Origin of the sequence: Polymorphobacter fuscus, from assembly GCF_011927825.1 — a bacterium.
Classification (GTDB): domain Bacteria; phylum Pseudomonadota; class Alphaproteobacteria; order Sphingomonadales; family Sphingomonadaceae; genus Sandarakinorhabdus; species Sandarakinorhabdus fusca.
The window spans coordinates 1989089-2044067 of record NZ_JAATJI010000001.1 but is presented as its reverse complement, the minus strand read 5'-3'; the positions used below and the strand labels follow the sequence as shown (position 1 = coordinate 2044067).

The 54979-nt window shown below is 65.5% G+C and carries 66 protein-coding genes (2 of these 66 cut by a window edge); 55 read left to right on the top strand and 11 right to left on the bottom strand.

The window, feature by feature from the left end:
- On the top strand, nt 1-464 hold the end of the coding sequence (secA, locus tag GGQ62_RS09725) for a preprotein translocase subunit SecA (RefSeq protein WP_152577496.1). The gene continues 2302 nt to the left of window position 1, outside the view; the window shows 464 of its 2766 coding nt (coding positions 2303-2766); its start codon lies beyond the left edge, outside the window; it ends in the stop codon at nt 462-464.
- Between the two features lie 6 nt (nt 465-470).
- Here the strand turns inward: secA and GGQ62_RS09720 are convergent, their stop codons facing one another.
- A complete protein-coding gene (locus tag GGQ62_RS09720; RefSeq protein ID WP_167649562.1) occupies nt 471-1745 on the bottom strand; it encodes a c-type cytochrome in 1275 nt (424 codons plus the stop codon).
- Nucleotides 1746-2108: 363 nt separating this feature from the next.
- Between GGQ62_RS09720 and rpsL the strand changes: the two genes are divergently transcribed.
- From rpsL to GGQ62_RS09585, 27 genes are all read left to right on the top strand, one after another.
- Complete coding sequence (gene rpsL / locus GGQ62_RS09715) at nt 2109-2480, top strand: 30S ribosomal protein S12 (RefSeq protein WP_152577498.1); 372 nt, start codon at nt 2109-2111, stop codon at nt 2478-2480.
- A 15-nt stretch (nt 2481-2495) separates the two neighbouring features.
- Nucleotides 2496-2966, top strand: a complete 471-nt coding sequence (gene rpsG, locus GGQ62_RS09710; protein WP_152577499.1) for a 30S ribosomal protein S7 — start codon at nt 2496-2498, stop codon at nt 2964-2966.
- Between the two features lie 63 nt (nt 2967-3029).
- Nucleotides 3030-5102: an elongation factor G gene (gene fusA, locus GGQ62_RS09705; RefSeq protein ID WP_152577500.1), complete on the top strand. Its 2073-nt coding sequence runs from the start codon at nt 3030-3032 to the stop codon at nt 5100-5102.
- A gap of 117 nt (nt 5103-5219) precedes the next feature.
- On the top strand, nt 5220-6410 hold the full coding sequence (tuf, locus tag GGQ62_RS09700) for an elongation factor Tu (protein ID WP_152577501.1): 1191 nt from the start codon (nt 5220-5222) through the stop codon (nt 6408-6410).
- A gap of 150 nt (nt 6411-6560) precedes the next feature.
- On the top strand, nt 6561-6875 hold the full coding sequence (rpsJ, locus tag GGQ62_RS09695) for a 30S ribosomal protein S10 (RefSeq protein WP_152577502.1): 315 nt from the start codon (nt 6561-6563) through the stop codon (nt 6873-6875).
- A 114-nt stretch (nt 6876-6989) separates the two neighbouring features.
- Nucleotides 6990-7739 carry a 50S ribosomal protein L3 gene (gene rplC / locus GGQ62_RS09690; RefSeq protein WP_152577503.1) on the top strand — a complete coding sequence of 250 codons (750 nt, stop codon included), beginning with the start codon at nt 6990-6992 and terminating at the stop codon, nt 7737-7739.
- A gap of 5 nt (nt 7740-7744) precedes the next feature.
- Complete coding sequence (gene rplD / locus GGQ62_RS09685; RefSeq protein WP_152577504.1) at nt 7745-8368, top strand: 50S ribosomal protein L4; 624 nt, start codon at nt 7745-7747, stop codon at nt 8366-8368.
- A complete protein-coding gene (locus tag GGQ62_RS09680; RefSeq protein ID WP_152577505.1) occupies nt 8361-8681 on the top strand; it encodes a 50S ribosomal protein L23 in 321 nt (106 codons plus the stop codon). The genes rplD and GGQ62_RS09680 overlap by 8 nt, the downstream gene beginning before the upstream one ends.
- Before the next feature lie 4 nt (nt 8682-8685).
- Nucleotides 8686-9522: a 50S ribosomal protein L2 gene (gene rplB, locus GGQ62_RS09675; protein ID WP_152577506.1), complete on the top strand. Its 837-nt coding sequence runs from the start codon at nt 8686-8688 to the stop codon at nt 9520-9522.
- A 6-nt stretch (nt 9523-9528) separates the two neighbouring features.
- Nucleotides 9529-9807 carry a 30S ribosomal protein S19 gene (rpsS, locus tag GGQ62_RS09670; protein WP_152577507.1) on the top strand — a complete coding sequence of 93 codons (279 nt, stop codon included), beginning with the start codon at nt 9529-9531 and terminating at the stop codon, nt 9805-9807.
- Nucleotides 9807-10211 (top strand): 50S ribosomal protein L22, encoded by a 405-nt coding sequence (gene rplV / locus GGQ62_RS09665; protein WP_152577508.1) that lies wholly within the window; start codon nt 9807-9809, stop codon nt 10209-10211. The genes rpsS and rplV overlap by 1 nt, the downstream gene beginning before the upstream one ends.
- Entirely contained in the window at nt 10211-10906 is a 696-nt protein-coding gene (gene rpsC, locus GGQ62_RS09660) for a 30S ribosomal protein S3 (protein WP_152577509.1), read from the top strand. The genes rplV and rpsC overlap by 1 nt, the downstream gene beginning before the upstream one ends.
- Before the next feature lie 10 nt (nt 10907-10916).
- Nucleotides 10917-11348 carry a 50S ribosomal protein L16 gene (rplP, locus tag GGQ62_RS09655; protein ID WP_152577510.1) on the top strand — a complete coding sequence of 144 codons (432 nt, stop codon included), beginning with the start codon at nt 10917-10919 and terminating at the stop codon, nt 11346-11348.
- 5 nt (nt 11349-11353) lie between these two features.
- Nucleotides 11354-11572, top strand: coding sequence for a 50S ribosomal protein L29 (rpmC, locus tag GGQ62_RS09650; RefSeq protein WP_152577511.1), 219 nt, complete (start codon nt 11354-11356; stop codon nt 11570-11572).
- 2 nt (nt 11573-11574) lie between these two features.
- Nucleotides 11575-11841, top strand: a complete 267-nt coding sequence (gene rpsQ / locus GGQ62_RS09645) for a 30S ribosomal protein S17 (protein ID WP_152577512.1) — start codon at nt 11575-11577, stop codon at nt 11839-11841.
- Nucleotides 11838-12206, top strand: coding sequence for a 50S ribosomal protein L14 (gene rplN / locus GGQ62_RS09640; protein WP_152577513.1), 369 nt, complete (start codon nt 11838-11840; stop codon nt 12204-12206). Before rpsQ ends, rplN begins: the two co-directional genes overlap by 4 nt.
- Complete coding sequence (gene rplX, locus GGQ62_RS09635) at nt 12206-12529, top strand: 50S ribosomal protein L24 (RefSeq protein WP_152577514.1); 324 nt, start codon at nt 12206-12208, stop codon at nt 12527-12529. The genes rplN and rplX overlap by 1 nt, the downstream gene beginning before the upstream one ends.
- A complete protein-coding gene (gene rplE / locus GGQ62_RS09630; protein WP_152577515.1) occupies nt 12522-13103 on the top strand; it encodes a 50S ribosomal protein L5 in 582 nt (193 codons plus the stop codon). The genes rplX and rplE overlap by 8 nt, the downstream gene beginning before the upstream one ends.
- Nucleotide 13104: 1 nt before the next feature.
- On the top strand, nt 13105-13410 hold the full coding sequence (rpsN, locus tag GGQ62_RS09625; RefSeq protein ID WP_152577516.1) for a 30S ribosomal protein S14: 306 nt from the start codon (nt 13105-13107) through the stop codon (nt 13408-13410).
- A 10-nt stretch (nt 13411-13420) separates the two neighbouring features.
- A complete protein-coding gene (rpsH, locus tag GGQ62_RS09620) occupies nt 13421-13819 on the top strand; it encodes a 30S ribosomal protein S8 (RefSeq protein WP_152577517.1) in 399 nt (132 codons plus the stop codon).
- A gap of 3 nt (nt 13820-13822) precedes the next feature.
- On the top strand, nt 13823-14356 hold the full coding sequence (gene rplF / locus GGQ62_RS09615) for a 50S ribosomal protein L6 (protein WP_152577518.1): 534 nt from the start codon (nt 13823-13825) through the stop codon (nt 14354-14356).
- On the top strand, nt 14356-14709 hold the full coding sequence (gene rplR, locus GGQ62_RS09610; protein WP_152577519.1) for a 50S ribosomal protein L18: 354 nt from the start codon (nt 14356-14358) through the stop codon (nt 14707-14709). The genes rplF and rplR overlap by 1 nt, the downstream gene beginning before the upstream one ends.
- A gap of 3 nt (nt 14710-14712) precedes the next feature.
- Entirely contained in the window at nt 14713-15426 is a 714-nt protein-coding gene (gene rpsE, locus GGQ62_RS09605) for a 30S ribosomal protein S5 (RefSeq protein ID WP_152577520.1), read from the top strand.
- 11 nt (nt 15427-15437) lie between these two features.
- On the top strand, nt 15438-15620 hold the full coding sequence (gene rpmD / locus GGQ62_RS09600) for a 50S ribosomal protein L30 (protein WP_152577521.1): 183 nt from the start codon (nt 15438-15440) through the stop codon (nt 15618-15620).
- Between the two features lie 76 nt (nt 15621-15696).
- Entirely contained in the window at nt 15697-16233 is a 537-nt protein-coding gene (rplO, locus tag GGQ62_RS09595) for a 50S ribosomal protein L15 (protein WP_152577522.1), read from the top strand.
- Between the two features lie 120 nt (nt 16234-16353).
- The gene (gene secY / locus GGQ62_RS09590) at nt 16354-17709 is read left to right on the top strand and encodes a preprotein translocase subunit SecY (protein WP_152577523.1); all 1356 of its coding nucleotides are present in this window, start codon (nt 16354-16356) and stop codon (nt 17707-17709) included.
- Nucleotides 17706-18353 carry an adenylate kinase gene (locus GGQ62_RS09585; protein WP_152577524.1) on the top strand — a complete coding sequence of 216 codons (648 nt, stop codon included), beginning with the start codon at nt 17706-17708 and terminating at the stop codon, nt 18351-18353. Before secY ends, GGQ62_RS09585 begins: the two co-directional genes overlap by 4 nt.
- Nucleotides 18354-18397: 44 nt before the next feature.
- On the opposite strand, the gene GGQ62_RS09580 is transcribed toward GGQ62_RS09585, so the two are convergent.
- A complete protein-coding gene (locus GGQ62_RS09580; protein ID WP_152577525.1) occupies nt 18398-18844 on the bottom strand; it encodes a hypothetical protein in 447 nt (148 codons plus the stop codon).
- Between the two features lie 101 nt (nt 18845-18945).
- On the opposite strand from GGQ62_RS09580, the gene GGQ62_RS09575 reads away from it, so the two are divergent.
- The 15 genes from GGQ62_RS09575 to metK all read left to right on the top strand — a co-directional run bounded on the left by GGQ62_RS09575 (nt 18946) and on the right by metK (nt 33959).
- A complete protein-coding gene (locus GGQ62_RS09575; RefSeq protein WP_152577526.1) occupies nt 18946-19716 on the top strand; it encodes a hypothetical protein in 771 nt (256 codons plus the stop codon).
- Nucleotides 19713-20507: a hypothetical protein gene (locus GGQ62_RS09570; RefSeq protein ID WP_152577527.1), complete on the top strand. Its 795-nt coding sequence runs from the start codon at nt 19713-19715 to the stop codon at nt 20505-20507. Before GGQ62_RS09575 ends, GGQ62_RS09570 begins: the two co-directional genes overlap by 4 nt.
- Before the next feature lie 183 nt (nt 20508-20690).
- Nucleotides 20691-21059 carry a 30S ribosomal protein S13 gene (gene rpsM / locus GGQ62_RS09565; protein ID WP_152577528.1) on the top strand — a complete coding sequence of 123 codons (369 nt, stop codon included), beginning with the start codon at nt 20691-20693 and terminating at the stop codon, nt 21057-21059.
- Nucleotides 21060-21110: 51 nt separating this feature from the next.
- Entirely contained in the window at nt 21111-21500 is a 390-nt protein-coding gene (gene rpsK / locus GGQ62_RS09560) for a 30S ribosomal protein S11 (protein ID WP_152577529.1), read from the top strand.
- A 103-nt stretch (nt 21501-21603) separates the two neighbouring features.
- Nucleotides 21604-22650 (top strand): DNA-directed RNA polymerase subunit alpha, encoded by a 1047-nt coding sequence (locus tag GGQ62_RS09555; protein ID WP_152577530.1) that lies wholly within the window; start codon nt 21604-21606, stop codon nt 22648-22650.
- A 180-nt stretch (nt 22651-22830) separates the two neighbouring features.
- Complete coding sequence (gene rplQ / locus GGQ62_RS09550) at nt 22831-23244, top strand: 50S ribosomal protein L17 (protein WP_152577531.1); 414 nt, start codon at nt 22831-22833, stop codon at nt 23242-23244.
- Between the two features lie 35 nt (nt 23245-23279).
- The gene (gene secB, locus GGQ62_RS09545; protein ID WP_152577532.1) at nt 23280-23771 is read left to right on the top strand and encodes a protein-export chaperone SecB; all 492 of its coding nucleotides are present in this window, start codon (nt 23280-23282) and stop codon (nt 23769-23771) included.
- 66 nt (nt 23772-23837) lie between these two features.
- Nucleotides 23838-25409 (top strand): murein biosynthesis integral membrane protein MurJ, encoded by a 1572-nt coding sequence (gene murJ, locus GGQ62_RS09540; RefSeq protein ID WP_152577533.1) that lies wholly within the window; start codon nt 23838-23840, stop codon nt 25407-25409.
- On the top strand, nt 25406-26401 hold the full coding sequence (trpS, locus tag GGQ62_RS09535; RefSeq protein WP_152577534.1) for a tryptophan--tRNA ligase: 996 nt from the start codon (nt 25406-25408) through the stop codon (nt 26399-26401). The genes murJ and trpS overlap by 4 nt, the downstream gene beginning before the upstream one ends.
- Before the next feature lie 152 nt (nt 26402-26553).
- The gene (locus tag GGQ62_RS09530; protein WP_167649561.1) at nt 26554-27261 is read left to right on the top strand and encodes a DUF4136 domain-containing protein; all 708 of its coding nucleotides are present in this window, start codon (nt 26554-26556) and stop codon (nt 27259-27261) included.
- Between the two features lie 143 nt (nt 27262-27404).
- Nucleotides 27405-27854 (top strand): transcription antitermination factor NusB, encoded by a 450-nt coding sequence (gene nusB / locus GGQ62_RS09525; RefSeq protein ID WP_152577536.1) that lies wholly within the window; start codon nt 27405-27407, stop codon nt 27852-27854.
- On the top strand, nt 27854-28789 hold the full coding sequence (gene thiL, locus GGQ62_RS09520; RefSeq protein WP_152577537.1) for a thiamine-phosphate kinase: 936 nt from the start codon (nt 27854-27856) through the stop codon (nt 28787-28789). The genes nusB and thiL overlap by 1 nt, the downstream gene beginning before the upstream one ends.
- Nucleotides 28790-28874: 85 nt before the next feature.
- A complete protein-coding gene (locus tag GGQ62_RS09515) occupies nt 28875-30989 on the top strand; it encodes a sodium-translocating pyrophosphatase (protein ID WP_152577538.1) in 2115 nt (704 codons plus the stop codon).
- Between the two features lie 141 nt (nt 30990-31130).
- Nucleotides 31131-32639, top strand: a complete 1509-nt coding sequence (gene lnt, locus GGQ62_RS09510; RefSeq protein ID WP_152577539.1) for an apolipoprotein N-acyltransferase — start codon at nt 31131-31133, stop codon at nt 32637-32639.
- An 81-nt stretch (nt 32640-32720) separates the two neighbouring features.
- A complete protein-coding gene (metK, locus tag GGQ62_RS09505) occupies nt 32721-33959 on the top strand; it encodes a methionine adenosyltransferase (protein WP_152577540.1) in 1239 nt (412 codons plus the stop codon).
- A 43-nt stretch (nt 33960-34002) separates the two neighbouring features.
- Here the strand turns inward: metK and GGQ62_RS09500 are convergent, their stop codons facing one another.
- On the bottom strand, nt 34003-35499 hold the full coding sequence (locus tag GGQ62_RS09500; RefSeq protein WP_207790488.1) for a flavin-containing monooxygenase: 1497 nt from the start codon (nt 35497-35499) through the stop codon (nt 34003-34005).
- 139 nt (nt 35500-35638) lie between these two features.
- On the opposite strand from GGQ62_RS09500, the gene trmB reads away from it, so the two are divergent.
- From trmB to GGQ62_RS09460, 8 genes are all read left to right on the top strand, one after another.
- Nucleotides 35639-36343 carry a tRNA (guanosine(46)-N7)-methyltransferase TrmB gene (gene trmB, locus GGQ62_RS09495; protein WP_152577541.1) on the top strand — a complete coding sequence of 235 codons (705 nt, stop codon included), beginning with the start codon at nt 35639-35641 and terminating at the stop codon, nt 36341-36343.
- Nucleotides 36344-36383: 40 nt separating this feature from the next.
- A complete protein-coding gene (locus GGQ62_RS09490) occupies nt 36384-37349 on the top strand; it encodes an acetyl-CoA carboxylase carboxyltransferase subunit alpha (RefSeq protein ID WP_152577542.1) in 966 nt (321 codons plus the stop codon).
- Between the two features lie 28 nt (nt 37350-37377).
- Nucleotides 37378-38799 carry a M48 family metalloprotease gene (locus tag GGQ62_RS09485; protein WP_152577543.1) on the top strand — a complete coding sequence of 474 codons (1422 nt, stop codon included), beginning with the start codon at nt 37378-37380 and terminating at the stop codon, nt 38797-38799.
- Nucleotides 38799-39209, top strand: a complete 411-nt coding sequence (mutT, locus tag GGQ62_RS09480; RefSeq protein WP_152577544.1) for an 8-oxo-dGTP diphosphatase MutT — start codon at nt 38799-38801, stop codon at nt 39207-39209. Before GGQ62_RS09485 ends, mutT begins: the two co-directional genes overlap by 1 nt.
- A gap of 55 nt (nt 39210-39264) precedes the next feature.
- The gene (locus GGQ62_RS09475; protein WP_152577545.1) at nt 39265-40200 is read left to right on the top strand and encodes a ribose-phosphate pyrophosphokinase; all 936 of its coding nucleotides are present in this window, start codon (nt 39265-39267) and stop codon (nt 40198-40200) included.
- A 138-nt stretch (nt 40201-40338) separates the two neighbouring features.
- Nucleotides 40339-40989, top strand: coding sequence for a superoxide dismutase (locus GGQ62_RS09470; RefSeq protein WP_152577546.1), 651 nt, complete (start codon nt 40339-40341; stop codon nt 40987-40989).
- 209 nt (nt 40990-41198) lie between these two features.
- Nucleotides 41199-42704 carry a replicative DNA helicase gene (locus tag GGQ62_RS09465; protein ID WP_424022213.1) on the top strand — a complete coding sequence of 502 codons (1506 nt, stop codon included), beginning with the start codon at nt 41199-41201 and terminating at the stop codon, nt 42702-42704.
- Nucleotides 42705-42735: 31 nt separating this feature from the next.
- Nucleotides 42736-43065, top strand: a complete 330-nt coding sequence (locus GGQ62_RS09460; RefSeq protein WP_152577547.1) for an iron chaperone — start codon at nt 42736-42738, stop codon at nt 43063-43065.
- A 2-nt stretch (nt 43066-43067) separates the two neighbouring features.
- Here GGQ62_RS09460 and GGQ62_RS09455 read toward each other — a convergent pair whose 3' ends face one another.
- From GGQ62_RS09455 to GGQ62_RS09435, 5 genes are all read right to left on the bottom strand, one after another.
- Complete coding sequence (locus GGQ62_RS09455; RefSeq protein WP_167649560.1) at nt 43068-43244, bottom strand: Thivi_2564 family membrane protein; 177 nt, start codon at nt 43242-43244, stop codon at nt 43068-43070.
- 116 nt (nt 43245-43360) lie between these two features.
- Nucleotides 43361-43906, bottom strand: a complete 546-nt coding sequence (locus GGQ62_RS09450; RefSeq protein ID WP_152577548.1) for an HD domain-containing protein — start codon at nt 43904-43906, stop codon at nt 43361-43363.
- A gap of 54 nt (nt 43907-43960) precedes the next feature.
- Nucleotides 43961-45697, bottom strand: a complete 1737-nt coding sequence (locus tag GGQ62_RS09445) for a class I adenylate-forming enzyme family protein (protein WP_167649559.1) — start codon at nt 45695-45697, stop codon at nt 43961-43963.
- A 105-nt stretch (nt 45698-45802) separates the two neighbouring features.
- Entirely contained in the window at nt 45803-46942 is a 1140-nt protein-coding gene (locus GGQ62_RS09440) for an acyl-CoA dehydrogenase family protein (protein WP_152577550.1), read from the bottom strand.
- A gap of 113 nt (nt 46943-47055) precedes the next feature.
- On the bottom strand, nt 47056-48240 hold the full coding sequence (locus tag GGQ62_RS09435; RefSeq protein WP_152577551.1) for an acyl-CoA dehydrogenase family protein: 1185 nt from the start codon (nt 48238-48240) through the stop codon (nt 47056-47058).
- A gap of 86 nt (nt 48241-48326) precedes the next feature.
- Here GGQ62_RS09435 and lgt point away from each other — a divergent pair, with 86 nt between their 5' ends.
- From lgt to pgeF, 4 genes are read left to right on the top strand one after another with little or no spacing between them, the layout of a single operon-like run.
- A complete protein-coding gene (gene lgt, locus GGQ62_RS09430; RefSeq protein WP_152577552.1) occupies nt 48327-49178 on the top strand; it encodes a prolipoprotein diacylglyceryl transferase in 852 nt (283 codons plus the stop codon).
- Nucleotides 49178-50173 carry a class I SAM-dependent methyltransferase gene (locus GGQ62_RS09425; RefSeq protein ID WP_152577553.1) on the top strand — a complete coding sequence of 332 codons (996 nt, stop codon included), beginning with the start codon at nt 49178-49180 and terminating at the stop codon, nt 50171-50173. Before lgt ends, GGQ62_RS09425 begins: the two co-directional genes overlap by 1 nt.
- Nucleotides 50170-50679, top strand: coding sequence for a GNAT family N-acetyltransferase (locus GGQ62_RS09420; protein ID WP_153401227.1), 510 nt, complete (start codon nt 50170-50172; stop codon nt 50677-50679). Before GGQ62_RS09425 ends, GGQ62_RS09420 begins: the two co-directional genes overlap by 4 nt.
- Nucleotides 50661-51431 (top strand): peptidoglycan editing factor PgeF, encoded by a 771-nt coding sequence (gene pgeF / locus GGQ62_RS09415; RefSeq protein ID WP_152577554.1) that lies wholly within the window; start codon nt 50661-50663, stop codon nt 51429-51431. Before GGQ62_RS09420 ends, pgeF begins: the two co-directional genes overlap by 19 nt.
- 201 nt (nt 51432-51632) lie before the next feature.
- Here pgeF and GGQ62_RS09410 read toward each other — a convergent pair whose 3' ends face one another.
- The 3 genes from GGQ62_RS09410 to GGQ62_RS09400 all read right to left on the bottom strand — a co-directional run.
- Nucleotides 51633-51920, bottom strand: a complete 288-nt coding sequence (locus tag GGQ62_RS09410; protein WP_152577555.1) for a hypothetical protein — start codon at nt 51918-51920, stop codon at nt 51633-51635.
- 90 nt (nt 51921-52010) lie between these two features.
- Nucleotides 52011-54257, bottom strand: coding sequence for a catalase/peroxidase HPI (katG, locus tag GGQ62_RS09405; RefSeq protein ID WP_152577556.1), 2247 nt, complete (start codon nt 54255-54257; stop codon nt 52011-52013).
- Between the two features lie 119 nt (nt 54258-54376).
- Nucleotides 54377-54979, bottom strand: partial view of an acyl-CoA dehydrogenase family protein gene (locus GGQ62_RS09400; protein ID WP_152577557.1) — the 3' portion only. 540 nt of this gene lie beyond the right edge of the window; only the last 603 of its 1143 coding nucleotides appear in the window; the start codon falls outside the window, past its right edge; it ends in the stop codon at nt 54377-54379.

Here is a 54979-nt window from a genome sequence, read left to right as displayed (position 1 = left end):
ACTGGAAGGAGCATCTGGCGACGCTCGATGCGCTGCGCCAGGTCATCCACCTGCGTGCCTATGCGCAGAAGACGCCGCTCAACGAGTACAAGTCCGAAGCCTTTGCGTTGTTCGAACGCATGCTGGTGACGGTGCGCGAGGATGTGACGCGGATGCTGTCACACGCGCAATTCCAGATGGAGGCGCCGGCGCTGCCGCCGATGCCCGATTTCATCACGACGCACATCGATCCGCTGACCGGCGAAAACGAGGCGCCGGGCAGTGCGCTGCGGCGGCTGCCGCCGCTCGACATGTTCGGGTCGACGCTGCCGGCCGGCGCGCTTGCGGGGGCGATGGCGGCGACCGCGGAATTGACCGAGGTCGACCCCGAGGATCTCGCCGAATGGCATCGGTCCGTACCGCGCAACGCGCTGTGCCCGTGCGAATCGGGCAAGAAATTCAAGCACTGCCACGGGGCAATGTAGGGCCGATCAGTCGGCGGCGGTTTTCGGATTTTCCGGAACCGCCGCCGGCGCTTCGGGCGGGCGAGCCGCATACCAGGCCGAAACCGCCGCGATCTGCGGATCGGTGAGGCCATGGGCGGCGGCGAGCATCGGATTGATCGGGTCGCCGCCATCGCGCTGGCCGGCGCGAAAAAGCGCCAGCTGGTCCCGCAGATACCAGACATTCTGACCGGCGATGGCCGGGTACAGTTTGCTGTCGGCGCGGTTGATTGCGTGGCAGATCTGGCAGGCGTTGACGCGCGCGGCGGGAATCCCCTTGTTGGCGATCTGTTCGCCGAGCGCCAGTTGTGCGGGTGTGGCCGCAAACTGTGGTGACGGGCGGCGCGGCATGGCGCCGAAGGCGGCGGTCAGCGCGTCGATCTGGGCGTTGGTCAGCTGCGCGGCGACCGGCTGCATATAGCCGCTGTGCCGCGCGCCGGTGGCGAACTGGGTCAGCGCCTTCTTGAAGGTGACGCGGTCGAGCAGCGTCAGGTTGGGGAACGGCGCCCCGGCGCGGCCGGCACCGTCGGCGCCATGGCATTGCACACAGGCCAGCGTCGGATCGGCGCCGATGCTGCCGCGGCCGAAGGCGACGGCGGGGCGCGACACGCTGTAGTCCGGCACGGCATCGGTGCCGCCGTTGTTCATGGCGATATCGGGGTGGTAGCTGCCTTCGCCCTGCGCCGGGGCGGCGGCCGGGACCGGGTCCGGTGTCATGCCGGCAAGGGCCTGGTAGCGGGCGTTGTCGAGCCCGGGCAGGGCGCGCAAGAAGGCGACGATCGACCAGACCTCGTCATCGCGGCTTTGCGTCGTCCAGGCCGGCATGGCGCTGTACTTGACCCCGTGCTTGACGATCCAGAACAGCCCGGATGCATCGAACAGCTTGGCCTGGGTCACCAGATACTGCGGCTGCGGGCGCAGTGCGAGCGCCACCGGGCTTTGGCCGAACCCCGGGCCGGCGTGGCAATTGGCGCAGACCCGGCTGTAATAGACCGCACCCTTGATGATTCGGGGCTCCGAATCGAGGTCGGCAGGTGGGGTGAGATCCGCGCTGTGGTGGGCGACCGAGCGGTTGAAGACATAATGGAGAAACGTCGCCCAGCCTTGCGGGTGCGGCGTCGAGGCGGTCAGGTCGAGAACGCCCGAAGTGACGGTGACGACGCCGATGATCGCTGCCGCGCCGCCGGCGACGAGCGCCGGGCCGAACCACTGTGTCACACGGGCAGGGAACAGGGTGGCGAGGATCGTGCGGCGCTGCGACAAGTCGGCTTCCTTCCCTGACGGTCCCGCCGCCGGGCACTGCCGACGGGCCATGCATTGTCTACGTGGGAGGCACCCCAGGCGCTACCTATGCGAAGGGTTGCCCTGGCCCGCGCCGGGGAATGGCGTTGACGGCGAGAGCGGGTTCGATTAAAGGCCGCGCTCCCGCCCGTGGGCTTTGTGGTCCGGCCCTGCCGTGCCCTGGCCCTGCGGTTGCGAGAATGGAAACGACAGGTTGCGCCGCGCGCGATGGGCTTTCTTCATCAGGAGCCTTTCGCGCTTATGCCATGGGACAAGTCCCGTGGGCGGGGTTGATCTGGAGTAGGTGGCATGCAGCCACCGAACAGACAGGATGACAAAAGCACGATGCCGACGATCAACCAGCTGATCCGCAAGGGTCGCGAGCCGCAGAAGGCCCGCAACAAGGTGCCGGCCATGGAGGCCTGCCCGCAGAAGCGTGGTGTTTGCACCCGCGTCTACACGACGACCCCGAAGAAGCCGAACTCGGCGCTTCGCAAGGTTGCCAAGATCCGTCTTACCAATGGCTTCGAAGTCATCGGCTACATTCCCGGCGAAGGCCACAATCTTCAGGAGCACTCTGTGGTCCTGATTCGCGGCGGCCGCGTCAAGGATTTGCCCGGTGTGCGTTACCACGTCCTGCGCGGCGTTCTCGATACCCAAGGTGTCAAGAACCGCAAGCAGAGCCGGTCGAAGTACGGCGCCAAGCGTCCCAAGTAAGAAGGATCAGAGAAAATGGCCCGTCGTCGTCGCCCAGAGAAGCGCGAAATCCTGCCCGATCCCCGTTTCGGGGATGTGGTGCTCAGCAAGTTCATGAACCTCGTCATGTACGAGGGCAAGAAGTCGGTCGCCGAAGCGATCGTCTATTCGGCGCTCGAAACCATCGAAGCCAAGAGCCGGCGCGAGCCGGTCGGCGTCTTCCACGATGCTCTCGCCAATGTCCGTCCGGGCATCGAGGTGCGCTCGCGCCGTGTCGGTGGCGCCACCTATCAGGTGCCGGTCGAAGTGCGTCCGGAGCGTTCGCAGGCACTCGCCATCCGCTGGCTGATTGCCGCCGCGCGCAAGCGCAGCGAGCACACCATGGCGCAGCGACTGTCGGGTGAGCTGCTCGATGCAGCGAACAATCGCGGCGCCGCCGTCAAGAAGCGCGAAGATTCGCACCGGATGGCCGAAGCCAACCGTGCGTTCTCGCATTATCGCTGGTAGTCAGAACCACTTCGGCGCCGCCTGCTCCGGCGGCGCCGCAAACCTTTTGCTGGTAGAAGAATCATGGCTCGCACCACCCCGCTCGACCGCTATCGCAACATCGGCATCATGGCGCATATCGACGCCGGGAAGACGACGACGACCGAGCGGATCCTCTATTACACCGGCAAGTCCTACAAGATCGGCGAAGTGCACGAAGGCACCGCGACGATGGACTGGATGGAGCAGGAGCAGGAGCGCGGCATCACCATCACGTCGGCCGCGACGACGTGCTTCTGGAATGACCACCGCATCAACATCATCGACACGCCGGGCCACGTCGACTTCACCATCGAAGTCGAACGCTCGCTGCGCGTGCTCGATGGCGCGGTGGCGTGCTTCGACGGCGTGGCCGGGGTCGAGCCTCAGTCCGAAACGGTGTGGCGCCAGGCGGACAAGTACAAGGTTCCGCGCATGTGCTTCGTCAACAAGCTTGACCGCACCGGCGCCAATTTCGACCGCTGCGTGCAGATGATCAAGGATCGCCTCGGCGCGCGTCCGGCGGTGCTGTATCTGCCGATCGGCCTGGAAGGCGATTTCATCGGTCTGGTCGATCTGGTCGAGAACCGCGCCATCGTGTGGCTGGAAGAATCGCTGGGTGCCAAGTTCGAGTACAAGGACATTCCGGATCATCTGAAGGACGCTGCCGCCGTTGCGCGTTCGGAGCTGATCGAAATGGCCGTCGAGCAGGACGATGCCTTGATGGAATCGTACCTTGAAGGGACCGAGCCGACGACGGCCGAATTGAAGGCGCTGATCCGCAAGGGCACGCTGGCATTCGCGTTCGTTCCGGTGCTGTGCGGTTCGGCGTTCAAGAACAAGGGTGTGCAGCCGCTGCTCGACGCGGTCGTCGACTATTTGCCGAGCCCGCTCGACATTCCGCCGATGCACGGCATCAATCTGAAGGACGAGGACGAGATCCGCGAAGCCTCGGATGATGCGCCTTTCTCGGCGCTCGCCTTCAAGATCATGACCGATCCGTTCGTCGGGACGCTGACGTTCGCCCGCATCTATTCGGGAAAGATGGAAGCCGCCTCCACCGTGCTTAACTCGGTCAAGGACAAGCGCGAGAAGATCGGCCGCATGCTGCTGATGCATGCCAACAACCGCGAAGACATTAAGGAAGCCTATGCCGGCGACATCGTCGCGCTGGTCGGCCTCAAGGACGTCACCACCGGTGACACGTTGTGCGCGCCGCTGAAGCCGATCGTTCTGGAACGGATGGAATTCCCCGACCCCGTCATCGAGGTCGCTGTGGAGCCCAAGACCAAGGCCGACCAGGAGAAGATGGGCATTGCCCTCAACCGCCTGGCGCAGGAGGATCCGTCCTTCCGCGTGACGTCGGACATGGAATCGGGCCAGACGATCATCAAGGGGATGGGCGAGCTCCATCTCGAGATCCTCGTCGACCGCATGCGCCGCGAATTCAAGGTCGAAGCCAATGTCGGCGCGCCGCAGGTGGCGTACCGCGAATCGCTCGCCCGCAAGGTCGATGTCGACTATACCCACAAGAAGCAGTCGGGCGGTTCGGGCCAGTTCGGCCGGATCAAGTTCACCGTCGAGCCCGGCGAGCGCGGCACCGGCATCATCTTCAAGGACGATGTCAAGGGCGGCAACATTCCGAAGGAATATATCCCGTCGGTCGAGAAGGGCATTCGTGAAGTTGCGGCTTCGGGCTCGCTGATCGGCTTTCCGATCATCGATTTCGTCGCGACTCTGTACGACGGCGCCTATCATGACGTCGATTCGTCGGCACTGGCGTTCGAAATCACCGGACGTGGCGGCATGCGCGAAGCGGCAACCAAGGCCGGTATCAAGCTGCTCGAGCCGGTGATGAAGGTCGAAGTCGTGACCCCGGAAGATTATCTGGGTGATGTCATCGGCGATCTCAACTCGCGTCGGGGCCAGATCCAGGGCACCGACACGCGCGGCAACGCGCAGGTGATCGAGGCGCAGGTGCCGCTGGCGAACATGTTCGGTTACGTCAATCAGCTGCGCTCGATGAGCCAGGGTCGGGCGCAATATACGATGCAGTTCAGCCATTACGAGGAAGTGCCCTCGAACGTGGCGGAGGAGATCAAGCTCAAACTGGCTTGATTTATTCCTGAACGCCGCTAGTCAGCGCGCCTTGCGGTTGCGCTGATTCGACCGGCGTCCGATCAGCGACAGCTGAAACAGACTTCACGACATATGTTTTAGGAAAAGGGTTCGGCCATGGCCAAAGCAAAGTTCGAGCGGAACAAGCCGCACTGCAACATCGGCACCATCGGTCACGTCGACCATGGCAAGACCTCGCTGACCGCAGCGATCACCAAGGTGCTGGCCGAAACCGGTGGCGCCACCTTCACCAGCTATGCCAACATCGACAAGGCACCTGAGGAGCGCGAGCGCGGCATCACCATTTCGACGGCGCACGTCGAATATGAAACCGCTGCCCGTCACTATGCCCACGTCGATTGCCCCGGCCACGCCGACTATGTGAAGAACATGATCACCGGCGCCGCGCAGATGGACGGCGCTATCCTCGTCGTGTCGGCCACCGATGGCCCGATGCCGCAGACCCGTGAGCACATCCTGCTTGCAAAGCAGGTCGGCGTGCCCGCCATGGTCGTCTTCATGAACAAGGTCGATCTCGTCGACGACGCCGAAATCCTCGAGCTCGTCGAGCTGGAAATCCGCGAACTGCTGTCGAAGTATGATTTCCCGGGCGACGATATCCCGATCACCCAGGGTTCGGCCGTGTGTGCCCTTGACGGCAAGCGCGACGACATCGGCCATGACGCCGTCCTCAAGCTGATGCAGACGGTCGACGAATATATCCCGCAGCCGGAGCGTCCGCTCGATCGTCCGTTCTTGATGCCGATCGAAGACGTGTTCTCGATCTCGGGTCGTGGCACCGTCGTCACCGGCCGTGTCGAATCGGGCATCGTCAAGGTTGGCGAGGAAATCGAGATCGTCGGTATCCACGACACCCGCAAGACCGTCTGCACGGGCGTCGAAATGTTCCGTAAGCTGCTCGACCAGGGTCAGGCCGGCGACAACATCGGCGCGCTGCTGCGCGGCGTTGGCCGTGACGACGTCGAGCGTGGCCAGGTGCTCTGCAAGCCCGGCTCGATCAAGCCGCACACCGAGTTCACCTCGGAAGTCTATGTGCTGTCGAAGGACGAAGGCGGCCGTCACACGCCGTTCTTTGCCAACTATCGCCCGCAGTTCTACTTCCGCACGACCGATGTTACCGGCACCGTCGAACTGCCGGAAGGCACCGAGATGGTCATGCCCGGCGACAACGTCCAGCTGAAGGTCAAGCTGATCGCTCCGATCGCCATGGACCAGGGCCTGCGCTTCGCAATTCGCGAAGGTGGCCGCACTGTCGGCGCCGGCGTGGTTGCAAGCATCATCAAGTAAGGCTATAGGGCCGTTTCCTTCGGGAGGCGGCCCGATTCGTCTGGCCTGGTTTAACCCTTCGAAGCCCGTCTTTTTCCGGACCGGTGCATCCCGCCTAAAAGGCGGGTCGTGCCGGTCCTGAATATTTGAATAGAGTGTGATTTAGGTTCCATGGACACGCAGAACATTCGCATCCGCCTGAAGGCTTTTGATCACCGTGTGCTCGATATGGCCACGGGCGAGATCGCCGACACGGCGAAGCGTACCGGTGCTGCCATCCGCGGCCCGATCCCGCTGCCGACGCGCTTCGAGCGGTTCACCGTCAACCGGTCGCCGCACGTCGACAAGAAGAGCCGCGAACAGTTCGAAGTCCGGACCTACAAGCGCCTTCTGGATATCGTCGACCCGACCCCGCAGACCGTGGACGCGCTGATGAAGCTCGACCTGGCTGCCGGTGTCGATATCGAGATCAAGCTCGGCAAATAAGCCGGACAGACATACGCGGAGCGAACTTCTGGGCCCAGCCGCCTCAAACAAAGCTGAGCCCGACACGCCCCCGACCATGATGGGACGGGGCCTCTGATGAGAAAGGAATTGGTCATGCGCACAGGCGTGATCGCGAAGAAGATGGGGATGACGCGGGTTTTCCGCGACGATGGCCGGCACGTTCCGGTCACGGTCCTCGCTCTCGAGAACAATCAGGTTATTTCGGTTCGCACCACGGATGTGGACGGCTATGTTGCTGTCCAGCTCGGTGCCGGGACCAAGAAGGCCAAGAACACCACCAAGCCGGAGCGCGGCCATTTCGGCAAGGCCGAAGTCGAGCCCAAGGCCAAGGTCGCCGAATTCCGCGTGTCGGAAGACGCGCTGCTCGAAACCGGCGCCACCATCTCTGCTGACCACTTTGTTCCGGGCCAGCTGGTCGACGTCACCGGCGTTACCCAGGGCAAGGGCTTCCAGGGCGGCATGAAGCGCTGGGGCTTCGGTGGTCTGCGTGCCACCCACGGCGTCTCGGTCTCGCACCGTTCGCTCGGTTCGACCGGGCAGCGCCAGGATCCGGGCAAGGTCTTCAAGGGCAAGAAGATGGCCGGTCACATGGGTGACAAGCAGCGCACCCAGCAGAATCTGGAAATCGTCTCGACCGATGTCGAGCGTGGTCTGTTGTTCGTCCACGGCTCGGTGCCGGGGTCGAAGGGCGGTTGGCTGTTGATCAAGGATGCGATCAAGGTGGCGCGTCACGCCGATGCGCCTTATCCGGCGTCGCTCAAGACTGCTGCAAATGACGTTGCTCCGATCGAAGTCGCTGATGCGCCGGTCGAAGTCGACGCCACCGAAAACACGGAGGCCTGAGGCACATGAAGGTTCAGGTCAAAACCCTGGCCGCGGCGGATGCCGGCGAGATCGAATTGTCGGATGCCGTCTTCGGCAAGGAACCGCGGCTCGACATTCTGCACCGCGTCGTCACCTGGCAGCTCGAAAAGCGTCGTGGCACTGCACGCGGCGCACGTGAGCGTTCCGATGTGCGGCGTACCGGCAAGAAGCTGGGCAACCAGAAGGGCGGCGGTACGGCGCGCCACGGCAACCGTGCAGCACCGCAATTCATCGGCGGCGGCAAGGCCCATGGCCCGCGTGTCCGCGACTTCAACCCGGGTCTCAACAAGAAGATCCGCACCCTTGGTCTCGCCACCGCGTTGTCGGTCAAGGCGGCCGAAGGCAAGTTGCTGATCATCGAGGATCTGGCGATCAGCGAAGCACGCACCAAGGCCTTCATCACCGTGATGGCGGGCCTTGGCATCACCAACGGCCTGTTCATCGACGGTGCCGAGGTCAATGCCAGCTTCCGCCACGCTTCGGCGAATGTTCCGCACATCGACGTGCTGCCGGCGATCGGCGCCAACGTCTATGACATCCTCAACCACGACACGCTGGTCCTGACCCGCGCTGCCGTCCAGGCACTGGAGGCCCGGGTCAATGGCTAAGGCACCCACCAAGACCGGGGCGATCGAGCTCAAGCACTACGACATCGTGGTGAAGCCGGTCATCACCGAAAAGTCGACGCTGGTCAGCGAATACAACCAGGTTGTGTTCAAGGTCGCCAACGGCGCGTCGAAGCCCGAGATCAAGGCCGCCATCGAAGCGCTGTTCAGCGTCAAGGTGCTCAGCGTCAACACGCTGATCCAGAAGGGCAAGACCAAGCGCTGGAAGGGCAAGGAATATCGTCGTTCCGACGAAAAGAAAGCGATCGTGACGCTCGCCGACGGCGACCGGATCGACGTGACCACGGGGATCTGATCCGATGGCATTGAAGAACTACAATCCGACGAGCCCGGGCCGCCGCGGCCTGATCCTCGTCGACCGTTCGGGCCTGTTCAAGGGTCGTCCGGTCAAGGCGCTGACCGAAGGTCTGCGCAAGTCGGGTGGCCGCAACAACATGGGCCATGCGACGGCGCGCGGCATCGCCGGTGGCCACAAGCAGCTGTATCGCATCGTCGATTTCAAGCGCCGCACCTGGGACGTCACGGCGTCGGTCGAGCGTCTGGAATATGACCCCAACCGTTCGGCATTCATCGCGCTGGTGAAATATCCCGATGGCAACCAGCAGTATATCATCGCGCCGCAGCGCCTCGCCGTCGGCGATGTCGTCACCGCCGGCAAGAAGGTCGACGTCAAGCCCGGCAATGCGATGGAAATCGGCTCGATGCCGGTTGGCACCATCGTTCACAATGTCGAGCTGAAGCCCGGCAAGGGTGGCCAGCTGGCACGTGCCGCCGGCACGTTCGTGCAGGTTGTCGGTCGTGACAAGGGCATGGTCATCATCCGCCTCAACTCGGGTGAGCAGCGTTATGTGCGTTCGGAATGCATGGCCACCGTCGGTGCCGTGTCGAACCCGGACAACAGCAACCAGAACCTTGGCAAGGCCGGCCGCAACCGCTGGCTGGGCCATCGCCCGCTGACGCGTGGTGTTGCCAAGAACCCGGTCGACCATCCGCACGGCGGTGGTGAAGGCCGGACCTCGGGCGGCCGCCATCCGGTGACGCCATGGGGCAAGCCGACCAAGGGTGCCAAGACGCGTTCGAACAAGTCGACCGACCGGATGATCATCCGTTCGCGTCACGCCAAGAAGAAGAGGTAAGGCCAGATGAGCCGTTCCGTCTGGAAGGGTCCGTTCGTGGACCTCAACGTCCTGAAGAAGGCCGAAGCCGCACAGGCTGGCGGTGGTGGCCGTGGTCCGATCAAGACCTGGTCGCGCCGTTCCACCATCCTGCCGTCGTTTGTCGGCCTGACCTTCAGCGTCTACAATGGCAAGAAGTTCATCCCGGTCTCGGTCAACGAGGACATGGTCGGCATGAAGCTGGGTGAATTCGCGCCGACGCGCAACTTCCCCGGCCACGCCGCCGACAAGAAGGGCAAGCGCTGATGTCGAAGCCGAAATCTCCCCGCAAGGTCGGCGACCGTGAAGCGCTGGCCGTTGCCACCTCGATCCGTGGCTCGGCCTACAAGCTGAACCTGGTTGCAGGGCTCATTCGCGGCCGCAAGGTCGGCGATGCGCTCAACATCCTGCAGTTCTCGACGAAGGCGATGGCCATCGACGTGCGCAAGGTGCTGGCCTCGGCCGTCGCCAATGCCGAAAACAACCACAACCTCGATGTCGACGCGCTGATCGTCAAGGAAGCCAGCGTCGGCAAGGCGCTGGTGATGAAGCGCTTCACGCCGCGTGCCCGTGGTCGCGCTGCCCGCATCGAAAAGCCGTTCAGCCGCCTGCGCGTCGTCGTCCGCGAAATGGGCGCCGAAAACGATAGCGCCGCTGGGAGCGAAGCATAATGGGTCACAAAACCTCCCCCATCGGTCTGCGCCTGCAGATCAACCGTACTTGGGACAGCCGCTGGTTTGCCCGTGGCAACGAATATGGCACGCTGTTGCTTGAGGATCTGCGCATTCGCGAGTTCATCGTGAAGACGCACGCCCAGGCTGCGATCTCCAAGGTCGTGATCGAGCGCCCGGCGAAGCTGGCGCGCGTGTCGATCTATGCTGCCCGTCCGGGTGTCATCATCGGCAAGAAGGGTGCGGATATCGAGAAGCTGCGCAAGCAGATCGGCGCGATGACCAAGAGCGACGTGTCGCTCAACATCGTCGAGATCCGCAAGCCGGAAGTCGATGCCAAGTTGGTCGCCCAGGGTGTTGCCGATCAGCTGGAGCGTCGTATCGCTTTCCGCCGCGCCATGAAGCGTGCGGTGCAGTCGGCACTGCGTCTGGGTGCCGAAGGCATCAAGATCACCTGCTCGGGCCGCCTTGGCGGGGCCGAAATTGCGCGTACCGAATGGTATCGCGAAGGCCGGGTGCCGTTGCACACGCTGCGCGGGAACGTCGATTATGCCGAAGCCCAGGCCCATACGGCCTATGGCGTTTGTGGTATCAAGGTTTGGATTTTCAAGGGCGAAATCCTTGGGCACGACCCGATGGCGCAGGACCGTCTGATGATGGAATCGCAGACCTCCGGCGTGCGTCCGGCTCGCTGAGGTATTTGACATGTTGCAACCAAAGCGCACCAAGTTCCGCAAGCAGTTCAAGGGTCGCATCCACGGCGATGCTAAGGGCGGCACCGCGCTGAACTTCGGCTCCTTCGGCCTGAAGGCCATGGAACCCGAGCGGATCACGGCTCGCCAGATCGAAGCCGCACGCCGTGCCATTTCGCGCCACATCAAGCGCGCCGGCCGGTTGTGGATCCGCGTCTTTCCGGACGTTCCGGTGACGTCGAAGCCGGCTGAAGTCCGCATGGGCAAGGGCAAGGGCAACCCGGAATTCTGGGTTGCTCGCGTCAAGCCCGGCCGGATCATGTTCGAGCTCGACGGCGTGCCGCACGATGTCGCGGAAGGCGCCTTCGAACGCGCGGCAGCCAAGCTGCCGATCAAGGTCAAGATGGTGGTTCGCCTCGGCGAACCCGTCGGGACGCAGGACTGAGTATCATGGCACAGATCAAGCAAGCGGACCTGAAGGTCCAGACCGACGACCAGCTCGCGACGGCTCTCCAGGAGCTGAAGCGCGAGCAGTTCAACCTGCGCTTTCAGGCGGCTACCGGCCAGCTGGAAAAGCCGGGCCGTATCCGTGAGGTGCGCCGCACCATCGCGCGCATCAAGACGCTGCAGGCTGGCCGCAAGCCCGCCGCTGCGCAGCCGGGAGCCTGAATATGCCGAAACGCGTCCTCCAGGGCACCTGCGTGTCCGACAAGGGTGACAAGACGGTCGTTGTCCTGATCGAGCGCAAGGTTGCGCACCCGGTCTATGGCAAGATCATCCGTCGTTCGAAGAAGTATCATGCCCATGACGAGGGCAACACGGTCAAGGCTGGTGACATGGTCCGCATTGAAGAATGCGCCCCCATTTCCAAGCTCAAGACCTGGAAGGTCATCGGCAATGGCGCCGATGTCGCAAATAATGAAGGATCGACCAAATGATCCAGATGCAGACGAACCTCGACGTCGCTGACAACAGCGGTGCCAAAAGGGTGATGTGCATCAAGGTGCTGGGCGGATCGAAGCGTCGCTTTGCCGGCGTCGGCGATGTCATCGTCGTTTCGGTCAAGGAAGCGCAGCCCAAGGGCAAGGTCAAGAAGGGCGACGTGCATCGTGCCGTCGTCGTTCGCACCGCCAAGGACATCCGCCGGGCCGATGGCTCGGTCATCCGTTTCGATGGCAATGCCGCCGTGCTGATCAACAAGAACGAGGAGCCGATCGGCACCCGTATCTTCGGGCCGGTGGTGCGTGAACTGCGCGCCTCGGGCCACATGAAGATCATCAGCCTTGCGCCGGAGGTGCTGTAATGAGCGCCGCGAAGATCAAGAAGGGCGACAAGGTCGTCATCCTGTCCGGCAAGGACAAGGGCAAGCACGGCGAAGTGACCAAGGCGTTTCCGAAGGAAATGAAGGTCCTCGTCGGCGGCGTCAACATGATGACCCGCCACAGGAAGCCCTCGCAAGCCAACCCCCAGGGTGGCCTGGAGCGTATCGAAGCGCCCATGCACATCTCGAAGGTGGCGATCGAGGACCCGAAGACCGGCAAGCCGACCCGCGTTGGCTTCAAGGTCCTGGATGATGGTCGCAAGGTGCGTGTCGCCAAGCGGTCGGGAGAGCAGATCGATGGCTGATTCCGCAAATCTGACGAAGATGCAGCAGCTGTACGTGGACAAGGTCCGCGCCCAGATGATCGAGCAGTTCGGCTACAAGAACCTGATGGAAGTCCCGAAGATCGAGAAGATCGTGCTCAACATGGGCGTCGGCGAAGCCACCCAGGACAAGAAGAAGGTCGACAAGGCCGCCGAGGAAATGGCGCTGATCGCGGGCCAGAAGCCCGTCATCACCAAGGCCAAGAAGTCGGTCGCGACCTTCAAGCTGCGCGAAGGCATGCCCATCGGCTGCAAGGTTACGCTGCGCCGTGAACGGATGTACGAGTTTCTCGACCGGCTGATCACGGTAGCGCTGCCGCGCGTCCGCGATTTCCGCGGGCTCAACCCCAAGTCGTTCGACGGCCGCGGCAACTATGCCATGGGCTTGAAGGAACAGATCATCTTTCCGGAAATCAACTATGACCGGATCGACAGCGTCCGCGGCATGGATGTGATCATCACGACGACGGCGAAGACTGACGACGAAGCCCGTGCGCTGCTGAAGGCGTTCGGTTTCCCGTTCATCCAGCCCGCCGCTGAAAAGAAGGCCGCCTGACATGGCAAAGCTCTCCTCGATCAACAAGAACGAGCACCGCAAGGCGCTTGTGGTCAAGTACGCCGGCAAGTTTGCCGTGCTGAAGGCGATCGCCAATGACGAAAGCCGTGATGACAATGAACGGCTGATGGCGCGCCTGAAGATGGCCGAACTGCCGCGCAATGCCAATCCGACGCGGGTGCGCAACCGCTGCGAGCTGACCGGCCGCAGCCGCGCCTATTACCGCAAGTTCAAGCTCTCGCGCATCATGCTCCGCGAACTGGCCAACAAGGGCCTGATTCCCGGCGTGACGAAGTCGAGCTGGTAGGACCACCGAGATGTCGATGACCGATCCCCTTGGTGATATGCTCACCCGGATCCGCAATGGCCAGCAGGCCAAGAAGGATTCGATCCTCACCCCGGCTTCCAAGCTGCGTGCCCGCGTCCTCGACGTGCTGCAGCGTGAAGGCTATATCCGTGGCTATTCCGAAGCCGATGGCGGCACTGCTGCCGCTGCGCTGCGCATCGACCTGAAGTATTTCGAAGGCAAGCCGGCGATTCAGCATATCGCTCGGGTTTCGAAGCCGGGTCGCCGCGTCTATTCGGGCGCCACCGAACTGCCGCGCATCCGCAACGGTCTCGGCATTGTCATCGTTTCGACGCCAAAGGGTGTTCTGTCCGACGCGGAAGCGCGTGAACAGAATGCCGGCGGCGAAGTCCTCTGCCAGGTGTTTTAAGCCATGTCGCGAATTGGGAAAAAGGCCGTGCCGGTCCCGGCCGGCGTTACCGCCAGCATCGACGAGCGGACGCTGTCGGTGAAGGGCCCGAAGGGCGTGCTGTCGATGCCGATGTCGGACGACATCAGCTATGACATCGGTGACGGCCAGATTGCCGTGACCCCGGCCAACGAGACGAAGCGGGCGCGCGCCTTCTGGGGCATGCAGCGGACGCTGGTGTCGAACCTGGTCGTCGGTGTGTCGGACGGCTTCACCAAGGTGCTGGAAATCACCGGCGTCGGCTATCGTGCGTCGGTGCAGGGGTCGAACCTCAAGCTGCAGCTCGGCTACAGCCACGACGTCGATTTCCCGATTCCCGCCGGCATCACCATCAAGACGCCTGACCAGACGACGGTCGAGATCTCCGGGTCGGACAAGCAGGTCGTCGGGCAGATCGCCGCCGAAATCCGCCGCTGGCGCAAGCCGGAGCCTTACAAGGGCAAGGGCATCAAGTATCGCGGCGAGAAAATCTTCCGCAAGGAAGGGAAGAAGAAGTAATGGCCAAGCTCTCGCTTTTCGATCAGCGCCGCCGGCGCGTTCGCACCGCGCTTCGTGCCAAGGGTGGCGCGCGGCCGCGCTTGTCGATCCATCGCACCTCGCAGCACATCTATGCCCAGGTCATCGACGACGCCATTGGCATGACGGTCGCTTCGGCATCGACGCTGGAAAAGGACGTTCGCGACGTTACCGGGGCGACCAAGGACGCAGCGACTTCGGTCGGCAAGCGCCTGGCCGAGCGTGCCATGGCCGCCGGCGTTTCGGCGGTGGTCTTCGATCGCGGTGGTTTCATCTACCACGGCCGCGTCAAGGCGCTCGCCGATGGTGCCCGCGAAGGCGGATTGGAGTTTTAATCGATGGCTGATGAAATCCAGAACGCAGGCGCACCTGCTGGCGGCGCCCCCGGTGGCGAGCGTCGCGGTCGCGGTGGTCCCGGTGGCCCGGGCGGCGGCCGTGGCCGTGGCCCCGGCGGCGGCAATGATCGTGACCGTGGTCGCGGGCGCCGCGACGGCAACAACCCGGCGGAAGCGGGCGGCGAGGAGCTGGTCGAAAAGCTGGTCCACATCAACCGCGTTTCGAAGACGGTGAAGGGCGGCAAGCGCTTCGGCTTTGCAGCACTCGTCGTCGTCGGCGATGCCAAGGGCCGGGTCGGTTTCGGCCATGGCAAGGCGCGCGAAGTTCCGGAAGCGATCCAGAAGGCTACGGCGGCTGCCAAGAAGGCGATGATCCGCGTGCCGTTGCGCGATGGCCGCACCCTGCACCATGATGGCTATGGCCATTTCGGCGCCGGCAAGGTCTATGTTCGCTCGGCTGCCCAGGGAACTGGCATCATCGCCGGTGGTCCGATGCGCGCCGTGTTCGAAGCGCTCGGTGTTGCCGACGTCGTGACCAAGTCGGTCGGCACCAACAATCCGTACAACATGATCCGCGCGACCTTTGCGTCGCTCGTCGAACAGACCAGCCCCAAGGCAGTGGCGCAGCGCCGCGGCAAGAAGATTGCCGACCTGATGGCGCGCCGCGGTGATGTTTCGGCGCGCGTTGCCGAAGCCGACGCCGAAGCTGTTGCATAAGGACGCCTGACATGGCCCAAGTCAAACTCACGCAGATCGGTTCGCCGATCCGCCGCGCTCCCGACCAGGAAGCAACGCTGGTCGGCCTCGGCCTCAACAAGATGCACAAGACGCGTGTCCTCGAAGACACGCCGTCGGTGCGCGGCATGATCGCCAAGGTGGCGCACATGCTCAAGGTCGAAAGCGTCGACTGATCCGTTCCATCGCCCCGGCAGCCGCCGGGGCGATGTTTTTCCCATTGCGCGCCCAAAGCGAAAGCGAGTGCATCTCATGACCAAGCTCAACGACCTCCACGACAATCCCGGTGCCCGCAAGAGCCGCGTTCGCGTCGGCCGCGGCATCGGTTCCGGTGTCGGCAAGACCGCCGGTCGCGGCCAGAAGGGCCAGACCTCGCGTTCGGGTGTCGCTATCAAGGGTTTCGAAGGCGGTCAGATGCCGCTGCACATGCGGCTGCCGAAGCGTGGCTTCAACAACATCTTCCGCAAGGATTATGCCGAACTTAACCTCGGCACGCTCCAGACGATGATCGACGCTGGCCGTCTCGATGCCAATGCGACGATCGACGCGCAGGCGCTGGTCGATGCCGGTGTCATCACCCATGTCCGTGACGGCATTCGCCTGCTCGCAAAGGGCGCGCTGACGACCAAGGTGACGTTGAAGGTCGCCGGCGCCAGCGCCGCTGCCAAGGCTGCTGTCGAAGCCGCCGGTGGCGCGCTCGAACTTCCGGCCCCCAAGCCGGCCCCGCTGAGCCGCGACGAGCAGAAGGCAGCGCGCGCCACCGCGCGCGCAGCGAAAGCCGCCAAGTAAAGCCAGCAGCGAAAACGGCCTCGGACCCAGTCGATGGGGCGCAGGGGGGTCACCCCCTGCCCGCTGGTATAATCGCTTCGCACCGCCTATCTAGCGGGCTTCAACGCAAGGGTAGCGCACATGGCGTCAGCCGCCGAACAAATGGCCGCGAACATCAGCTTCGCAAACTTCTCCAAAGCCACCGAGCTGAAGAAGCGGCTGTGGTTCACCCTCGGCGCGCTCATCGTCTTTCGCCTTGTCTCGTTCGTGCCGCTGCCGGGGATCGACCCGACGGCGCTGAATTCGCTGTTCCAGCAGACGCAGGGCGGCGTTCTCGACTTTTTCAACATGTTCTCCGGCGGCGCGCTGGAGCGCATGTCGCTGATCGCACTCGGCGTGACGCCGTACATCACGGCGTCGATCATCGTGCAGCTGATGACCAGCCTGGTTCCCAGCTTCATGGCCTTGAAAAAGGAAGGCGACGCCGGGCGCAAGACGCTGAACCAATACACCCGCTACGGCACGGTGTTCCTGACCGCAGTCCAGGGCTATGGCATCGCCGTCGGCCTTGAAGGCTGGGGGGCAGGGCAGGGCGTGTCGGCTGTCATCGACCCGGGCTGGTTTTTCCGCATCACCACGGTCATCACCCTCATCGGCGGCACCATGTTCCTCATGTGGCTCGGCGAACAGATCACCAGCCGCGGCATCGGCAACGGCGTCTCGCTGATCATCATGGCCGGCATCGTCGCGCACCTGCCGACCGCCATCGGCCAGCTGTTCGAACAGGGCCGTACCGGTGCGCTGAACCCTGCCTTCATCCTTTTGATCGGTGCGATCGCGCTCGCCACCATTGCCTTCATCTGCGTCATGGAACGTGCCCAGCGCCGCATCCTCATCCAATATCCGAAACGCCAGGTCGGGACGCGGCAGTTCCAGGGCGACAGCTCGCATCTGCCGCTCAAGCTCAACACGGCCGGCGTCATCCCGCCGATCTTCGCATCGTCGCTGCTGTTGATGCCGCTGACCATCGCGCAGTTCGCGGCACAGGGCGGCACGGGCCCCGAATGGATGCTGACCATCACGACGGCGCTGCAACATGGCGCGCCGCTGTACATGGCGATGTATGCCCTCGGCATCGTCTTCTTCTCGTTTTTCTACACCGCCGTGGTGTTCAATCCCGAGGAAACGGCCGAGAATCTGAAGAAATATGGCGGCTTCATTCCGGGCATCCGGCCCGGCGCGCGGACGTCGGAATATCTCGATTTTGTTCTGACCCGGATCACCGTGATCGGTGCTGCCTATCTTGTCATCATCTGCCTGCTGCCGGAATTTTTGTCGGCACGGCTTGGCACCGGGCTCGCGCTGGGCGGGACCTCGCTGTTGATCGTCGTCAATGTGACCATGGATACTGTTGCCCAGATCCAGAGCCACTTGCTTGCGCATCAATATGAGGGTCTTATCAAGAAGTCGAAATTGCGTGGGGGAGCGCGTCGTTGAATTTGATCTTGCTGGGTCCGCCCGGCGCGGGGAAGGGGACCCAGGCAAGCCGCCTCGTCAAAGAACGAGGACTTGTCCAGCTTTCTACCGGAGACATGCTCCGGGCCGCCGTCGCCGCTGGAACACCCGTTGGCCTTATGGCGAAATCGGTGATGGAATCGGGGGGGCTTGTCTCCGACGATATCGTCAACGGCATCCTGTCTGAACGGCTCGACCATGACGATGCCCGCGGCGGCTTCATCCTTGATGGCTATCCGCGGACCGAAGTGCAGGCGCTCGCGCTCGACGCGATGCTCGCCGACAAGGGCCTGGCGCTCGATCATGTCGTCGAACTCGAGGTCGATGAGGACGCATTGGTCGATCGCATCACCGGACGCTTCACCTGCGCGCGCTGCGGTGAGGGCTACCATGACCGCCACAAGCTTCCCAAGGTGGACGGTGTTTGCGACATTTGCGGGTCGACCGAGTTCAAGCGTCGTCCCGACGACAACGCCGATACGGTGCGCACGAGGATGGCCGAATATCGCGCCAAGACGGCGCCGATCTTGCCGCACTATGAGGCCCGTGGTCTCGTCGACCGGGTCGACGGCATGGCCGACATGGACGCGGTTGCACGGAGCATCGACGCGGTCCTCGACCGCTGACGGGGTGCAGGGCCAGCGGCCCTGCCCGCCGGAGGCCCTTGCGATCAGCCCTCGATGAACGCCTCCTGCCGGAGAACGAACGCCATCAATGCCCGCGCATCGGCGCAGGCATTGTGTGGAACCGCGCTCTCGGCGCTGGCGTCGAATCCCGGCACATCGGCGAGTTCGAACACCAGCTTCGGTACGGCCAGCATCCGTCCGGGACCGATGATGAGCAGCCGGGCAAGATGCGCCACATCTTCGGGCCAGTCGGCGACGATCACCGGCGCCCCGGCTGCGGCCAGATAATCGGCCAGGGCTTCCGCCACGACGGGTCGCGGTTGCTGTATCGTGCCGAGCACCGGGATCACATGTGCCGCGACCCAAGGTTCCGGCCGGTCGCAGATGATCGCTTCGTAAAAGGCCGGCCGCCCGGGATCTTCGGGAACAAGCGCGATCGACACAAGGTCGCCGCAAAAGCCATTGAATTCGGTATCGAGAAAAAACCGCATCGGCCCGGGCCCCCTGGCGGACACCCTGCCCGATATGGGGGCGGTTGCAAGATGGCGGCAAGGAATTGCGAAGGCATCGGCGCTCCCCTAACGTTACGGGCATGACGATTGACAAGTCGAAGCCGCGGCGGGCGCGTTGGCGGGGAGCGGTTGCAGGCTTTGCGCTCTTGCTCGACCTGCCCGGCTGCATCTCGGCACAGCGCCGGATCAACGCCAACCAGGCGGAATTGTACGCGCAGGCCATTGCCGAGACCGAGCGCGTGGCGCGGCAGCTCGAAAATGGCGGGCCGGGGCGACATGATGTGCGCTTTTTCCTGAGCAACGCCTTCATCAACCAGAGCCTGGCGACGCTGGCCGGCTATCGCGTCATCCTGCCCGACGATCCGGACATCGACCTGCGCCTGACCGGCGTCGAGCTGTCGACGCTTGGCGCATTGCCGGCGGTGACGCTGTCCGCGACGGCCGCGCGCGGCGGCATCAACGCCGATGTGACGATGAACGCCGTGCTGGTCGCCACCGGCCGCCCCCATGAATTTCGCATCAACGTCCAGTCGCTGACGCCGGTGGTCCGGCTCGGGTCGGTCAATGTCAGTCGACTGCCGTTCGTGCAGCGGCTGCTGACCCTGCGGGTCATCGATATCGCTGCAGCTTTGCCGACGATCCGGCTTCCGGTGGAGGAACGGATCAGCATCGGCGGCGCTGCCGGCACCGCCACCGGCCGGGTGCAGACGAGCCGGCCGCCCCAGACGACGGCCCCCTCCTATTTGCGATTCACGACGACGGTCCCGGCGACGGCCTGGACCGGCCGCATCGTCAACCCGCGTTATTACTTCACTGGCGACGGCGTCTATGTGTTCGGGGACGTGCGATGAGGGCGCTGCCGTTGTTCCTGCTGCTGGCGGCGGCCCCTGCAGGCGCCGAAACGCCGGCCGCCGCCGACCAGCGGGCGCAACTGGCACGTGCTACGACGCGGTTGAACGCAGCGGCCGCTGCCGTGGCGGGACAGCCGTTCGCCACCAGCCGACGCATCCATGTCGATCTCGACCAGCGCGTGTTCGGCACTTGGCTGGCCGCTGTCGCCCCCAATGGCCTGCGGGCCAGCGCCACCGGAACAGCCGTCGACGGTGCACTGGTGACCCGCCAACGGCCCTTGCTGGGTCCGTTCACGGCAACGATCGCGCCGGCGTCGGCGACCCGACTCGACGTGGTGCTGGCCAACCCGCGCATCAATGCCGCGCGCGATCGCCTGACCGTGACAGGAGCCTTGTCGGGCGATGCCCGCGCCCAGGTGCGGGTGGCAGGCGTCGGGATCGACCAGACGGTGGCGTGCCGGACACAGCCGCCAGTGCGCGAAAATGGCATTGCGACCTTCGATCTGGGCGCCGGCTCGGGGAGCCGGTATCCGTTTACCCTTCGATTGACGACGCCTGACAACCTGCTCGCCAGTCTCGATTGCGATATCGCCGAACTGCGCCAGATCGAAAATGTTCTGCCGATCAACAGCATCGCCGGGGAATTGGCGGGCGGCACCATCGACATCGGCTTGTCGCCATCGGTCCGGTTGCCGACGCCGGGCGCCGGGCGTCCGATGATGGTTGTGCTCGATCCGCGTCGGCCGACGCTGCGGATCACCCCCCGGGGGCTGGCCTATTCGGCCGATTGATTGCGGGGTCGTGCAGCGATACCTCTGCGGCGCGCCGGCCTTGACTTCCGGCTCCCGACCCGTTAGCAGCCGCTTTCCGATCAACCGGAGAACTGACCCGGCGGCCGTTCTGGCTGTCCGGTTCTTGCTTTGAGATGGACTGCCTGCCCAGCGCGGTCCGTGGAGCTTGGAAGGAAATAATCTGTGGCACGTATCGCGGGTGTGAATATCCCGACCAACAAGCGCGTTGAAATCGCCTTGACCTACATTCACGGTATCGGCCGTACGACGGCATCGCGGATCACCAAGGATCTTGGCTTCCCGATTGAGCGTCGCGTCCAGGACCTGACCGATTCCGAAGTCCTTTCGATCCGCGAGTTGATCGACCGCGAACTGACGGTTGAAGGCGATCTTCGCCGGCAGACCGCGATGAACATCAAGCGCCTGATGGATCTGGCCTGCTATCGCGGGCTGCGTCACCGCAAGGGCCTGCCTGTGCGCGGCCAGCGCACCCATACCAACGCGCGCACCCGCAAGGGCAAGGCCAAGCCGATCGCCGGCAAGAAGAAGTAAGGGCGAGACCCGCTTTTTCCCCAGATCGACGGACAGGATTAGGATTTTTCGATGGCACGCGAAGTCGCACGCATCAAGCGCCGTGAGCGCAAGAATATCACTTCGGGCGTCGCCCATGTGAACGCCAGCTTCAACAACACCATGATCACCATCACCGATGCCCAGGGCAATGCCATTGCCTGGTCGTCGGCGGGGACCATGGGGTTCAAGGGCAGCCGCAAATCGACGCCGTTCGCGGCCCAGATGGCTGCCGAAGATGCCGGCAAGAAGGCCGCCGAACACGGCGTACGCACCCTTGAAGTCGAAGTCCGCGGGCCCGGTTCGGGTCGCGAATCGGCGCTGCGGGCCCTGCAGGCGGTCGGCTTCCAGATCACCGCGATCCGCGACGTGACACCGATCCCGCACAATGGCGTGCGGCCGCCGAAGCGTCGCCGCGTCTGACGCGGCCGGTGCTGCGCCGTCCCCCGGGGCGCGGTGTTTCGAATAGATGATGACGGGGACGGGCGGATGACGATCCGCCCCTTCCCAATGATGAGGTGAGCCTGTGGCCGTTATCGCCAAAAATTGGACCGAACTGAAGAAGCCGAACCGGCTTGAGTCGCGGCCGACCGTCGATCAGCGCCGCAAGGGCAGCTTCGTTGCCGAACCGCTGGAGCGCGGCTTTGGCCTGACCCTCGGCAACGCGCTGCGTCGCGTGCTGCTGTCGTCGCTGCAGGGCGCCGCCGTCACCGCCATCAAGATCGATGGCGTGCTGCACGAATTCTCGTCGCTTGCCGGTGTCCGCGAAGATGTGACCGACATTGTCCTCAACATCAAGCAGGTGGCGATCCGCATGCAGGGCGATCAGCCCAAGCGTGTGCATTTGTCGGCGACCGGTCCGGGTGAAGTTACCGCCGGGCAGATTTCGGTCACCGGCGACATGGAAGTGATGAACAAGAACCTCGTCATCTGCACGCTCGACGAAGGCGCGACGCTCAACATGGAACTGACCGTCGAAGCCGGCAAGGGCTATGTCCCGGCCAGTGCCAACCGTCCGGCCGATGCGCCTATCGGCCTGGTTCCGGTCGATGCGCTGTTCTCGCCGGTGCGCCAGGTCAGCTACAAGGTCGACAACACCCGTGTCGGCCAGGAACTGGACTATGACAAGCTGACCATCCAGGTGGAAACCGACGGTACCGTCACCCCCGACGATGCGCTCGCCTATGCCGCAAAAATTCTTCAGGACCAGCTGCAGCTGTTCGTCAACTTCGAGGACGTGGTCGCCGCGGCGCCCGCCCCGGCACCGACCGGCGGGCCGATCGAAGTCGATGACAACACCGTCATCAACCGCTTCCTGCTCAAGAAGGTCGACGAGCTGGAGCTGTCGGTGCGTTCGGCGAACTGCCTGAAGAACGACAACATCATCTACATCGGCGATCTGGTGCAAAAGACCGAGAGCGAAATGCTGCGTACGCCAAACTTCGGTCGCAAGTCGCTCAACGAGATCAAGGAAGTGCTCCAGCACATGAACCTGCGTCTCGGCATGGAAATTTCGGGCTGGCCGCCCGAGAATATCGAAGAGATGGCCAAGAAGCTCGAACAGGAATTCTGATCGTAGCGCCGGCAGGCGCGTGATCGACCGGCGCGGCGGCGGAGATCTCCGCCGAGCGCGTCCGACGTCACGACGCGGCTTTGCCGCGTGGCGGCAAGCGACGAAGGGGCATCTGGCTGACCCCAATTTCAGCCTGGCCGGACGTGCCTGATACGGCGTCCGAACGAACGGAGAAGTCAAATGCGTCACGGTAATGCCCATCGCAAGCTCGGTCGCACGACCAGCCACCGCCTCGCCATGTTCCGCAACATGTCGGCCAGCCTCATCAAGCATGAGCAGATCAAGACGACGCTGCCCAAGGCGCGCGAAATCCGCCCCTATATGGAAAAGCTGATCACGCTGGCCAAGCATGGCGGCCTGTCGAACCGTCGTCTGGCGCATGCCCGGCTGGGTGATGACGAGCAGCTGATCAAGCTGTTCGACGTCCTCGCCGCACGTTATGCCGACCGGCCGGGCGGCTATGTCCGCATCGTCAAGGCCGGCATCCGCCGTTCGGATGCAACGCCGATGGCCATTGTCGAGTTCGTCGACCGCGACACGAGCGCCAAGGGCCAGGATTCGGGCCCGGTGCAGAGCTTTGACGGCGACGAATAAGCTTCGTTTCTGACCCCCATTGCAAGGACGCGAACATGGCTGACGAAATCGACCTCGGCGCCACCGAGGCCAATGGCTTCGACAACGAGCCGTTGCCCCAGGTGACGATCCTGGTCCAGTACGCCAAGGATCTGTCGTTCGAAAATCCGAACGCCCCCACGTCGCTGCAGGCCACGGGTCAGCCGCAGATCGAAGTCAATGTGGCCGTCAACGCCAAGCGCGCCGGTGAAGGCGTGTTCGAATCGGAACTCAAGATCACTGCCAAGGCAACCAACGACGGCGATACCGCCTTTGTCGTCGAACTGCTGTATGCGGGGCTGTTCGGCCTGACCAATGTTCCGGAAGAAGCGCTCGAGCCGTTCCTGGTCATCGAGGCACCGCGCATCCTGTTCCCGTTTGCGCGCCGCATCATCGCCGATGCGACACGCGACGGCGGCTTCCCGCCGTTGATGCTCGACCCGATCGACTTCGCATCGCTCTACATGGCGCAGCAACAGGCCGGCACCAACCAGGTCGGCAATGCCTGATCGCTGCCCCTCTCCCGCTGGCCGGGAGAGGGGTGACGCAGCCCCGTCGGGAGCGTTGGCCGGCGCATGAACCTCGTCCGCGCCACGGCGACGATCGGCGGGCTGACGCTGGTCAGCCGCATCCTCGGCTTCGTCCGTGACATGTTGCAGGCACGCTATGTCGGTGCCGGCATGGCGACCGACGCCTTCCTGATCGCCTTTCGCCTGCCCAATCTGTTCCGGGCCCTGTTCGCCGAAGGCGCCTTCTCGGCGGCGTTCGTGCCGATGTTCAACCGGCAGGTCGGGGCCGACAATGGCGACCGCACCAACGCGACACGCTTTGCCGAAGACGCGCTTGCAGTGCTGCTGCCGGTGCTGCTGGTCTTCACCATCATCATGATCGTCGGTTCGGCGCCGATCGTCTGGGCTCTGACCGGGGGGTTTCCCGATGCCAGCCCCGAAAAATTCGCGCTCACAGTCGACTTCACCCGGCTGACATTTCCCTATCTCATGCTCATCAGCCTGGTGTCGCTGATGGGGGGCGTGCTCAATTCGGTCGGGCGCTTCTCGGTCAACGCCGCAGCGCCGATCCTGCTCAACGTCGCGCTGATCGTCGGGCTTCTGGGGTTCAACGGCCCCGATGACGTCGCCACGGCCCGCGTTCAGGCGCTGTGCGTCACCGTCGGCGGCATCCTGCAGTTTGCCTGGCTGCTCTGGGCGTGCATCGATTCGGGTTTTTCGCTGCGGCTGCGCTGGCCGCGACTCGGCGAGCGCGTGCGGACGCTGTTGCGGCTGATCCTGCCCGCGGCACTGGGCGCCGGCGCCGTGCAGTTCAACCTGCTGATCTCGACCGCGCTGGCGGCGCGCTTCCTGCCAGAGGGTGCCGTCAGCCATCTCTATTATGCCGATCGCCTCAACCAGCTTCCGCTCGGCCTCATCGGCATCGGCGTCGGCACCGCGATGCTGCCGGCCCTGTCGCGCCAGCTGGGGGCCGGCAATGCCGACGCGGCGCGCCATACCCAGAACCGCGCCATCGAGCTGGTGCTGTTGCTGACCCTGCCGGCGGCGGCGGCGCTGACGGTCTCGGCGATGCCGATGATCCGGGCGCTGCTCGAACATGGCCGTTTCCTGCCGGCCGATACGCTGGCGACGGCGCAGGCGCTGGCCGCCTTCTCGCTCGGCCTGCCGGCCTATGTGCTGATCAAGGTGCTGACGCCCGGCTTTCACGCCCGGCAGGACACGGCCACCCCGGTGCGGATTGCCGTCGGCTCCATGCTGGTCAACCTCGTCGGCAACCTGGCCTTGATCTGGCCGCTGGGCCATGTCGGCATCGCCTTGTCGACGGCGCTGGCCGCGTGGGTCAACGCACTTGCGCTGTTCATCGTGCTGCGTCGCCGCGGCCATTTTGCCATCGATGCCCGGCTGCGGCGATCGGCGTTGCGGCTGCTGCTGGCGGCGGCGGTGATGGTCGCCGTGCTGCTGGCGCTCAATCCGCTGGTGGCGCCCTTCACCGGGGGTGCCTGGTTGGCGCGCATCGCCGCGCTGATGGTGTTGATCGGCAGCGGCGGCATCGCCTACCTGGTCGCAGCCCGGCTGCTCGGCATTTTCACCCTCGCCGAGCTTCGCAGCCAATTCTCTCGCAAAGGCAAGACAGCATGAGCCGCGTTTTTTCCGGCATCCAGCCGACCGGCAATCTCCACCTCGGCAACTATCTCGGCGCCATCCGCAACTGGGTGACGATGCAGGACCTTCACGAATGCATCTATTGCGTCGTCGATCTGCACGCGATCACCGTGGCGCAGGATCCCAAGCTGTTGCGCGCCGGCATTCGCGAAATGACCGCCGCGCTGCTCGCCAGCGGCATCGATCCGGCGCGGGCGGTCCTGTTTCCGCAAAGCCAGGTCCATGTCCACGCCGAACTGGCCTGGGTGCTCATGTGCACCGCGCGGGTCGGCTGGCTGAACCGCATGACCCAGTTCAAGGAAAAATCGGGCAAGGACCGCGAAGGTGCCAGCGTCGGGCTGTACACCTATCCGGTGCTCCAGGCCGCCGATATCCTGGCCTATAAGGCAACCCATGTGCCGGTGGGCGACGACCAGAAACAGCATCTGGAGCTGGCGCGCGACATCGCGCTGAAATTCAACACCGATATGGGTGTCGACCTGTTCCCGCTGCCCGAACCGGTGATCGAGGGGCCGGCGACCCGGGTCATGAGCCTGCGCGACGGCAGCGCCAAGATGTCGAAGTCCGACCCCAGCGACGCCAGTCGCATCAACCTGACCGACGATGCCGACACGATCGCGCAGAAGATCAAGCGTGCCAAGACCGACGCCGACGCGCTGCCCAGCGAAGCCGCGGGACTGGCCGGACGGCCGGAGGCGGCGAATCTGGTCGGGCTGATGGCGGCGTTGACCAATCGCACCGTGGCCGATGTGCTGGCGGATTATGGCGGGCAGGGGTTCGGACGCTTCAAGCCGGCGCTTGCCGATGTGCTGGTGGCGACGGTGGCGCCGATCACCACGCGCTTCAGCGAATTGCGCGTCGATACCACGACGCTCGATGCCGTGCTCGCCGATGGTGCCACCCGCGCCCGTGCGATCGCCGAACCGGTTCTGGCCGAAGTCCATCGCGCGGTCGGTTTCACGGGTTGATCACTGCTGCGGCAACCTGTCTTCGACGGGAAATTGCCGAGTTCACCCCGCATACACTTGTGCTTGGGCATATTCGCGGCCATCTCGATACTTCCTGTTTCCTAGGGGCTTTTGTAATGACCAGCACCAGCCGATCACCGTTTCGCAGGGCCATGGGTCGTCTTGCCTTGCCGCTGTTCGCATCCGCTCTGCTCGCGGCATGCGCGCCGACCTTCGAGGCCCGTGTGGCGCGCTTTTCGGCGCTGCCGACGCCGCCGGCCAAGACCTTCTATGTCGAGCCTGCCAACCAGGCCTATGTCGGCGGGCTGGAGTTCGCGACCTACGCCGGGCTGGTCAAGCAGCAGATGCTGGCCAATGGCTTCACCGAAGTCACGACGCCCGGCAATGCCGATGTGACCGTGCTGCTCGATTATAATGTCGGCCCGCCGCGCGAGCGGATCCAGACCCGGCCCGCGGCCGGTGTGGGCTGGGGCGGCGGCTGGGGCGGTCCTGGCTGGGGCGGCGGCGGTTGGGGCTGGCATCCCTATTGGGGTCCGGCCTGGGGCGGCGGCTGGGGCGGCGCAGGTTGGGGTGGTGGCTGGGGCGGCGGCTGGGGTGGCGGCTGGGGTCAGCAGGAAGTCTATTCGGTCACCGAATACACCACTGTCATGGCCATCAAGATGGTTCGCACCGCCGACAAGACCAATGTGTTCGAAGGCCGCGCCGATACCACCAGCCGGACCAACAACCTGCCGGCGCTGATGCCCAGCCTCGTCCGCGCGATGTTCACCCAGTTCCCCGGCACCAATGGCCAGGTCGTGCGGGTGCGCTTCAACCCCAATGACCCGGCGGCGGTGCCCCAGGTCAGCGTCGCCCGCTGAGGCGTTCGCCGGCTTTTCGATGTGCGTCCTTGCGGGCGGCCCGGTAACGGGTCGCCCGCATTGCGATTGCTGGCGTGGGGCAGCGCGGGGATGCGGGTCGCGTCAGGCGTGACTTTTCGCCCCCGCCCCGCTAGACGCCCGCCGTGAAGAACAGCAACCCCGCACGATCTGCCGCCCGCCTTGGCGCTGTCCAGGCCTTGTACCAGCACGAGATGCAGGGCGACGCGCTGCCGCGGCTGCTGCACGAATTCCACAATCACCGGCTCGGCCAGGAAATCGAGGGCGCCGATTATCTCGACGCCGACACCGATTTCTTCGATGATCTCGTCACCGGAACGGCGGCACGCCTGCCCGAACTTGACGCGCTGATCACCGGCGCGCTGGCCCAGGGTTGGTCGATGGACCGGCTCGACCGTCCGATGCGCGCCTTGCTGCGCGCCGCGACCTACGAACTGGTGGCACGCGCCGATGTTGCGGCGGCAACCGTGATCAACGAATATGTCGAGGTCAGCCACGCCTTCCATCCCGACAAGGAGGCAAAGTTCGTCAACGGCCTGCTCGATACCGTGGCGCGGCAGGTGCGCCCGGCCTGATGCCAGAGCGCGATTTCATCGCGCGTCACCTCGTGCCCCTCGCAACCGCGCCTGCCGCCCGCGGGCTTGCCGATGACGCTGCGGTCTGGGCGCCGCCGCTCGGTCGCGACCTTGTCTTCACCCATGACGTGCTCGCCTGCGGGATCCATTACCTCGCCGGAGACCCGCCTTCCGACATCGCCTGGAAGCTGCTGGCGGTGAACCTGTCCGACCTGGCCGCCATGGGGGCGACACCGGCCGGCGTCCTGCTCGGCCTGGGGATGTCGGCGGCGGAGGACGCGGCATGGCGCGAGACCTTCACCCGTGGGTTGGGGCGGGCGCTGGCCGCTTTCGATGTCGCGCTCTGGGGCGGTGATACCGTCAGCGGCCTTGACCGCGCCGTGCTCGGGTTGACGGCAATCGGCCATGTCGCGCCGGGTGGCGCGCTGTCGCGCCGGGGCGCCTGCATCGGCGACGCGATCTGGGTGTCCGGGACCATCGGCGACGCCGGGATCGGCCTCACCATGGCGCGTGGCACGATTCCGGCAGCCAAGCCGCTGCTCGACCGGTTCCGTCGCCCGATGCCACGGCTTGCGCTCGGCCAGGCACTGGTCGGCGTCGCGACAGCCTGCATGGACGTGTCCGATGGCCTGTTGATCGATGCCGACCGTCTCGGCCGCGCCAGCCGTGCGCGCCTCGACATCGATGTCGCCGCCGTCCCGGTGGCGGACGGGCCCTGGACAACCGGGCTGGACGACCGCTTGGCCCGGGTGACGGCTGGCGACGATTACGAGCTGCTGTTCACCACGCCGGCCGATGCCGATGTGCCGGCGCTGGCGGCACGCGCCAGGACCCCCGTCACGCGCATCGGCACCGTCGTGGCCGGTGCAGGGGTCCGGGCGCTCTGCGACGGTCGCGACGTGACCCCCGACCGGCTCGGTTGGGAACACGGCTGAGCCGCGGTTGCTTTCGCCGCGGACGCGGCCCAGACTGCGACAATCGACCGCGTAAATCGCGGCGTTGCCTTGGGGAGACGCCTTTATGGACGTCGTGATGATCGCAATCCTGTGCGGATTGGCGGCGGTGGCCTATGGCGTTGTCACATCGCGGCAGGTGCTTGCGGCCTCGCCGGGCAATGCCCGGATGCAGGAGATCGCCAAGGCCATCCAGGAGGGCGCCGGCGCCTATCTCGCCAAGCAATATACCGCCATTGCCGTTGTCGGCGCCATTGTCGGCGTGCTGGTGTTCGTGCTGCTCGGGCCGCTGCCGGCCGCGGGGTTCGTCATCGGTGCGGTCTTGTCGGGGGTCACCGGTTTCATCGGCATGAACATTTCGGTGCGCGCCAACGTCCGCACGGCCGAGGCGGCGCGCCAGTCGTTGCAAGCCGGGCTGACCATGGCATTCCGGTCGGGCGCCGTCACCGGGATGCTGGTGGCGGGTCTCGCGCTTCTCGCCATCGCCGGCTATTTCCGTTTCCTGACCGGCACCGGGCTCGATCCCACTGGTCGCCCGGTCATCAACGCGCTGGTGGCGCTGAGTTTCGGCGCTTCGTTGATCAGTATCTTCGCGCGGCTGGGCGGCGGCATCTTCACCAAGGCCGCGGACGTCGGCGCCGACATGGTCGGCAAGAACGAGCTGGGGTTCGACGAGGATGACGACCGCAACCCCGGTGTCATCGCCGACAATGTCGGGGACAATGTCGGCGATTGCGCCGGCATGGCGGCCGACCTGTTCGAAACCTATGTCGTCACCATCGGCGCGACGATGGTGCTGGTGGCGCTGCTCGTCGCCGGCGCCGATGCGGCGCGGCTGATGACGCTGCCGCTGCTCGCCGGCGGCGTCTGCATCCTGACCAGCATCATCGGCACCTGGTTCGTGCGGCTGGGCGGCGGCAGCATCATGGGCGCGCTCTACAAGGGTTTCTTTGCCACGGCATTGCTGTCGGTGCCGGCGCTGTATTTTGCCACCCGGACGATCTTTCCGGACATGACCGCCACGATCAGCGTCAAACTCGGCGATGCTGCCAACGCGGTTGCCGCCCCTGTCGATTTCACGGCCATGGCGCTGTTCTGGTGCATGATGGTCGGGCTGGTGGTGACCGGGCTGATCGTCTGGATCACCGAATATTACACCGGCACCGGCTATCGGCCGGTCCAGTCGATCGCCAAGGCATCCGATTCGGGCCATGGCACCAATGTCATCCAGGGGCTGGCGGTGTCGATGGAATCGACCGCATTGCCCACGCTGGTGATCGTCGCCGGCATCATCGCGGCGTTTCAGCTCGCCGGCCTTATCGGCATCGCCTTTGCCGCGACCGCCATGCTCGCGCTGGCCGGCATGGTCGTCGCGCTCGATGCCTATGGCCCGGTGACGGACAATGCCGGCGGCATCGCCGAAATGGCCGGTCTCGATGCCGAGGTGCGCGAACGCACCGACGCGCTCGATGCCGTCGGCAACACCACCAAGGCGGTGACCAAGGGCTATGCCATCGGCTCGGCCGGATTGGCGGCGCTGGTGCTGTTCGCCACCTATACCGAGGATTTGCGGCAGTTCTTCACCGATGTGCCGGTCGATTTCACCTTGTCCAACCCCTATGTCGTCGTCGGCCTGCTGCTCGGCGCGTTGCTGCCCTATCTGTTCGGCGGCATGGCGATGACCGCAGTCGGGCGAACGGCCGCGGCCGTGGCGCAGGACATCCGCGCCCAGTTCCGCGAACATCCCGGCATCGCCGATCGCAGCGTGCGCCCCGACTATGCCCGCACCGTCGGCCTGGTGACCGCCGGCGCGATCCGGGAGATGATCGTGCCGTCGCTGCTGCCGGTGCTGGCGCCCGTCATCGTCTATTTCGCCATCACCACGGTTGCCGGCCAGGGCAACGGCTTTGCTGCGCTGGGGGCGCTGCTGATGGGCGTCATCGTTTCCGGGCTTTTCGTGGCCATCTCGATGACCAGCGGCGGCGGCGCCTGGGACAATGCCAAGAAGGTCATCGAACAGGGCGCCTATGGCGGCAAGGGCTCGCCGGCGCATCAGGCCGCCGTCACGGGTGACACGGTCGGGGACCCGTACAAGGACACGGCCGGGCCAGCGGTCAACCCGATGATCAAGATCACCAACATCGTGGCATTGCTGCTGCTGGCGGCGCTCGCCGGCGGCTGAGGCCCTGGGCCCGGACCCCGTTCAACCAAGGTCCCTGCTCATGATGATGCGCTGGTGATCCGATCGTCAAATGGGGTCTTGGGCCGAGGCGCCAGCCACCAGAGTCTTTTTACTGGAGCCAAAGCAGGCTAGGCGGCGCGGATGCACCGCTTCCCACTCTCGCTTGTTTCGGTCATCGCCGGTGGCGCTTCGGCGTTCGGCTTTGCCCCGTGGAACCTGTGGCCGCTCACGCTCATTTCCGTTGGTGTCCTTGTGGCGCTGATCGACACTGCCCCCGGCCCGCGCCGCGCATTTGCCCGCGGCTGGCTGTTCGGGACGGGGCATTTCAGCGTTTCACTCGGCTGGATCGCGCACGCTTTCACCTATCAGGACAAGATGCCGCCGGCACTCGGCTGGGTGGCGGTCATCGGCCTGTCGATGTTCCTGGCACTCTATATCGGGCTTGCCGCCGGGCTGGCGCGGGGCGTGCCGGCGTCGGGGCTGGCACGCGTGCTGGTTCTGGCGGCGGCGTGGATGCTCGGCGAATGGCTCCGCGGCTGGGTGCTGACGGGCTTTGCGTGGAATCCGCTCGGCGCCACTTGGCTTGAAGTGGCCGGAATCCGCCAGCTGGCACGTTTCGGCGGGGCGATATCACTTTCGGCGCTGGCAGTGCTGGCGGGTGGCGGGCTGTGGCTGCTCGCGCGGCGGCAGTGGCGCGGCGGGGGTGCGCTGCTGGGTGCGGTGGCGCTGGCGGCGCTCGCCGGGCGAGTTTGGGAGGCGCCGCCTGCAGCGTCGGACGGCCCGGTCGTCCATCTCGTCCAGCCCAATATCAGTCAGGATGAGAAATATGCGGTGGGGAGCGAAGCCGCCAATGTTCGCCGCTACCTCGATCTGACCGCGATGGCGCTCGCGCGTCGCCAATCGGCCCGGGGCGAAATCGTCGTCTGGTCGGAAGGGGCGGTGCCCTATCTCGTCGAGGAAGACGCGGCGGTGCGCGCCGCGCTCGCATCGGTTCTCGGCCCCGATGATCTGCTGCTGTTCGGCGGCACCGCGGCGTTTCGGGACGATAAAGGCACGCTGGTCGCGCTTGGCAATTCGCTGTTCGCCCTTGATGCGCGCGGGCAGCTTATCGCTCGCCACGACAAGTCGCACCTGGTGCCGCTCGGCGAGTATGTGCCGGCGCGGCCGCTGATGACGGCGTTCGGGCTGGCGCGGCTGGTGCCCGGCGATCTCGAGTTCCGGCCCGGCCCGGGTGCGCGCAGCTTCGCCCTGCCCGGCTTTCCGGCGGTCGGCATGCAGGTCTGCTACGAGATCATTTTTCCGGGCGCAGTCGTTGATCGCTCCGATCGCCCGGCGTGGATCGTCAACGTCTCGAACGACAGCTGGTACGGCGCGTCGATGCCCTCGCAGCATGTGGCGCAGGCGCGGCTGCGCGCCATTGAGGAGGGTTTGCCGATCGCGCGCGCCACCCCCACCGGCATCAGCGCGATGATCGACGGGCATGGCAATGTGATCGGCGCGCTGTCGATGGGCGCCCGCGACGTCAGTTCGGTGGTGCTGCCGCCGGCACTGCCGGTGACGCCCTTCGGCCACTGGGGGCACGGGGTGACGCTGGTGATGGGGCTGGGGTTGCTGGCGCTGTCGTGGCTGGCGAGGCGCAGCAACATATAAAGCTTTCTTTATACCCCTTGCATGAGCAAGCCGCGCCGCCTAGACGCGGGGCCTGTTCAACCGTGCGGGATATTGCCCCAGATGACGCGCTCCTCCTTCCTGTTCACCAGTGAATCGGTGTCCGAAGGCCACCCTGACAAGGTCGCCGATCAGATTTCAGACGCCGTGGTCGACCTGTTCCTGTCCAAGGATCCCGAGGCGCGCGTCGCCTGCGAAACGCTGACGACGACCCAGCTCGTCGTCCTCGCCGGCGAAGTCCGCGGCAAGGGCATGATCGACACCGCGGGCAACTGGGCCCCGGGCGCGCTGGAGGAAATCCAGACGGTCGTGCGCAACACCGTCAAGCGCATCGGCTATGAACAGGAAGGCTTTCACTGGCAGAACCTCCAGTTCGAAAACCATCTCCACCCCCAGTCCGCGCACATCGCGCAGGGCGTCGATGCCAGCGGCAACAAGGACGAAGGCGCCGGCGACCAGGGCATCATGTTCGGTTACGCCACCGACGAGACGCCCGACCTGATGCCCGCGACGCTCTATTATTCGCACAAGATCCTCGAACGCATGGCCGCCGACCGCCACAGCGGCAAGGCACCGTTCCTGGAACCCGATGCCAAGAGCCAGGTGACCCTCGCCTATGAAAACGAAGTGCCGGTGCGGGCCACGGCGCTTGTCGTCTCCACCCAGCACGCCGTCGATTATTGCCAGCCGTGGACGGATGGCGACACCGGCGGCGGCGACGCCGCCAAATATGCGACCTTGCGCGACTATGTCCTGTCGGTCTTCCACGACGTGCTGCCCGATGGCTTCATCACCGACGAGACGGTGATCCACGTCAACCCGACCGGCCGCTTCGAAATCGGCGGTCCCGATGGCGATGCCGGCGTCACCGGTCGCAAGATCATCGTCGATACCTATGGCGGCGCCAGCCCGCACGGCGGCGGCGCCTTCAGCGGCAAGGATCCGACCAAGGTCGATCGCTCGGCTGCCTATATCACGCGCTACCTTGCCAAGAATGTCGTTGCCGCGGGCCTCGCGCGTCGCTGCACCATCCAGCTGAGCTATGCCATCGGCGTTGCCGAGCCGCTCAGCGTCTATGTCGACCTGCACGGGACCGGCACGGTCGATGAGGCAAAGCTGGAGGCGGTGCTGCCGACTCTGGTGCGCCTGACCCCGCGCGGCATCCGCACCCATCTGGGGCTGAACAAGCCGATCTATCAGCGCAGTGCCGCCTATGGCCATTTCGGGCGCCAGCCCGACACCGAAGGCGGCTTCAGCTGGGAAAAGACCGACCTCGTCGACGCGCTCAAGGCCGCCGTCTGACGACAGGGTAAGCGGTTGGCGGGGTCTGCCCCCGCCAACCGCCTCACTCGGCGGCGATGGACCCCGCCTGGGCGCCGGAATAGACCAGCGCGCGGTCGTCGAGGTCGAGCGCCGGAAACTCGTCCTTTTCGCGCCAATAATCCTGGGTGTGCTGCCATTCGCGCTTGTCGCCGCGCTTGGGCAGCTTGTCCTGCCCGCGCAGGATGTAGTTGGCGTTGAAGTCGTCGGTGTCGATCCAGCTCGACAGCGGCATGTTGTGATCCTCGGGGCGCAACGCCGGCACCACCGCGCTCGCCCCGCGGTCCGCCATATGGTCGAGCAGCCGGCAAACGAAGCGGCTGACCATGTCGGCGCGCAGCGTCCAGCTGGCGCGCAGATAGCCGAACACCCAGACCATGTTGGGGACGCCGGTGAACATCATGCCGCGCCACGTCACGGTGTCGTTCCAGTCGAGCGGCTTGCCGTCGATGCGGAAGGCGATGTCGCCCATGACGCACAGGTTGAACCCGGTCGCGGCGAGGACGATGTCGGCCTCGACGGTCGTGCCATCGGTCATTGCCAGCCCGTTTTCGGTGAAGCGCGCAATCTCCCCGGTGACGACTCCGGCCTTGCCGTCACGGATCGCTTCGAACATGTCGCCATTGGGAACGAACGCCAGGCGCTGCCGCCACGGGCGATAGCTCGGAGTGAAATGCTTCATGTCGAAGCCTTCGGGAAGCAGCGACCTGACGGCTTCCAGAAGCTCGGCCTTGACGGCCTCGGGCTCCTCGACACAGCGCCGGCAGACGGTATCCTGGTCGAAGTTGATCTTTCGGCGGGTAATCTCGTGCACCCATTCCTCATCGACCTTGAGCGCCCGCAGCATGTCGGCGGTCTCATTGGCGTTGGCGGCCGGAAAGAAATAGGTCGGTGACCGCTGCACCATCGTGACCATTTCGGCGGTGTTGGCCATTGCCGGGATGACCGTCGCGGCGGTGGCGCCCGACCCGATCAGCGCGACGCGCTTGCCGGCATAATCGATGCTGCCGTCCCATTCCTCGGTGTGGACGATCGGCCCCTTGAAGTCCGCCATTCCAGGCCATTCCGGCATATAGCCCTGGCGGTGCTTGAAATAGCCCTGCGCCATGTACAGGAAATTGGCGGTAAATGTCCTGGTCTCGCCCGAATCGAGCCGGGCCGTCACCGTCCATGTCGATGTCTCGCTCGACCATTCGGCGGTCTCGATGGTGTGGCCGAAGCGGAGATATTGCGACAGGTCGTTCTCGGCGATCATCTCGCCCAGATAGGCGCGAATCTCCTCGGCCGTCGCGATCGGCGGCCCCACCCAGGGCTTGAAGCGGAAACCGAAGGTGTAGAGATCGCTGTCCGACCGGATCCCGGGAAACTTGTGGGTGAGCCAGGTGCCGCCGAAGCTCGCCTCGCGCTCCAGCACCACGAAGCGGGTGCCCGGACGCTCGTTCTTGAAGTGCCAGGCGGCGCTGAGGCCGGAAATCCCCGCTCCCACGACGACGACATCGAAATGCTCGGCAGTGTTGATCATGGGCTCGCTTTCCCTGAATTCGACGACGGAATTCGCTGGCCTGTGTCCGAAGGCCATGCCGGGATGATAGCGCGCTGCCGGTTGCGCTGCGCCTATCAAAAGACTTGTGCTTTCCGCGCCATCCGGCATGGCACCGGCAATGACCGCCGTTTCTCCTCCCGATCCCGCCTCCATCCGCCGCCTCTACGGTCGCCGCACCGGCCACAAGCTGCGCGTCGGCCAGGCGGCGCTGGTCGAGCACCGCCTGCCCGAAGTGTCGGTGCCGACGGAGGGCGGACTCGATTCGCAACGATTGTTCGGCGACGATCGACCCTTGTGGCTCGAGATCGGTTTCGGCCGCGGCGAGCACATGGCCGCGCAAGCCGCTGCCAACCCGCAGGTCGGGATCATCGGCGCCGAGCCCTTTCTCGATGGCGTTGTCGGCGCCCTGCTCGAGATCGAGGCCCGCTCCCTCCCCAACATCCGGTTGCACAACGGCGACGCCCTCGACGTCATCGACCGCTTGCCCGATGCCAGCCTCGACAAGGTCTTCCTGCTCCACCCCGATCCCTGGCCGAAATTTCGCCACGCCAAGCGCCGTTTCGTCAATCCGGGGCCGCTGGCGCTGGTGGCGCGCGTTCTGAAGCCAGGCGGCGAGTTCCGCATCGGCACCGACCACCCGGTCTATTGCCGATGGGCCCTGGCGCAGATGCAGCAGAGCCCGGATTTCGACTGGCAGGTCGAAGCCCCGACCGACTGGCAGCAACGTGCCGATGATTGGCCGCAGACGCGGTACGAAATCAAGGCGCGCGCCCATGGCCACGAGGTCTGGTATTTTCGCTACCGCCGCCGCACACCTGCGTGATTGTTGACCCGCGCCACGCCGCGCTTTAGCCCTCATTGCCATGACCACAGCAACCCTCGACTTCGAAAAGCCCATCGCGACCATCCAGGCGCGCGCCGCGGACTATCGCGCCGCCGGTGACGAGGCGGGGGCCAAGCATGCGGAAGGCGCGGCGCGGCGCCTGCTGGCCGAAACCTATGCGCGGCTGACGCCCTGGCAGAAGACCCAGGTCGCCCGCCACCCGTCGCGGCCGCATTTCTGCGACATGGTCAAGGCGCTGGTCGAGGATTTCACCCCGCTGGCCGGCGATCGTGCCTTTGGCGAGGATCATGCCATCGTCGGCGGCCTGGGCCGGCTGCGGGGCCAGAATGTCCCCGTCATGGTCATCGGCCATGAAAAGGGCAATGACACCGCCAGCCGGGTAAAGCATAATTTCGGCATGGGTCGCCCGGAAGGCTATCGCAAGGCGATTCGCCTGATCGAACTGGCAAGCCGGTTCAACGTCCCCGTCGTGACGCTCGTCGATACCGCCGGTGCCTTTCCCGGTCTCGATGCCGAAGAGCGCGGCCAGGCCGAGGCCATTGCGCGGGCGACCGAAGCCTGCCTTGCCGCCAGCGTGCCGATCATCGCCGCGATCACGGGCGAGGGCGGGTCGGGCGGCGCCGTCGCGCTGGCTGCCGCCGACCGCGTCATCATGTTCGAGCATGCCGTCTATGCGGTCATTTCCCCCGAAGGCTGCGCCAGCATCCTTTGGCGCACCGCCGACAAGACGCCCGGCGGCGCCAACAGCCATGCCCCGGAGGCGGCCGAGGCGATGCGCGTCACCGCTGCCGACCTCAAGGCGCTGGGTGTCATCGATGTCATCGTCACCGAGCCCCTGGGCGGTGCCCACCGCGACCCGGCGGCGGCCATTGCCTCGCTGAGCATGGCGATCGCTGCCGAATTGACGCCGTTGCTGGCCATGGACCCCGTCGTGCTGCGCAAGGCGCGGCGCAACAAGTTCGTGGAAATGGGTCGGCTTCTCTAAGGTTCAACACCGGCAAACCGGTTTTCCCATGATCTTTCCCACACGCCTTGCCTTGCTGACGGCCGCGGCGCTGACGCTGGCCAGTGCCGGCGCGGCGCAGGCCCCGGGCCTGTCGCAGGCGGAGCGCCGTGAAGGTGCCGCCGCCAATCCGCAGCTGACAGCCCAGTTCGGCGGTGCCTATCCGGGCCCGCAGGCCGCCTATGTCCGCAGCGTCGGTCGCCGCATCGCCATGCAGTCGGGCCTGGCCGCGCGGCCCGACGATTATACCGTCACCCTGCTCAATTCGAACATCAACAACGCCTTCGCCATCCCCGGCGGCTATGTCTATGTCACCCGCCAGCTGGTTGCGCTGATGAACGACGAGGCGGAACTTGCCTTTGTGCTCGGGCATGAAGTCGCCCATGTCGCGGCGCGCCATGCCGACAAGCGCGCCAAGCGCTCCGGGCTTGCCGGGCTCGGGGCGGCCATCCTCGGTGCCGTCACCGGTTCCAGCGTCATCGGCAATCTGGCCGGAACCGGCGCCCAGCTCTATTCGCTCAACTATTCGCGGTCCCAGGAGCGCGAGGCCGACAGTCTGGGGGTCCGCTATCTCGCCCGTGCCGGCTATGACCCGGCCGCGAGCGCCGACATTCTTGCCGAACTCGGTGCCCAGACCAACCTGGAGGCGCGGCTGTCGGGGCAGGGTGGCAAGGCGCCGGCGCCATGGCTGTCGACGCATCCTGCCAATGCCGAGCGGGTCGCCGAAGTCCGCCGCCAGGCCGCAGCGCTCGGCAAGAGCGGCGCCACCAACCGCGACGCCTTTCTCGATGCCATCGACGGCATGGCCTATGACGATGACCCGGCGCAGGGGATCGTCCAGGGCACACGCTTCCGTCACGCCGGCCTGGGCCTGGCCTTCGACGCGCCGCCGGGTTTCGCGCTGCAGAACAGCCCGTCCGCCGTCAACGGCAGCAAACAGGGGGCAGGTCGCTTCACCTTCGGCGGCGGCCGTGTCGCCGGCACGGACCTTGCCGCCTATGCGCGTACCGTCTGGCAGGGCCTGGGGGCCACGACGCCCGAATTGCGCGCGCGCCGGATCAACGGCGTCGATGCACTGATCGGCCAGACCAGGGTGCAGCGTTCCGATGGCGCCATCGACGCCTCGGTGATCGCCTATCAGTTCGGTGCGGACAGCTTCTACCATATCGTCATGCTGGCGCCGGCCAATGGCCTGCCGGTGTTTGCGCCGCTGATCGAATCGGTGCGTCGTCTCGGCCCGGCCGACGCCGCGGCCACGCGCGGCAGGCGCGTCAAGGTCGTCCGCGTCGCGGCGGGCGACACGGTGGCGTCGCTGGCCGCCCGCATGGCCTATGATGATGACCGGATGGCGCGCTTCACCATCCTCAACGGCATCACTGCCGCGACGCGGCTGGTCCCCGGGTCCAGGGTCAAGCTGATCGTCGCCGGGTGATGAAGGTCGTCACGGTCGTTGCCGCCGCGATCATCGATGCCGAGGACCAGATCCTCGTCACCCAACGCGCGCCGGGAGCCGCGCTGGCAGGGCTTTGGGAATTCCCCGGCGGAAAGATCGAGCCTGGCGAGACACCCGAGGCGGCGCTGGTGCGCGAACTGCGCGAGGAGCTGGACATCGCGGTGACGCCCGAGGCGCTGGCCCCGCTCGGCTTCGTCAGCCACGCCTATTCCGGCTTTCACCTCGTCCTGCTGCTGTATCTGTGCCGCGACTGGGCGGGCACGCCGCGCGGGATGGAAGGGCAGCCGCTGCGCCGTGTCACGATCGATACCCTGGCCGGCTTGCCGATGCCGCCGGCGGACCTGCCACTGGTCGGCACGCTGCGCGCGCGGCTGAAGACGTCCGCGTGACAGCGTCGCCATTGGCGGCTATCTGCCCCGCTTCAATGCAGGGGTGCGACCAGCCATGAAGATACTCGCAGGCAACGGCAATCCGGAACTGGCCCAGGCCATTGCCGATTACCTCGACATGAAACTGACCAAGGCGTCGGTCCGGCGCTTCGCCGACGAGGAAATCTTCGTCGAAGTGCATGAAAATGTCCGCGGCGAGGATGTTTTCGTCGTGCAGCCGACGGCCGCCCCGGCCAACGACAATCTGATGGAACTGCTGATCTGCATCGATGCGCTGCGCCGCGCCTCCGCCCGCCGCATCACGGCCGTCGTCCCCTATTTCGGCTATGCGCGGCAGGACCGCAAACCGGGGCCGCGCACGCCGATTTCCGCCAAGCTGGTTGCCAACCTGATCACCGTTGCCGGTGCCGACCGCGTGCTGTCGGTCGATCTCCATGCCGGGCAGATCCAGGGCTTCTTCGATATCCCCACCGACAACCTGTTCGCGGCGCCGGTCATGGCAGCCGATATCGAATCCCGGCTGGGCAAACAGTCGCTGACGGTCGTGTCGCCCGACGTTGGCGGCGTGGTGCGGGCGCGGGCACTGGCGAAGCGGCTGGGCAACGCGCCGCTGGCCATTGTCGACAAGCGCCGCGAACGCGCCGGCGAATCGGAAGTCATGAACATCATCGGCGATGTCGACGGCCGCGTCTGCGTGCTCGTCGATGACATCGTCGACTCGGCCGGTACCCTGTGCAACGCTGCCGCTGCCCTGATCGAGGCCGGCGCCGTCAGCGTCACCGCCTATGTCACCCATGGTGTCTTGTCGGGCGGCGCCGTCGCGCGGGTCGAAGGTTCGGCACTGACGGAGCTGGTCGTCACGGATTCGATCGCCAGCGTTGCCGCGGTCAAGTCGGCGACCCGCATCCGCCACATCACGATCGCGCCGCTGCTCGCCGAAGCCATGCGCCGCACCAGCGAAGAAAGCTCGGTCAGCTCGCTATTCGACTGATCCTACCCGTCCGTCGACGGACGGTTGCCGCGGCGACGGAGAGGAACCATAAGCTGCGACCACGGGTTTGTTTCGCATCCCCGCAGCAGCTTTTTCAGCCGCCCGATTCAGCCGCTCATTTTCAGCAAGGAGCCGACCATGGCCGATACCGCAACCGCCCATCAGAGCCTGACCGCTGCCGACATCGGCGCGTCGCCGCTGACCCAGCCCCCGCTGCCGTTCGCCGACACCGCGCTCGAGCCGGTGATTTCGGCGCGGACGCTCAGCTTCCATTACGGCAAGCATCACAAGGGCTATTTCGACACGCTCGCCAAGCTGATCGACGGTACGGCGCACGCCGACCAGACGCTGGAAGAGATCATCTTCGCGACCGCGGGCGACGCATCGAAGAAGAAGGTCTTCAACAACGCCGCACAGTGCTGGAATCACAATTTCTACTGGACCTGCCTGACGCCGGACAGCCCGGCCCCGTCGGGCGCGCTGGCCGAAGCGCTGGTGCGCGACTTCGGCAGCATCGACGCCGCCAAGCAGGCGCTGATCGACGTCAGCGTCGGCCATTTCGGCACCGGCTGGGGCTGGCTGGTTCTCGATGGCGGCACCGTCAAGGCGGTCAGCACCGACGACGCCGAAGTGCCGTTCACGGCGGGACAGCGGCCGCTGTTGACGGTCGATGTCTGGGAACACGCCTATTATCTCGATTTCCAGAATCGCCGCCCCGACCACGTCAAGGCGGTCGTCGATGGCCATCTCGATTGGGCATTTGCGGCGAAACAATTCGCCAAGGGTTGAAGACCATCAGGGTTGGCGGGCCCGGCGCAAGCGGGCCCGCCGGCGCTTCTTGAAGCCGCCCCCTGCAGCTGCCTCCGGTTCAACCGGGCGCATCGGCGCAGGAGCGTCCCGCGCACTGCCCGGGGGCCGTGTTCTCAACAGACTATCCACAGATCCGTCCCCGGCGATCTTGCCCGCCGCGCCTTGCCCATGGCCGCCGCATGCGCGACATGATGCCGATGATCCAGCCAACACCGCTTCGCATCGTTGATGCCGCCCCGGACGTGACGGCGCTGCCGATGAACCTGGAGGCCGAGGCGGCCCTGCTGGGGGCGTTGATGATCGACAACCGGCTTGTCGAGGATGTCGTGTCGCGCCTGCGGCCGGAACATTTTGCCGAAGGGCTGCACGGGCGCGTCTATGCAGCGATCCTGAAGCTGTCGGAGCGCAACATGGCGGCGACGCCGGTGACGCTGAAGCCGATGTTCGACACCGATCCGGCGATGATCGAAATGGGCGGCCCGGCCTATCTCGCGGGGCTGACGATGCAGTCCGGCGCCCTGCTGGCCGCGCGCGATTTTGCCAGCCAGATCTATGATCTGGCGCTGTTGCGCGAACTGATTCGCGTCGGCCGCGACATGGCGACCAGTGCGGCGGACACGTCGGGCGATGTCGCACCGATGGACCAGATCACCACCGCCGAAATGGCGCTCTACAAGGTTGCCGAGGCCGGCGAGGTGGCCGGCGCGGTCAAGACCTTCGGCCAGGCGACGCGCGAGGCGATCGACATGGCCGATCGGGCGATGAAGTCCGGCGGCCATCTGTCGGGCTATACGACCGGCCTCGACGCGCTCAACGCCAAGATCGGCGGGTTGCACAAGTCCGACCTTGTCGTGCTGGCCGGGCGGCCGGCGATGGGCAAGACGGCGCTGGCGACCAACATCGCCTTTGCCTGCGCACAGCGCTTTTCCCAGGACGTGGCACGCGGTGTCGACCCGGAAAAGACCAGCGGCGCACCGGTGGCGTTTTTCAGCCTCGAAATGTCGTCGGACCAGCTGGCAACGCGCGTGCTGGCCGAGCAATCGGGGGTCAACTCCGAAAGCCTGCGCATGGGCAAGATCAGCCATGACGAGTTCGGCCGGTTGGCGCGCGCGGCGGGCGACCTCAACGACCTGCCGTTCTTCATCGACGACACGCCGGCCTTGAGCATCGCGGCGCTGCGGACCCGGGCGCGGCGGATGAAGCGCCAGCATGGCATCGGCCTGATCGTGGTCGACTATCTGCAGCTGTTGCAGGGGTCGGGGCGCGGCAGCAGCGACAACCGGGTGCAGGAAATTTCGGAGATCACCCGCGGACTGAAGACGCTCGCCAAGGAACTGCAGGTGCCGGTGCTGGCGCTGTCGCAGTTGAGTCGCGCTGTCGAAGCGCGCGAGGACAAGCACCCCCAGCTGTCGGATCTGCGCGAGTCGGGAACGATCGAGCAGGACGCCGATATCGTGTTGTTCGTGTATCGCGAGGAATATTACCATTCGCTGAAGCAGCCGGACCCCGAAGATGCCGACAAGCACATGAAATGGCGGGAAAAGGCCGAGAAGATCTTTGGGCTGGCGGAAGTCATCGTGGCGAAGCAACGCCATGGTTCGACAGGGACGGTGCCGCTGACCTTCCACAAATCGACGACCAAATTTGCCGATCGGGCGCCGGACGAATATATGCCGGAGGAAATGCGCGAGTAGACTGCGACCCCGGTCGGGCAGGAGGCTGGCAATGACAGTCGATGACTATCTCGAGGCCCTGCCGCCGGCCCGACGCGAGCGCGTCACAGCCTTGCGAGCGCTGATCCACCAGGCCGTGCCCGATGTCAGCGAGCGGATCGAATGGCGGATGCCGGTCTTCGGGCGCGGCGACCGCTGGGTCGGCGTGGCAAGCCAGAAGTCCTATATTTCGGTTTACCTGGGCTGCGAGGATGCCGCTGCCGGGGTTCTCGCCACCGACCCGGGTTTGAAGGGTGGCAAGGCCTGTGTGAATATTCCGGACCGGGTGGACGTGCCGCTTGCGGCGCTGCTGCCAGCGATCCGCAAGCGGCTGTCCGCGTAGAGTTAGGCGATGCTGCCGCCCATGATGCCAAAGGCCTGCAGCAGCCAGATGATGACTGCGATCACGACGATGACGTTGAGGATGCTTTTGATCTTGCCGTCCATCGGGATGTAGGTGTTGACGAGCCACAGGATCACACCGACGACGACGAGAACGATCAGCAGATTGATAAGCGACATGGTTTTGCTCCCAACGAGCGCGGCGCCCCAGCGGCGCGCGTTGGTGGCAGAACGCAGCATGCGGCCAAATGTTCCGCAGGCGGGATCAACGGCCCATCAATAGGCGCGCATGGGGCTCAATAGGCGCGCACGGGGCGCGAAAACACCCGCGTCACTTCGGGTTCGAAGCTGGCAAGGCTGTCGCTGTCATAGGCCGGGTCGAAGGCCGGCGCGTCCCAGCGATCGACAAGCTTTTCGGCCGTCGCGAACCAGGGCTCGTCCTTGAAGCGGTCGCGCATGTTCCCCGGCTTGCCGAGATATTCGTAATAATATCTGCCCTGGAAATCCTGGTGCCATTTGACGGCATGATACAGATCGTCGGACACATAGGGCTTGAGGATTTCGGCAGCGATGGCGCCGTGGTTGGGAATGCTCATCAGCTTGCCGAGGTCATGGCACAGCGCCGCGACGATTTCCTCGTCGGTCGCGCCATCGCGGCGGGCCAGGGTCGCGGTCATCAGGCTGTGCTGTAACTGGTTGGCGCCGAAACCGACTTCGATCGATTCGAGCCGCTGCAGCGATTCCATGATCTGCGCCGGCGCCGCCGACACCTGATGCTTCATATGTTCCTGGGCGATATGGCCCCAGTCGTCCCTGGTGCCTTCGAGCATGGTGGTGAACATGGCGTCACTCCCGTCCTTGGCCGTTTCCGGCGCCGCCGACTCGGTTGTCGGCGCCTAAGCTGCGCCGACTCGGTTGTCGGCGTGGATCTCGCGATAATGCTTGCGAAGCGTCACTTTGTCGATCTTGCCCGATCCGAGCTTGGGCAGCGGTTCCGGGCTGACCCAGATGCGCGCCGGCAATTTGAAGCTGGCCAGGTCCCGCGCGATGAAGTCGTAAAGGTCGGCGGGCTCCAGATGGGCGCCGGGCTTCACGAAGACGACCGCCCCGACAATCTCGCCGAGCCGCTCGTCGGGCAAGCCGAAGACGCTGGCCTCGGCGACGGCGGGGTGGACGTAGATCGCCGCTTCGACTTCCTGGCAGCTGATATTCTCGCCGCCGCGGATGATGATGTCCTTCTTGCGATCGACGATGAACAAATAACCGTCCTCGTCGAGATAGCCGATGTCGCCCGAGCGGAACCAGCCATCGCCGGGGAACGCCGCCAGCGTCGCCTCGGGCTTGTTCCAATAGCCCCGACAATTGGCGACCGATCGGATGCAGACTTCGCCCGGCGTGCCGGCGGGCAGGCCGGCGCCGACCGGGCCGTCGCCATCATCGATGCGCAGCTCGACGAGCGGCGCCGCGGCGCGCCCGGTCGAAGCCGGCTTGGCGCGGTAATTGTCGCGGAAATTGCCGGCCCCGACGCCATTGGTCTCCGTCAGGCCATAGCCCTGGACCGGGTTGGATCCGACAAAGGTCTTCGACAGGCGATCGACATGTTCCGGCGGGCGCGGGGCGCCGCCCGACGCGATGTCGACAAGCGACGACAGGTCGTATTTGGCGTGGTCGGGGTGCTGCATCAGTTCCAGCGACATGGTCGGCACGCCGACGAAATAGGTCGCGCGTTCCTTCTCGATGAGGCGCAGCGCCTCCCCGGCATCCCATTTGTGCATGATGACCATCTTGCGGCCGATGGCGATCGACACGAGCATGACCGGCACCGATCCGGTGATGTGAAACAGCGGGACGTTGAGCAGCATCACCTGTTGTTCGGGCGGGGTGACGCCCGACTGCTGCGACAGGGCGAGGAGCGCCAGTCCGGCGACAAGATAGTTCATGGCGCCCGAAACGATCGCGCGATGGGTGGACACGGCACCCTTGGGACTGCCCGTGGAGCCCGATGTGTACATGATCGTGGCATCGTCCTCGGGAGCGATGTCGGCCACGAACCACAGGGTTTTCGGGGCGTCGGCGATCTCGTCCTCGGTGCGGGCAAAGCCCAGGCTGGCGGCGACTTCGGACGAGGTGCGCACGGTCAGCACCGTGGCCGTGCACGACAAGGTGGCGAGGCGGCGGGCGCGCTCCTCATCGGCGATCGCCAGGCGAGCGCCCGAATCCTTGAGCCCGTAATCGAGCTCCTCGGCGGTCCACCAGGCGTTCATCGGGATGGCGATGGCGCCGAGCTGGGTGATGCCGACGAAGGCGATGATCCATTCGGGATAGTTGCGCATCGCGATGGCGACGCGGTCCCCCTTGGCGACGCCGTGGCGGTGCTGCAGCATCGCGGCGAATTCGACACCGCGCGCATGGACCTGCGCAAAGGTCAGCCGTTCGTCGCCGAAGACCAGGAATTCCTTGGGGCCGTTGGTGGCGAAGAAGAAAGCGAGAAATTCGCGCAACGACGGCGGTGCCGCGGTGAAGGCGGGCAAGGTCGCGCCGCGGACGGTGGCGGTACCCACGCCGAGCGGACCGCCTTCGGCGATAATGCCGCCGATGACGGCGTCGAGGGCGGAATCGAGCGCGGACTTCATTGTGTCTCCCCGAACAGTCTGGTGAGAGCGGTTGGCCCGCTTCGTCGTTGATTGTTCAATGGCAGGCGTGGCGCCATTTGCAACAGGGTTCCCGGCGGGACGGGGTCAATAGCCCATCAGGCGCGCCAGCCGGTCGCCGTGGAAGGCAATGTCGCCGAACGTCTCCTGCGCCGCGCGGGCGCGCTTCATGTAGAAGCCGATATCGAAATCATCGGTCATGCCGATGCCGCCGTGCATCTGGACGCCTTCGTTGGTGGCGAGCTTGGCAACTTCGCCCGATTTTGCCTTGGCAAGGCTGGCGAACATCGTGGCGCGCTCATCCCGCGCGTCGAGCGCCGTCAGGGCGCGCAAGGTCGCCGAGCGGGCCAGCTCGACTTCGCAGAACAGATGCGCGGCGCGGTGCTGCAGCGCCTGGAAGCTGCCGATCTTGACGCCGAACTGGTCGCGCTGCTTGAGATAGTCGATCGTCCGGTCGAAGCTCTCGCTCGAAACGCCGAGCATTTCGGCGGCAAGGCAGGCGCGGCCGGCGTCGAGCACGGTTTCGAGAATGGCGAAGCCGCCGCCGACCGGGCCCAGAACATCGGCGCCATCGACCTGAACATCCGTCAGTGTGATGCGCGCGGCATTGCGGCTGTCGACCATCGACCGGCGCTCGACGTCGACCCCTGCAGCCTTTGCATCGACGAGGAACAGCGTGATGCCGTCGGGGTCCTTGTCGTCGCCGCCGGTGCGCGCCGCGACGATCAGCGTGTCGGCGACATGGCCGTCGAGAACGAAGCCCTTGACGCCATTGAGTTTGAAGCCGTTGCCCGACGGGGTGGCCGTCGTGGTGACATGGGCCGGGTTGTGGCGCGCGGCTTCATCGGCAGCGAGCGCCAGCAGGCGCTGGCCCTGGGCAATCAGCGGCAGATATTTCGCCTGCTGTTCCGGCGTGCCGGCGGCATTCAAGGCGGTGACGCCGAGGATGCCGGTGGACAGCATCGGTGCGGCGCTGAGGTTGCGCCCCATCGCTTCCATGATGAGCCCCGCCGCGACATGGCCGAAGCCGGCGCCGCCATGTTCCTCGGGCACCAGCACGCCGGCAAAGCCCATGTCCGCCATCTTGGCCCAGACATTGCGGTCGAAACCGGTCGCGTCGGCGGTGTCGCGCAGCTGGCGGTGCTGGGCGACCGGGGCTTCGGTCTTGAAGAAGCCGTCGGCGGAATCGCGGATCATCTTCTGGTCGTCGGAAAGAACGAGGGCCATCTTGGTTTTTCCTTCTCCCCGCACGGTAGAGGTCGGGGGTTGGTTTCGTGCCGGTGGCGGAATTCGGTGCGCGGAAGACCCCCTCCCGTACCGGAAGGGGAGCAGAAGGTCGGCTATGCCCCCGGCAGTTCCAGTACGCGCTTGGCGATGATGTTGAGGTTGATTTCCGACGTGCCGCCCTCGATCGAATTGGCGCGGGTGCGCAGCCAGTTGCGCGCCAGGTCGCCGTCGCGCTCGCCTTCACCGTCCCAGGTCAGTCCGTCGCTGCCGTTGATGCTCATCAGCAGTTGCAGCCGGTCCTTGTTGAGCTCGGTGCCGTAATATTTCAGCATCGACGACAGGGCGCCGACGCCCTGGCCGGCCTTGGCTTCGTCCTTGACCCGCTCCATGGTCAGCGCAAACGCCCAGGCATTGATCTCGTGGCGGACGATGTCGGTGCGCAGGCCGGTGTCGGCGAGAATGGCGGCATCGAGGCCGATCTGGCGCTTGGCGATCTGCGAAACGCCGTCGCGCATGCCGCCGCCGGTGGAATCGCTGCCGCCGATCATCTCGCGTTCGTGGGTCAGGAGATATTTGGCGATGTCCCAGCCCTTGCCGGCCTGGCCCATCAGATTCTGCTTCGGCACGCGGACATTGTCGAAAAAGGTCTGGCAGAAGGGCGAGGCGCCGGAAATCAGCTTGATCGGGGAGGTCGAAACACCCGGGCTGTCCATGTCGAAAAGCAGGAAGCTGATGCCGAGATGCTTGGCGACCGTCGGATCGGTGCGGACGAGACAGAAGATCCAGTCCGCCTTGTCGGCATAGCTGGTCCAGACCTTCTGGCCATTGACGACATAGTCATCGCCATCGAGGATCGCCGAGGTGCGCAGCGATGCCAGGTCCGACCCGGCGCCGGGTTCGGAATAGCCCTGGCACCAGCGGATCTCGCCGCGCGCGATCCTGGGCAGATGTTCCTTCTTCTGGGCCTCGTTGCCGTATTTGAGCAGCGCCGGCCCGAGCATCCAGATGCCGAACGACGCCAGCGGGCTGCGCGCCCTGATGCGGCGCAACTCGTCGGCGAGCACCTTGGCCTCGTCCTTCGACAGGCCGCCGCCGCCATATTCGGCGGGCCATTCGGGGACGGTCCAGCCGCGCGCGCCCATGCGATCGAGCCACAACCGCTGCGCCTCGGTCAGTTCCGCCTTGCGGCCACCCCAGCAGACGTCATCGTCGCTCTTGATCGGGGTGCGCATCTCGGCGGGGCAATTGGCATCCAGCCATGCACGTGTCTCGGCGCGAAAGCCTTCAAGATCCGTCATCCGGGCGTCTCCCCACTGGCATATTTTGTGCCTGACCTTATGATGGCGGCTGCCGTGAGCGGCAAGCTGGCAAAAGGCATCGGGCATTGGTGTTGGACGGACTGCAGGTTGCGGTGGACTTTGCGACGCTTCCGCTACGGCCGGATGTGTTCACCATCCCGGAAATCGGCGGCTATGGGCCGTTTGCGCTGCGCTGGTACAGTCTCAGCTATATCTTCGCGATCCTTGGCGGCTGGTGGCTGTTGTCGAAGATGATCACGCGGCCGGGGTCGCCGATGACGTCGGAACAGCTCGACAGCTTCATCACCTGGGCGACCTTCGGGGTGATTCTGGGCGGCCGGCTGGGCTATGTGCTGTTCTACAATCTCGACCAATATCTCGCCGACCCGATTTCGGTGTTCAAGCTCTGGGATGGCGGAATGTCGTCGCATGGCGGCATCGCCGGGGTCATGCTCGGCTGCCTCGGTTTCGGCATCGCCAACAAGGTGTCGGGCCTGCGCACGCTCGATTATGTGGCGACGGTGGCGCCGCTCGGGCTGGGGCTGGGGCGGCTGGCGAATTTCGTCAACGGCGAGCTGTGGGGGCGGCCGACGGGGACCGACTGGGGGGTGATCTTCCCCGGCGCCGGGCCGGAGCCGCGCTATCCGTCACAGCTGTTCGAATTCGCACTCGAAGGCGTCGTGCTGTTCTCGATCATGACGATGCTGTTCTGGGGCACCAACGCCCGGTTGCGACCAGGGCTGCTCGCCGGCGTGTTCGGGGTCGCCTATGGCATTTCGCGGGTGATCGTCGAAAATTATCGCGAGCCCGACCGGCAGATCGGCTTCCTGTCGACCGGGCTGACGATGGGGCAGACGCTGACCTTGCCGATGATCCTGGCGGGTGTGCTGCTGATCCTTTACGCACTGCGGCGTCCGCGGCTGCCTGCTGCGGCCTGATGGCGCTCGCGCAACGTCTGGCGGCGCGCATCGCTGCCGAAGGACCGATGCGGCTCGATGCCTGGATGGCAGCGTGCAATGCGGCCTATTACGCCGGCCGTGATCCCCTGGGCGCAAGCGGCGACTTCGTCACGGCGCCGGAAATCAGCCAGATGTTCGGGGAGATCATCGGCGGCTGGATCGGCGACCTGTGGGCGCGTGCCGGCCGGCCACCGGCGCGGCTGGTGGAACTGGGGCCGGGGCGCGGCACACTGATGGCCGATGCGCAGCGGGTGCTGGCGCGGCTTCCGGGGTTCGGCGCCGCGGTGCCGCTGGCGCTGGTGGAAACCAGCCCGGTGCTCCGCCAGACGCAGCAGCGGCAGCTGGCGGGCGAATGGTTCGACCGGGTCGAGGATCTGCCCGACGACCGGCCGTTGATCGTCATCGCCAACGAATTCTTCGATGCGCTGCCGATCCGGCAGTGCACCGCCACGGGCGCGGAACGCGCGGTGGGCCATGTGGCAGGCACGACGTTCGAACCCGTGACCATTCCCAGCGCACTGGGGACGCCGGGCGAACATGGCGAAGCCGGCGCCGCCGTTGCGGCCGAACTGGGCGCGCGGCTGCGCCGGCAGGGCGGCGCCATGCTGGTCATCGACTATGGCTATGCCGATGCCGTCGCGCACGACAGCCTGCAGGCGTTGCGCCATCATGCCGTGGCCGACCCGTTCGCGGCTCCCGGCGAAAGCGACCTGACGGCGCATGTCGATTTCACCGCGCTTGGCGCGGCGGCCGGGCTGCGTGGGTGGGGGCCGGTGGCGCAAGGCGTGTGGCTGGCGCGGCTGGGCATCGAGGCGCGGGCGCGGCAGTTGCAGGCCGGTGCCCCGCCAGCGGTCGCGGCGCAGGTGGCGGCGGCGCTGGTGCGGCTGACAGCGCCGGCGCAGATGGGCAATCTTTTCAAGGTGATGGCAATGACGGCGCCCGGCTGGCCGGTGCCTGCGGGGTTCGAACCATGATCGACTATCGCGACGGCATGCCCGGCGACGGTGCGGTGCTGGGCGGAATTGCCCGGGCGACCTTCATCGAAACCTTCGGCGCGCTCTATGCGCTGGAGGATCTCGCGGCGTTCCTCGCGCAGGGCAGCGATGCCGCCTATGAGGCCGAGCTGGCCGACCCCGATATCGCGGTGCGGTTCGCGCTGGCGGCGGGCATTCCGGTGGGGTTCTGCAAGATCGGCGGGTTGCAACTGCCGGCGCCGACCGATGACACGGGGGCAATCGAGGTCCGCCAGCTGTACATCTTCAAGCCCTGGCAAGGGGTCGGCATCGCCGATGTGCTGACGCGCTGGGCAATCGACACGGCGCGCGGACGCGGCGCGCGGCAGCTGTGGCTGTCGGTCTTTACCGGCAATCCGCGGGCGCGACGCTTCTATGCGCGTCACGATTTTGTCGAAGTGACGCCCTATCGGTTCATGGTGGGCAACCAGGCGGATGAGGACATATTGTGCCGACGGGACTTGTAGACGCGCCGTTCGTCACCGCTCCGGGCCTGGGAGTCCCCCATGGGTTCCTGGGGCGGCAGGGCGGGGTGTCCGGCGGCATCTTTGCCAGCCTGAATGTCGGACTGGGGTCCTCCGACGACCCGGCATCGGTGCGGGAGAACCGGCGGCGTGCCGTGGCAGCGGTGGCACCGGCCGCGGCGCTTGTGACGTTGCACCAGGTGCACAGCGTGCTGGTGGTCGCGGTGACCGGAACCGTGGCGGATGCCGAACGCCCGCAGGCCGATGCGATGGTGACAGCGACGCCGGGGCTGGCGCTGGGAATATTGACGGCGGATTGCGCACCGATCCTGCTCGCCGATGCCCAGGCCGGGGTGATCGGCGCCGCGCATTCGGGGTGGAAAGGGGCATTGGGAGACATCGCCGGGTCGACGGTGACGGCGATGGAGATGCTCGGCGCCCGCCGCGACCATATCCGCGCCGCGATCGGGCCGTGCATCGCGCGGGCAAGCTATGAGGTCGATGCGGGCTTTCGCGAACGATTTCTCGGCGAAGCGCTGGCGCATGAGGCGTTCTTCAGCCGCGGCCGGGGGGACCGGTTCCAGTTCGACCTGGAAGGGTTCGTGGCGATGCGGTTGGCCGACGCCGGGGTCCGGCATGTCACCGCGCTGGGGATCGACACCTATGCCGACGCGGACCGCTGGTTCAGCTATCGCCGCACGACCCATGCGGGAGAGCCCGACTATGGCCGGCAGCTGTCGGTGATCGCACTCTAGAGCGGCTTTCGATCAATTTGGATCACCGTCATCGCCCTGCGGGCGACCGCTGACGCGGCGGGGCGCTTTTGGTCCGGGGCGGCGTCGTTCTTCGCTTGCGATGCGCTGCATCGCGCCGCACCTCGCTCCCTGCCCCAAACCAAAATCACCACCCTGCCGTCGACCCAAATTGATCGAAAACCGCTCCAGCGACGTTGCGGGTCAGCCGAGCCCCAGCAGCCAGTCCGCCAACGGCACCGGGCGCATCCGCGCGCCCGGCATATGCGCATTGAGTTCAAGCCGGTGCGCCATCACCCATGTCAGGCATTCGGCGCGGCTTCCGAAGACCGCGAAGCGCGACCGGGATGGTGCCTTGCTGATTTCGTCGACCAGAAACCGGGCATGGGCACGGCAGCCGGGGGCCGCGCACCAGTTGCGGCCCGGCGCTTCGACGGCAAGCACCCAGTGCGGCCGGCGCGGGTCGAGCGCATTCACCTCGCTTTTGAGCATGGGACTCTCCTCCAAGGCCGATCGGGTCGCCGCGCCTCTTGAACGGGCGCGGTCGACGCGATCGGGTCGCGGCCAGGTGCCGGGCTTGCCCTAGTCCGTCGCAGCCGGTTCGGCGATGCCGATGGGCTCGACGCTGTCGGGGTTCTGCGGCCGGTCGAACCGGTCGGCATTCATCACCTTGGTCCAGGCCTTGACGAAGTCGCGGACGAACTTCTCCTCATGGCCCTTTTCGGCATAGACTTCGGCGATCGCGCGCAGCTGGCTGTTCGAACCGAAAATCAGATCGGTCCGCGTTGCCCGCCATTTCTCGTGTCGGCCGCCGCGGTCATAGCCGATGAATTCCTCGTCGGCGCTTTCGTCGACCACCTTCCAGAAGGTGCCGTTGTCGAGCAGGTTGACGAAGAAATCGTTGGTCAGCTGGCCCTTGCGATCGGTGAACACGCCTTCGGGCGCATCCTTGTAATTGGCGCCGAGCACGCGCAGGCCGCCGATCAGCACCGTCATCTCCGGCGCCGACAGCCCGAGCAGCGAGGCACGATCGAGCAGCAACTCCTCGGTCTTCACCGAATGGCGGGTCTTGAGATAGTTGCGAAAGCCATCGGCCAGTGGCTCCATCACGGCAAAGCTGTCAGCGTCGGTCCAATCCTGCACCGCGTCGCCGCGACCGCCGGTGAACGGCACCTCGATGTCGAAACCGGCGTCGCGCGCGGCCTTTTCGACAGCGGCGGTGCCTGCCAGCACGATGGCGTCCGCCACCGACAGACTGCCGCGCAGCGCCTCGATCCGGTCGAGGACTACCGCCAGCTCGGCGGGTTCATTGACGGTCCAGTTCCGCTGGGGATCGAGCCGGAGACGTGCGCCATTGGCGCCGCCCCGATGATCGCTGCGCCGATAGCTCGATGCCGAGGCCCAGGCCGTCTTGACCAGCGCGCCGATGCCAAGGCCCGAGTCCAGGATCTTCGCCTTGAACGCCGCCACATCGGTGTCGGACGGCAGCGTGCCGAGCGGGACCGGATCCTGCCAGATCAGGTCTTCTGCCGGCACTTCGGGCCCCAGATAGCGGACCTTGGGCCCCATGTCGCGGTGGGTCAGCTTGAACCAGGCGCGGGCAAAGGCGTCCTTGAAGGCTTCATGATCGTGGCGGAACTTTTCGGAAATGACGCGGAATTCCGGATCGACCTTCAACGCCATGTCGGCGGTCGTCATCATCGTCGGCACCCGCTTCGACGCGTCATGCGCCGCCGGTGCCATGTCCTCCTCGCGCTGGTCGATCGGCTGCCACTGGTGCGCGCCGGCCGGGCTGCACACCAGTTCGTAATCATAGTCGAGCAGCAGGCGGAAATAATTCTCCGACCATTCGGTGGGCGTGTTGACCCAGGACCCTTCGATGCCGCTGGTGATCGTGTGCTCGCCGAAACCGCTTTCGTGCGCGCTGGCCCAGCCAAGCCCCTGCAAGGCGATATTGGCGCCTTCGGGTGCTGCATCGACAAGGCTCGGGTCGCCGGCGCCGTGCGCCTTGCCGAAGGTGTGGCCGCCCGCCGTCAGTGCCACCGTCTCCTCATGGTTCATCGCCATCCGCTCGAACGTCACCTTGATGTCGCGCGCGGACTGCAGGGCATCGGGGACGCCGCCGGGGCCTTCGGGGTTGACGTAGATCAGCCCCATCTGGATCGCCGCCAACGGATTTTCGAGCTCGAGCTGCTCTTCGGGGATGATCCGCGTCTTGTTGTCGGCATGGCCGACGAACTGCTCCTCCGACCCCCAATAGATGTCGCGCTCGGGCTCGAACACATCGCGGCGGCCACCGCCGAAGCCGAAGATGGGCCCGCCCATCGATTCGATCGCGACATTGCCGGCCAGGATGAACAGATCGGCCCAGCTGATGTTCTGGCCATATTTGCGCTTGATCGGCCACAGCAGGCGGCGCGCCTTGTCGAGGTTGCCGTTGTCGGGCCAGGAATTGAGCGGCGCAAAACGCTGCTGCCCGCTGTTGGCGCCGCCGCGACCATCGGCGGTGCGATAGGTGCCGGCAGCGTGCCACGCCATTCGGATGAACAGGCCGCCGTAATTGCCGTAATCGGCTGGCCACCAGGGCTGGCTGTCGGTCATCAGCGCCGTCAGGTCGGCCTTCAGCGCAGCATAATCGAGGGCGTTGAAGGCGGCGGCATAGTCGAAGTCATCGCCCATCGGATCGGCCGACAGGCCGGCCTGGTTGAGGACATCGAGCGGCAGCGCCTCCGGCCACCAATCCTTGTTGGTACGGCCGAGCAGGGACCGGACCGTGGTCGGCCGTTCCACCGGACAGCCGCCACCGAAATTGTCTGTACGCGCATCCATGACATCTCTCCCAACTGACTGGTCGAAGCTTACGCCCGATCGGATAGTGGCAGAAACGAGTTAATTTCGTCAGACGCGCGAAGGAAATCGATCGCCGCACTCAGTCGAGTGCGGCGACCTCAGCCGATGGTGATGCGTTCATAGCGGCGCAGATGATGGTCGACCGAGCCGAACTGCCCTTCGATCATCGTCGAACGCTTGAAATAATGGCCGACGGCGAGTTCGTTCGAAATGCCGATGCCGCCGTGGATCTGGACGGCGTTCTGGCCGACGAACTTGCACGCCTTGCCGACCTTCGACTTGGCGGCGGACACGGCGGCGGCGCGCTCGGCGGTGTCGAGCTTCAGCGTTGCCATCAGCGTGATGGAGACCGCCTGTTCGACTTCCATGAACATGTCGACCAGCCGATGCTGGATGACCTGGAAATCGCCGATGGCCTTGCCGAACTGCTTGCGCTGCTTGGCATAGTCGAGCGTGGTGGCGTGCAACACGCGGGTGACGCCGCACGCTTCGGCGCAAATGGCCGCGGTGGCCTCATCGACGATCTGTTCGACGAGCGGCAGCGCCGTGCCTTCGCCGCCGATCCGCTGTTCGGCGCCCACCGCGACATTTTCGAAATAGACCTCCGAAGCGGCTGAGCCATCGACCGTGGGATAGTCGCGGCGCGAGACGCCCTTGGCGTCGGCGGGGATGAGGAACAGCGAGACGCCGTCCTGGTCGCG

Coding starts and splice junctions, on each gene's coding strand:
- rpsL (WP_152577498.1), top strand. CDS start 2,109: ATGCCGACGATCAACCAGCTGATCCGCAAGGGTCGCGAGCCGCAGAAG.
- rpsG (WP_152577499.1), top strand. CDS start 2,496: ATGGCCCGTCGTCGTCGCCCAGAGAAGCGCGAAATCCTGCCCGATCCC.
- fusA (WP_152577500.1), top strand. CDS start 3,030: ATGGCTCGCACCACCCCGCTCGACCGCTATCGCAACATCGGCATCATG.
- tuf (WP_152577501.1), top strand. CDS start 5,220: ATGGCCAAAGCAAAGTTCGAGCGGAACAAGCCGCACTGCAACATCGGC.
- rpsJ (WP_152577502.1), top strand. CDS start 6,561: ATGGACACGCAGAACATTCGCATCCGCCTGAAGGCTTTTGATCACCGT.
- rplC (WP_152577503.1), top strand. CDS start 6,990: ATGCGCACAGGCGTGATCGCGAAGAAGATGGGGATGACGCGGGTTTTC.
- rplD (WP_152577504.1), top strand. CDS start 7,745: ATGAAGGTTCAGGTCAAAACCCTGGCCGCGGCGGATGCCGGCGAGATC.
- GGQ62_RS09680 (WP_152577505.1), top strand. CDS start 8,361: ATGGCTAAGGCACCCACCAAGACCGGGGCGATCGAGCTCAAGCACTAC.
- rplB (WP_152577506.1), top strand. CDS start 8,686: ATGGCATTGAAGAACTACAATCCGACGAGCCCGGGCCGCCGCGGCCTG.
- rpsS (WP_152577507.1), top strand. CDS start 9,529: ATGAGCCGTTCCGTCTGGAAGGGTCCGTTCGTGGACCTCAACGTCCTG.
- rplV (WP_152577508.1), top strand. CDS start 9,807: ATGTCGAAGCCGAAATCTCCCCGCAAGGTCGGCGACCGTGAAGCGCTG.
- rpsC (WP_152577509.1), top strand. CDS start 10,211: ATGGGTCACAAAACCTCCCCCATCGGTCTGCGCCTGCAGATCAACCGT.
- rplP (WP_152577510.1), top strand. CDS start 10,917: ATGTTGCAACCAAAGCGCACCAAGTTCCGCAAGCAGTTCAAGGGTCGC.
- rpmC (WP_152577511.1), top strand. CDS start 11,354: ATGGCACAGATCAAGCAAGCGGACCTGAAGGTCCAGACCGACGACCAG.
- rpsQ (WP_152577512.1), top strand. CDS start 11,575: ATGCCGAAACGCGTCCTCCAGGGCACCTGCGTGTCCGACAAGGGTGAC.
- rplN (WP_152577513.1), top strand. CDS start 11,838: ATGATCCAGATGCAGACGAACCTCGACGTCGCTGACAACAGCGGTGCC.
- rplX (WP_152577514.1), top strand. CDS start 12,206: ATGAGCGCCGCGAAGATCAAGAAGGGCGACAAGGTCGTCATCCTGTCC.
- rplE (WP_152577515.1), top strand. CDS start 12,522: ATGGCTGATTCCGCAAATCTGACGAAGATGCAGCAGCTGTACGTGGAC.
- rpsN (WP_152577516.1), top strand. CDS start 13,105: ATGGCAAAGCTCTCCTCGATCAACAAGAACGAGCACCGCAAGGCGCTT.
- rpsH (WP_152577517.1), top strand. CDS start 13,421: ATGTCGATGACCGATCCCCTTGGTGATATGCTCACCCGGATCCGCAAT.
- rplF (WP_152577518.1), top strand. CDS start 13,823: ATGTCGCGAATTGGGAAAAAGGCCGTGCCGGTCCCGGCCGGCGTTACC.
- rplR (WP_152577519.1), top strand. CDS start 14,356: ATGGCCAAGCTCTCGCTTTTCGATCAGCGCCGCCGGCGCGTTCGCACC.
- rpsE (WP_152577520.1), top strand. CDS start 14,713: ATGGCTGATGAAATCCAGAACGCAGGCGCACCTGCTGGCGGCGCCCCC.
- rpmD (WP_152577521.1), top strand. CDS start 15,438: ATGGCCCAAGTCAAACTCACGCAGATCGGTTCGCCGATCCGCCGCGCT.
- rplO (WP_152577522.1), top strand. CDS start 15,697: ATGACCAAGCTCAACGACCTCCACGACAATCCCGGTGCCCGCAAGAGC.
- secY (WP_152577523.1), top strand. CDS start 16,354: ATGGCGTCAGCCGCCGAACAAATGGCCGCGAACATCAGCTTCGCAAAC.
- GGQ62_RS09580 (WP_152577525.1), bottom strand. CDS start 18,844: ATGCGGTTTTTTCTCGATACCGAATTCAATGGCTTTTGCGGCGACCTT.
- GGQ62_RS09575 (WP_152577526.1), top strand. CDS start 18,946: ATGACGATTGACAAGTCGAAGCCGCGGCGGGCGCGTTGGCGGGGAGCG.
- GGQ62_RS09570 (WP_152577527.1), top strand. CDS start 19,713: ATGAGGGCGCTGCCGTTGTTCCTGCTGCTGGCGGCGGCCCCTGCAGGC.
- rpsK (WP_152577529.1), top strand. CDS start 21,111: ATGGCACGCGAAGTCGCACGCATCAAGCGCCGTGAGCGCAAGAATATC.
- rplQ (WP_152577531.1), top strand. CDS start 22,831: ATGCGTCACGGTAATGCCCATCGCAAGCTCGGTCGCACGACCAGCCAC.
- secB (WP_152577532.1), top strand. CDS start 23,280: ATGGCTGACGAAATCGACCTCGGCGCCACCGAGGCCAATGGCTTCGAC.
- murJ (WP_152577533.1), top strand. CDS start 23,838: ATGAACCTCGTCCGCGCCACGGCGACGATCGGCGGGCTGACGCTGGTC.
- trpS (WP_152577534.1), top strand. CDS start 25,406: ATGAGCCGCGTTTTTTCCGGCATCCAGCCGACCGGCAATCTCCACCTC.
- GGQ62_RS09530 (WP_167649561.1), top strand. CDS start 26,554: ATGGGTCGTCTTGCCTTGCCGCTGTTCGCATCCGCTCTGCTCGCGGCA.
- thiL (WP_152577537.1), top strand. CDS start 27,854: ATGCCAGAGCGCGATTTCATCGCGCGTCACCTCGTGCCCCTCGCAACC.
- GGQ62_RS09515 (WP_152577538.1), top strand. CDS start 28,875: ATGGACGTCGTGATGATCGCAATCCTGTGCGGATTGGCGGCGGTGGCC.
- lnt (WP_152577539.1), top strand. CDS start 31,131: ATGCACCGCTTCCCACTCTCGCTTGTTTCGGTCATCGCCGGTGGCGCT.
- metK (WP_152577540.1), top strand. CDS start 32,721: ATGACGCGCTCCTCCTTCCTGTTCACCAGTGAATCGGTGTCCGAAGGC.
- GGQ62_RS09500 (WP_207790488.1), bottom strand. CDS start 35,499: ATGATCAACACTGCCGAGCATTTCGATGTCGTCGTCGTGGGAGCGGGG.
- trmB (WP_152577541.1), top strand. CDS start 35,639: ATGACCGCCGTTTCTCCTCCCGATCCCGCCTCCATCCGCCGCCTCTAC.
- GGQ62_RS09490 (WP_152577542.1), top strand. CDS start 36,384: ATGACCACAGCAACCCTCGACTTCGAAAAGCCCATCGCGACCATCCAG.
- GGQ62_RS09485 (WP_152577543.1), top strand. CDS start 37,378: ATGATCTTTCCCACACGCCTTGCCTTGCTGACGGCCGCGGCGCTGACG.
- mutT (WP_152577544.1), top strand. CDS start 38,799: ATGAAGGTCGTCACGGTCGTTGCCGCCGCGATCATCGATGCCGAGGAC.
- GGQ62_RS09475 (WP_152577545.1), top strand. CDS start 39,265: ATGAAGATACTCGCAGGCAACGGCAATCCGGAACTGGCCCAGGCCATT.
- GGQ62_RS09470 (WP_152577546.1), top strand. CDS start 40,339: ATGGCCGATACCGCAACCGCCCATCAGAGCCTGACCGCTGCCGACATC.
- GGQ62_RS09465 (WP_424022213.1), top strand. CDS start 41,199: ATGATGCCGATGATCCAGCCAACACCGCTTCGCATCGTTGATGCCGCC.
- GGQ62_RS09460 (WP_152577547.1), top strand. CDS start 42,736: ATGACAGTCGATGACTATCTCGAGGCCCTGCCGCCGGCCCGACGCGAG.
- GGQ62_RS09455 (WP_167649560.1), bottom strand. CDS start 43,244: ATGTCGCTTATCAATCTGCTGATCGTTCTCGTCGTCGTCGGTGTGATC.
- GGQ62_RS09450 (WP_152577548.1), bottom strand. CDS start 43,906: ATGTTCACCACCATGCTCGAAGGCACCAGGGACGACTGGGGCCATATC.
- GGQ62_RS09445 (WP_167649559.1), bottom strand. CDS start 45,697: ATGAAGTCCGCGCTCGATTCCGCCCTCGACGCCGTCATCGGCGGCATT.
- GGQ62_RS09440 (WP_152577550.1), bottom strand. CDS start 46,942: ATGGCCCTCGTTCTTTCCGACGACCAGAAGATGATCCGCGATTCCGCC.
- GGQ62_RS09435 (WP_152577551.1), bottom strand. CDS start 48,240: ATGACGGATCTTGAAGGCTTTCGCGCCGAGACACGTGCATGGCTGGAT.
- GGQ62_RS09425 (WP_152577553.1), top strand. CDS start 49,178: ATGGCGCTCGCGCAACGTCTGGCGGCGCGCATCGCTGCCGAAGGACCG.
- GGQ62_RS09420 (WP_153401227.1), top strand. CDS start 50,170: ATGATCGACTATCGCGACGGCATGCCCGGCGACGGTGCGGTGCTGGGC.
- GGQ62_RS09410 (WP_152577555.1), bottom strand. CDS start 51,920: ATGCTCAAAAGCGAGGTGAATGCGCTCGACCCGCGCCGGCCGCACTGG.
- katG (WP_152577556.1), bottom strand. CDS start 54,257: ATGGATGCGCGTACAGACAATTTCGGTGGCGGCTGTCCGGTGGAACGG.